This is a genomic window from Chromatiaceae bacterium, from assembly GCA_024235395.1.
Taxonomy (GTDB): Bacteria; Pseudomonadota; Gammaproteobacteria; order Chromatiales; family Chromatiaceae; genus Thiosocius.
The window spans coordinates 632,435-686,193 of the sequence record JACKMK010000002.1; the positions used below are offsets into that span (position 1 = coordinate 632,435).

Genomic DNA, 53,759 nt, shown 5'->3' on the forward strand with positions numbered 1-53,759 from the left:
TCCGCCTGGTGCTGGCCGAACAGCTCGGCCTCGATTGCCTGCTCCGGGACCGCCGCGCAATTGAACGCGACGAAGGGTGCGTCGCAGCGCCGGCTGTGCTTGTGCAGTGCGCGTGCGACCAGTTCCTTGCCAGTCCCCGACTCACCGGTGATCAGCACCGTCGCCTCGGTCGGCGCGACCTTGTGGATGCGGCCACAGACCTCGCTCATCGCGGCGCTCTTGCCGATCATGCCCGCGACCGGGTAGGCCTGGTCGACGTCGGTCTGGAGCGCAGCGGCGCGGCGTTCTTTCTGCTTTTCGCGCAACACCTTGTCGACCAGCATCACCAGTTCGTCGTGGTCGAACGGCTTGGCGATGTAGTCGGCGGCACCGCTCTTCATCGCGTCGACCGCCGAGGTCACGGTCGCGAAACTGGTCATGATGATCACCGGGACGTCCGGGACGCGCTTGAGCACCGCGTCCCCGGGCGCGCCGGGCAGTCGCAGATCGGTGATGATCAGCTGGTAGTCGTCGAGCCGGCCGGCGGCCTCGGCGGCCTCGACCGATTCGGCCTCGCTGACCTGGTGGCCGTGCCGTTCCAGCAGACGGCGCAGCGCGCCACGGATCACCGGTTCGTCTTCAATGATGAGCAAGCGGTTCATAGGGCTGTTCCACTTCGTGCAGCGGCAGGCTGACGACCACCCGGGTGCCGAAACCGGCCTGCGAGTCGATCGTCAGGGTACCGTTGTGGTCCTCGATGATCTTGTAGGCCAGCGACAGGCCGAGTCCGGTCCCCTGGCCGGTCGGTTTGGTCGTATAGAAGGGTTCGAAGATCGTCTCGCGCAGTTCCTCGGGGATGCCCTGGCCCTGGTCCATCACCTCGATCACCGCCTCGCCGGCCGCGCAACGCGCCAGCAGGTCCACCCGGTCACCGGTGCGCGAGGCGTCGGCGGCGTTGCTGAGCAGGTTGACCAGCACCTGCGACAGCTGCTGGCGGTTGCCGGTCAGTACGATGTCATCCGGACAGCTCGCCTCGAAGCGGATGCCGTCGTGCTTGTGGGTCAGGCGCAGCAGATGCACGGCATCATCGACCGCCTCGTGCAGCGCGAAGGTCTCGCGTTGCAGCAGGTGGCGGCTGCCGCGGCTGAACCCCTTCAGGGCGCGCAGGATGTCGCTGATGCGCCGGGTCTGCGCGATGATCTCCTCGATGCTCTGGCCGACCACCTGGGGGTCTTCCTCGTGACGCAGGTTCTGCGCCAGTGACGCGATCCCGGTCACCGGGTTGCCGATCTCGTGCGCCACGCCGGCGGCCAGGCGCCCGACCGAGGCGAGGCGGTCGTTGTGTGCGAGTTCGGCCTCGAGGTTGCCCAGGTCGGTCAGGTCCTCGATCAGCATCACCATGCCGGGACGCGACGGCCCGGCGCCCTCGATCACCGGGTCCGCATAGGCGGCCTTGTGCAGGTTGTACCAGCGCGGGCGACCGGAGACGGCCAGCTCCATGCGGTAGGTGTGGTCCTCGGCGGTGCGCGCGAACCCGGCCAGCAGGCCGTCCCACGGCCGCGGCAGCTTGTTCAACGGTGTGCCGATCAGCTGTCGTGCCGCGACCCCGGTCATGGTTTCCAGGGCCAGGTTCCACAGCACGATCTTGCCCTGGTTGTCGGTCGCGCAGACGCCGAGCGGCAGGTCCTGGAGGATCTGCCGGTGCAGACGGCGCAGGTTGTCCAGTTCGACGCTCAGACCCTGCAGCTGCGAGCGCGAGGTCTCGAGGCGGTCCTCGACATAACGCATCGAATCGGCCAGCGCGGTCTTCGCCTCGGGGTCGAGTTCGAGCCGCCGGTTGACGATGATGTGAGCGAGCTGCGGGCCGAGCAGACCGGAGAGGTTGCGCTCGATGCGTTCACGCAAACGGCGCAGTTCCGGGATGCGCCGCTCGTTGGTGCGCATGCCGAGATCGGCGAGCGCCTGGTCGACCTCGCGGTCGGCCATGTCCTTGCCGAGCGTGCCGGCGAGCAGGCTGCGGAACTCGGTCGGTGAGCCGGCGGCGACCACGCCCGCCAGCGGCACCGTGAAATCCGCGCAGCACGCGCGGGCCGCCTCCATCTCGCCGCTCGACTGGCGGGTGATCATCGAGACCAGCACGAAGAGCCCACCGTTCACGGTCAGGGTCGCGAAGGTCGCGAACGCCCATTTGTTCATGCCGCTCGATGCGACCAGCGCGGGCACGCCCATGTCGGTGATCAGGATGCCGGAGCCGTGCAGCAGTGGTGCCAACAGCAACACCGACCAGACGCTGACGCCGCCGAGCAGGCCGACGATGAACCCGGCGCGCGTCGCGCGTCGCCAGTACAGCAGGCCGCCGACCCCGGGAAGGAACTGGGCGACCGCGACGAACGAGATCAGGCCCAGCTCGACCAGGCCCTGGCTGTGCTTGAGTCCGGCGTAGAAACCATAGCCGGCCATGATGATCAGGCCGATCAAAAGACGCCGGCCCCACAGGATCCAGCGGTACAGGTTCATCGCCGGGTCCGGGTAGCTGGCCGGCAGCAACAGGTGGTTCAGGCTCATCGACGCCAGCGCGATGCTGGTCACGATGACCATCGCGCTGGCCGCGGACAGGCCACCGATGAACGCCAGCAGCGACAACCACGTCGGGCCCTGGGCGAGGGTGATGCCGAGCACGTAGTAGTCGGGATTGATGCCGAGTTGCAGACGCTGTCCGGCCCACAGGATCACCGGGATCGAGATGTTCAGCAGCAGCAGGAAGGCCGGCATCGCCCAGGTCACGGTGCGCAGGCCACGCGGATCGAGGTTTTCGGTGAACAGCATGTGGAACTGGCGCGGCAGCAGGAAGGCGGCGGCGAACGACAGGAAGATCAGCGCGTTCCACGGGCTTTCGTGTACCGGGCGGTACAACGCCTCGAGCGCCTCGGGATGGCGTTGCAGCCAGGTGTCCAGGCCGACCGGGCCGTCGAACACCGCGAGCAGCGCATAGCCGCCGATCAGCAGCAGCACCACCAGTTTGATCAGCGACTCGAACGCGATCGCGACCACCAGTCCGCGGTGTTTCTCGCGCGGCGAGATGTGCCGCGCGCCAAACAACACGCCGAACAGGATCAGCGTCGCGCAGAACACCAGCGCGACGGTGTTCGAAGGCACCTCGCTGCTCAGGACGCTCAGCGACTCGGTCACCGCGCGCACCTGCAGCGCGATGTACGGCAGGGTGCCGAGCAGCATGAACAGCGTCACCAGGACGCCGACCGCCTGGCTGCGGTAACGGAACGCGAGCAGGTCGGCCAGCGAGGTCAGCTGGTATTCGCGACTCAGCCGCAGGATCGGCCGCAGCAACAGCGGGCTGAGTACGAACGCCAGGGTCGCGCCAATGTAGATGGTCAGGTACAGCAGGCCGTTGTGCGCGGCATAGCCGACGCTGCCGTAGTAGGTCCAGGAGGTCGCATAGACGCCGATCGACAGCGTATAGGTCAGCGGGTGGGTGACCCAGGCGGTCGGCACCAGTCCGCGGTCGGTCGCGAACGCGACCAGGAACAGGATCAGCAGATAGACGAAACCCGCCGCGAACAGCGTCGCGAGTTCATGGCTCATCGGGATCGTTCCGGCGGTGGATTAGCAGCGCGCCGAGGATCACCAGCAACCACAGCCCGTAGGGTGTCAGCCAGCCGAAACGGGTGTGCGCCCACCAGTCCGCCACCGGGCTGGCGAACAACAACAGCAGCAGGGCGCCGAGCACGACGGCGAGTTCTTTGCTGATCGGGAGGCGCGGCGGCAGCATGCGGTCAGCCTAGCACCGGATCGGTGTTACGAATAGTAACGACCGACCCGGGCGATCGCGGTGCCGCGCCGGCGACGCCTGCAGTGCGTCCGGGCGTGCTTTAATTGGGTCAATAACAATCGTTAATGGGCCGTCCGGCCCGCGCTCGCACTTGGGGAGCAGGCATGAACCCGGAAAAGGTCGTCTTCGGTTTCTTCATCGTATTGGCGCTGACCCTGAACTTCGGGTTCTTCGTCGGCGAGATCGAGAACCCCGATCATCACCACGTCTACGAGTTGTTCGCGGTGGTCGTCGTGAACCTGATCGCGACGGTGCTCAAATTCGGCGACCGCAGCCAGATGGGCGCGCTGTTGCTGGCGACCAGCCTGGTCGCGATCCTGCAGCTGATCGCCGCGACCATCCTGTGGACCTTCGCGGTGCATATCAGCGGCACCGGCCTGACACCGGTGGTGACCGCGAGCATCGTGTCGCTGTCCGGTGGTGCGATGCTGGCCAACGTGATCTCCGTGGTGCTGCTGATCATCGAGACCGTGATGCTGCGGCGCTGAGCGAACGTCCGGGCTGCGGGCGCATGGAAAACATCGTCTTTCTGATCCTGCGTCGCATGCGTCAACCGCTGTTGACGCTGCTGCTGGTGTACGCGATCGCGGTACTCGGGCTGACCCTGATCCCGGGTCGGGACCCCGACGGCAACCTGTGGCACATGAGCATCTTCCACGCGTTCTACTTCGTCAGCTACATGGCGACCACGATCGGCTTCGGCGAGATCCCGTACGCGTTCACCGATGCCCAGCGCCTGTGGGTCAGCCTGTCGCTGTACGCCTCGGTGATGGCGTGGATCTACGCGTTCGGCACCATCCTCGCGCTGGTCCAGGACCGCACCTTCCAGGAGGCGATCGCCGAGCACCGTTTCACACGGCGCATCCGCCGCATGCGCGAGCCGTTTCACCTGGTGTGCGGTTACGGCGAGACCGGCACCGCGCTGGTGAAGTCGCTGACCCAGCGCGGTCAGCACGCGGTGGTGATCGACATCGACGAGGCGCGCACCAGCATCATCCAGCTCCAGGATCTGCGCGAGGTGGTCCCGGCGCTGCACGGCGATGCCGCGGTGACCCGGCATCTCCAGGAGGCCGGGCTGCAGAATCCGGCGTGTGCCGGCGTGGTCGCGCTGACCGACGACAACGAGGTGAACCTGAAGATCGCGATCACCGCGAAACTGCTCAATCCGAAGGTCAAGGTGATCTGTCGCGCCGACTCGCACGACATCGAGGAGAACATGGCGTCGTTCGGCACCGACCACATCGTCGACCCGTTCGATACCTTCGCCGGTCACCTCGCGGTCGCGTTCCAGGCGCCCTGCATGTACCTGTTGCAGCGCTGGCTGACCGGCCGCGAGGGCAGCGAACTCAGCGAGCCGGTGTATCCGCCGCGCGACGGTCATTGGATCGTGTGCGGCTACGGCCGCTTCGGCAAGGCGATCTGCGCCCGCCTCAAGGGCGAGGGCGTGCGGGTCGTCGTGATCGAGGCCCGCCCCGAGGCGACCGGGCGGCCGGACGCCGATTTCGTCGAGGGGCGGGGTACCGAGGCCGACACCCTGCACGAGGCGGACGTCGAGGGGGCCGCGGGACTGGTCGCCGGGACCGACAACGACGCCAACAACCTGTCGATCGTGATGACCGCCCGCGAACTGAATCCGGACCTGTTCGTCGTGGTCCGGCAGAACCAGAACGACAACCGCGAGATCATCGCGGCGGTCAGCGCGGACATGGTGATGCATCCGAGCGCGATCATCGCCGACAAGATCCGCGTGCTGCTGGCGACACCGATGCTGTACGAGTTCATGTCGCTGGGGCTGTACCAGGAGGACAGCTGGGCCTGCGAGCTGGCCAGCCGGGTCAGCGCGCTGGTCAGTGACCAGGTACCGAACATCCGCGAATGGGTACTGCTCCCGGGCGAGGCCGGCGTGCTGCACGAATTTCTCAGCCAGGGCGGCAGCTTCACGATCCGCGATCTGCTGCGCGACGCCTGGCAGCGCGAGCGCACCCTGCCGGCGATCGTGCTGCTGATCCGGCGACGCAACGACCGGTTGCTGCTGCCGGAGGCGGGCACGCCGTTGAAGGTCGGCGACCGCCTGCTGCTGTGCGGCGACCGCGCCGCGTTCACGCGCATGCGCTGGACGGTCTCGCACCGCCACAGCCTCGACTACGTGCGGACCGGCGAGGACCGGCCGCACGGCTGGGTGTGGCGCCGCTGGTTCGGCGGGGCGCGCTGAGACGTGCGCGATTATCTGGTCATTAAAAAGTTTTATGGAAGCGATGGCGGCCGGCCACGTCTTTTGGCGGGTATTGGCACAGTGGGATCAGCCTTCCGCTAGAATCGACGTCCGCTGCCACCGCCTGCACAAAAAACGAGGAACCCGCGCATGAACCGATTGATTGTCTCCGTTGCACTGATCCTGACCCTGGCCCTGACCGGCCTCGCGCAAGCCGCCGAGAAGGCGCTCGACACGCCGCCGTTCGACAAGGCGATCGCGCGCGAGATGATCAGCAACAGCATCCAGCGCTTCGAACTCGCCGACGGCATCGGGGTCGACGACGCGGTACAGTCGATGCAGCTGCGCGCGAACATGCTGAACTTCAAAATGGTCGCGGATCTGCCGCTGTCCGAGCAGGTCAAGGCGATGGGCCAGGATGCCAATTACATGCGTATCCTGGCCTTCTGCGACGCGCTGATCGCCAAAAAGATGGTCGAGTACGACATCATCTTCGCCGGTTTCCTGCCATGCCGCATCGCGGTGCTGGAGGATTCCAACGGCAAGGGCTGGATCGTGACCACCAACATGGACATGATGCTGCACGCCGTCGATCTGCCCGAGGACCTGCAGCCGCTGGCGAAGAAGGTCCGCGACTCCATCTACAGCATCGTCGATGCCGGGGTGAACGGCGACCTCTGAGCCTGTTGCCCCACTGTTCGCGGACCGCCGGGGCCTGCACCGGCGGTCCGCGGTGACTTGATCTACCGCAGCAGGCAAGCAAAAAACCCTCCCGTACCGCTGGTTTCCTGTGCGATACTGCCCCCGCACTGTGCTGGCGACAAAATTACTCCAAACAACGCCGGCCGGCGGGTGACCCGTGGTTGCCCGAGTGCAGCAATAACTGCCCCGATGCAACGCAGCCCCAAGTGTCCCGAAGTGTGTGGGCGCCCGGTCGCTTCCGCGGCATCGATCCGCCTTCTTGAGGAGATACTAAATGGCACATATTGTCGTTCTTGGCGCCGGTACCGGCGGCATGCCCGCGGCCTACGAGCTGCGTGCCGAGCTTGGCAGCGAACACGAGATCACGATGGTCAACGAACGCGACTATTTCCAGTTCGTACCGTCGAACCCGTGGGTCGCGGTCGGCTGGCGCGATCGCAACAGCATCACCTTTGACATCCGCCCGCACCTGGAGCGCAAGGGCATCAATTTCATCGCCAAGCGCTGCGACAAGATCGACCCGCAGGGCAGTACGCTGACCTTCGAGGACGGCGAGACGCTCAAGTACGACTACCTGGTGATCGCAACCGGTCCGCGCCTGGCGTTCGAGGAGGTCGAGGGCGCCGGTCCGAACGGCGGCCACACGCACTCGGTTTGTACCGTCGACCATGCAGAGTCGGCCTATGAGGACTACAAGAAGCTGCTCGAAGAGCCCGGACACGTGGTGATCGGCGCGATGCCGTTCGCATCCTGCTTCGGTCCGGCCTACGAGTTCGCGTTCATCATGGACGCCGACCTGCGCAAGCGCAAAATGCGTGACCGCATCCCGATGACCTTCGTGACCTCGGAGCCGTACATCGGCCATCTCGGCCTCGGCGGCGTGGGGGATTCGCAGGGCATGCTCGAGAGCGAGATGCGCAACCACCACATGAAGTGGATCACCAATGCCAAGGTGACCAAGGTCGAGGCCGGCAAGATGTTCGTCGAGGAGTTCGACAATGCCGGGCACAAGGTCAAGGACCACGAGATCGCGTTCAAGTTCTCGATGATGCTGCCGGCGTTCAAGGGCGTCCAGGCGGTGATGTCGGTCGAGGGCCTGTGCAACCCGCGCGGCTTTGTGTTCGTCGACGAGTACCAGCGCAACCCGACCTACAAGAACATCTATTCGGCCGGTGTGTGCATCGCGATCCCGCCGGTCGAGGCGACCGCGGTACCGACCGGTGCGCCGAAGACCGGTTACATGATCGAGTCGATGGTGACCGCGATCGTGCACAACATCCACAACGAGCTCGACGGCAAGGAACCCGATCAGAAGGGTACCTGGAACGCGATCTGTCTGGCCGACATGGGCGACACCGGTGCGGCGTTCGTCGCGTTGCCGCAGATCCCGCCGCGCAATGTCGCGTGGTTCAAGAAAGGCAAGTGGGTGCACATGGCGAAGATCGCGTTCGAGAAGTACTTCATCCGCAAGATGAAGAAGGGTACCTCGGAGCCGATCTACGAGAAGTACATCCTGAAGATGCTGGGTATCAACCGACTGAAGTGACAGGCGGCGCCCGCTGATACGAACCCGGCCACGCGGCCGGGTTTTTTTTGCGCGGGTGTCGGGGTGGTGCAGCGCTCAAATGTTGTTGCGCTGCGCGCGGTTTGTGCTTGATGCGCTCGGCGGAGCGCGCCCGCGTTACTCTTCTTTGCGTGCCCAAAGAAGAGTAACCAGAAGAAAGGGCACCCGACGACTTGCCCCTCGCCGTTGGCGAGGGGTGCCCTGTGCTTCTCGCGTCGGGCGGCGCTCGGGAACTCGCTCCCTGGCGGTCGCTCAGACACCCCTCGCTTGGTCCCGCCCGCCGCTGCGATGCTCGGCGGCGTCCACGGGGCTCAGGGAGGCGATAGCCGGCTACGGAGCACCGGTTCCCCCTTGGTGCAGCCGAGCACCACAGGCGGAAAACGGATGAGCGCGAGGACTGTCTGACCGAGCGTAGCGAGGGAGTTCCGCAGCGCCCGTTTTGCGCCGAGGAGCGCAGGGTAGTCCGCGCGCAGCGCGGGCCAAGCCTTGGCGGTGCCTTTTTCTTTGCCTTCTTTCTTTTGGGCAAGCAAAAGAAAGAAGGGCGGGTGCGCTCCGCCGAGCGCTCTCCAAACCCACAGCGCATGGCCCTCCAACCACTGTCCGTACGCGGGTACCTGACGCCACGTCCGCGACGATCGACGGTGGCGCGGTTTGCTATGATCGCGCACTGATTCCACACCCGCGGCGAGAGCGCCCACCCAGATGAGCGGATCCCCGATCAATCGCCACAAAACGGTCGCGGTGCGCGTCGGCAGCGTCACCGTCGGTGGCAACGCGCCTGTGGTCGTGCAGTCGATGACCAACACCGACACCGCCGATATCAAGGCGACGGTAGACCAGGTCGCGGCACTGGCCCGCGCCGGGTCCGAGCTGGTGCGTATCACGGTCAACAGCGAGGATGCGGCACGCGCGGTGCCGGCGATTCGCGAAGGCCTGGACGCGCGCGGCGTCGAGGTGCCGCTGGTCGGTGACTTCCACTTCAATGGCCACCGGCTGCTCGCACAGTATCCGGAGTGTGCCCAGGCGTTGGCCAAGTACCGCATCAATCCGGGCAATGTCGGCAGCGGCGAGAAGCGCGATGCGCAGTTCGCGAGCATGATCGAGACCGCGATCGCGCTCGACAAGGCGGTGCGCATCGGCGTGAACTGGGGTTCGCTCGACAAGGGCCTGGTCGCGCAGATGATGGACGCGAACGCGCGTGCTGCGCAGCCGCTCGATGCCGACGCGATGATGCGCGAGGTGATGGTGGCCTCGGCGTTGCAGAGCGCCGCGAAGGCCGAGGAGATCGGCCTGCCGCGCGAGCGCATCGTGCTGTCGTGCAAGATGAGCGGCGTGCAGGACCTGATCGGCGTGTACCGTGCCCTGGCGTCGCGCTGCGACTATGCGCTGCACCTCGGGCTGACCGAGGCCGGCATGGGCTCGAAGGGCATCGTCGCGTCGACCGCGGCGCTCGCGGTCCTGCTGCAGGAGGGGATCGGCGACACCATCCGCATCTCGCTGACCCCGGAGCCCGGCGGCGACCGCACCCAGGAGGTGCGGGTCGCGCAGGAGATTCTGCAGTCGATGGGCCTGCGCGCCTTCATGCCGATGGTGATCGCCTGCCCGGGTTGCGGGCGGACCACCAGCACCTATTTCCAGCAGCTCGCGCAGGACATCCAGACCTATCTGCGCGAACAGATGCCACGCTGGCGCAACGAGTATCCGGGCGTCGAGGAGATGGACGTCGCGGTGATGGGTTGCGTGGTCAACGGGCCGGGCGAGAGCAAGCACGCCAACATCGGGATCAGCCTGCCGGGCACCGGCGAACAGCCGGCGGCCCCGGTGTTCGTCGACGGGCGCAAGACCGTGACCCTCAAGGGTGACAACATCGCCGCCGAGTTCCAGGCGATCGTCGACGACTACGTGCGCAGCCACTATGCGCCGGGCGTCGCGCCCGAGCGCAGCGCCTGACAATTCACCCAGTCGGCGTGGTGACGTTTCGCGCAACTTTGGCGAACCCGTGGCGTCTGTTGTTGAAGGCCCGCCGGACGCGTGCAAGCATTGGCGGCCCACGCAGCGGGCCGCGCTGCAACAATCATCAAGAACAACCCGATGGGAGGAGTGTTTCGTGAAAAAGACCAGTCTCGTGGCGATCGTCGCCGCTGCCCTCGCGAGTGTCCCCGCCGCCGCGGAGGACAACATGATCATCCAGGTGAAACGTATGTCGATGGACACCGCGAACACCATCGCCAAGGCCGCGGTCGAGGCCTGCCGCGAGAAGGGGATCCAGATCGGTGTCACGGTGGTCGATCGTGACGGCATACCGCAGGCGGTGCTGCGCGACACCATCGCGCCGGCGATCACGCTGCCGATCTCCAAGGGCAAGGCGTACGCCGCGGTGATGTTCAACGTGCCCACCTCGGCGCTGTCCGATCGCGCGAACACGCCGATCGGCCGGGTCCCGGGGGTGGTGATGTCGGCTGGCGGGGTGCCGATCCAGGTCGGCGGTGCGTTGCTCGGCGGGGTCGGGGTATCCGGTGCGCCGGCCGGCGAGACCGACGAGGAGTGTGCCAACGCCGGGGTCGAGGCGGTGCAGACCGATCTCGAGATGGCCGGCTGAGGTCACACCGCAGTCTGGCTGACCCCGCGAGGCCGCGGGGTCAGCCGCCGGCCTGTTTGCGCGCCAGGCGCGCATCGAACTTCTCGCGGTCGATGACGAAACGCTCGTGGGTGCCGCGCGAGATCGTGTCGACACCGTCGTGCGCCGCGACCTCGAACACCAGCCTGCGGCCTTCCACCGTGATCAACGCCACGTCCACGACGACCTCCAGCCCCGGCGGTGTCGCCGCCTCGTGACTGACATCGACATGGGTACCGACGGTCTGTTCGGTGGGCCAGTCGAGGTGCGGGTTGATCGCCCGGATGCAGGCCCATTCGAGCAGCCCGACCAGAAATCCGGTCGCGAACACCTCGGGCATAGCGCCGAACTCAGGGGATTCCGGATACAAGGCCGGTACCGTCTTGGAACCCGGCACGGTGAAGCGGTGGCTGTAGCGCAGGCCGGGCTGCAGGCTGTCCTTCATCGGTCTCTCGTCGGGATGCGTGCGGTGCCGTCGACTATGCCGCGCACGCGATAGCGCGGCAAGCCGGCAACCGTTCTCAGGCCTCGACCGAGACGCCGCGCGACCCGGGCTCCTCCCACAACGCGCGGACCACCGCCTGCAGCGCGGCGATCGCCGGTTCCGCGCTGCGCTGGCGCTGTACCGCGAAGCCCAGCGCGACGGTCGCCGGGTCGCCGTCCCACAGGCAGGCATCGCCCTGGCGCTGCAGCTGTTCCGCGTCGTCGGCGCGCAACAGCGACAGGCCGGCGCCGGCACGGATCAGCGCGCGCACCGCGTCCTCGCTGTCGACATACGCGACCTTGTGCGGCTGGTCGTCGAGGTCGGCGAACAACGACTGCATCAGCACATAGAACGGGCAGGTGTCGGAGGTGTAGACCCACGGCATCGCGGCGAGCGCGCGCCGGTCTGCGGCAGCGAGTCGCCCGGACCAGTCGGCCGGCCCGGTCACGCGCATCGACACGCTGGCGAGTTCCAGGGTCACGAGGTCGGCGCTCGTGCAAGGGCCGAAGAAGAAGCCACCGTCGAGCACTCCGCGGCGGATGTCCGGCAGGATCTGCGCACTCATGCTCTGCACGAAATGCGGACTGATGCGCGGATGGCGTTCCGCGAGCAGGCGGTGCAGTTCGCCGATGCGCATGAACTCGAAGTCGGTGTGTACGCCGACGCGCAGTTCGCCGACCAGCTCCTTCTGCAGCTGCTGGGCATCCGCCTTGAGCTGCGCCGCGGCGTTCAGCGTCGTCACCGCCTGGTCGTACAGCATCCGGCCTTTCGCGGTCAGCTGCATGCCGCGCGGCGTCCGTTCGAACAGGGTCACGCCGAGCTCCTCTTCGAGCGCCTTGAGCTGCGCACTGATCGCCGGCTGGCTGGTGAACAGCAGTTCCGCGGCGCGCGTCAGCGAACCCTCGTCGGCGATCTTCACGAAGGTGTTCAGTTGATACAGCTCCACCGGCGGCCTCTCCCATGTTGCAGCCCCTGTCAGGCATTGAAGCAGACCGGTGCCGGTTTGACCCATCGTGATTTCCGAAGGCCGCCTTCCAGACAAACGATTGGCCGTGCGCGCTGCACCCCTCTAGGGTTTCGGCAGGGTTCAGATGCGGGAGCAAGGCGATGGACGAGGGACACTGCAGCACGGTCGGGCACTACCGTCCGGCATTCCATCCGGGTCGGCTGTGGCGACGGCTGCGCGGGTTCGCGGCGCGCCTGGCGCAGATCGAGCAGCGCCGCCGCCAGCGCCAGGCGTTGGCCCGGCTCGATGCCCGGCTGTTGCGCGACGTCGGGATCAGCGTCGAGCAGGCCGCGCGCGAGGTACGCAAGCCGCTGTGGAGGGCCTGAGAAAACGATAGGCAAGCGCGCGCGGTGGGCGTATAAAGCGCCGTCCCCGATTTGCGGAGCCACGCGACCTGAACACACTGGCCACTACCTTCGAACCCGGCGACGGCGACGAGCTGGAACGCATTGCCGAGGCGGTCGGCCGGCACGGTTATGCGCTCAGCGACTGTGCACTGCCGCCGGCGCTGCTCGATGCCCTGTTCGTACACGTCAGCGGGTTGCCCGACCAGGCGCTGCAAAGGGCCGGCGTCGGTCGCGAGCAGGCCCACCAGATGAACCAGTTCGTGCGCACCGACGAGACCTGCTGGCTGGAGCCGGAGCAGCCGGCGAGTCGGCCTTTGCTCGACTGGATGGAACGCCTGCGCCTCGCGCTCAACCGGCGTCTGTTCCTCGGGCTGTTCGACTACGAGGCGCACTTTGCGCGCTACCTGCCCGGCGCCTTCTACCGCAGGCACCGCGATGCATTCGGTGACGGTACGACCAATCGCGTACTGTCGACCGTGCTGTACCTGAATCCAGCCTGGAGCAGCGGTGACGGCGGCGAGCTGGTGTTGTATGCCGACGACGACCGGCAGACGCTCGAGGTCGTGACGCCGAGCTATGGTCGGCTCGCGGTGTTTCTCAGCGAGCGCTTTCCGCACGAGGTGCTGGCGACGCGACGCACGCGCTACAGCATCGCCGGCTGGTTCCGGGTGAACGGCTCGCTCGGCGGGGTGATCGATCCGCCGCGCTGAGCCGCTCAGCCGTCGAGCAGCGCCTGCAACTTCGCGGTATCGACCCGGTAGCGGTTGCCGCCGAGCTCGCCGAGGATGCCCTGACGCTTGAACTCCGCGACCGTGCGGCTCGCGGTCTCGGTGGTGATGCCGAGCATGGCGCCGATGTCCTCGCGGCCGAACAGGGTGCACTCCGGCGTCTCGGTGCCGCGCACCAGGCGCAGCAACAGGCGCGCGACCCGCTCGCGAGCCGAACCGGTCGACAGCTCGGTGAGCCACAGGTCGGCCTCGCTGAGCGCGTTCTGCCACCGCTTCAGCAACTCCATGTGCAGCTTCGGGCTGTCCTTGCTCAGGGCCTGGACCGTCGTGACCGGCAGGCAGCAGACCTCGGTCGGCTGCATTGCGATCGCGTGATGCTGGTAGGGGTTGCCGAGCAGCGCCTCGAGCCCGGTCACGCAGGTCGCGCGGATCAGGCGCACGATGCGCTGCGAACCGTCGGGCAGGAACTGGACGAGCTTGAGCAGGCCGCTGCGGATCGTGAACAGATTGCCGCCGGCATCACCGGCGTTGTACAGCGCCTGCCCGGGGCTCAGCTCGAACTGCTGGATCGGCTGGTGGATCTTTTCGAAGTCGCCCTCTTCGAGCCCGGCGAACAATACCGACTCGCGCAACGAACACTTCTTGCAGTCGGCCTCGCCGGACCAGGCCTCTTTGAAGGGGACACGCACACTCATGGCAGAATCTTAACTTTTTCCCGGGTGTACGGATATTTGTGATTCCAGGGTTGAATCGCAGACCGGCCCGGACGGGGGAGGAAGCGGATGCCTGACAGTGGCGACCGACAGCGCGATTGGGAAGGACGCTACCAAGCGGGGCAGACCGGCTGGGACCGCGGCCAGGTCAGTCCGGCACTCATGCATTGGCTGGCGAGCGAGACGCCGCCGCGTGGCCGCGTGCTGGTGCCCGGATGCGGACATGGGCACGAGGTCGCCGAGCTGATCCGCAGTGGCTGCCAGGTGACGGCGGTCGACATCGCCGCATCACCCGTGCTGCGCCTGATGGGACAGCTGGCCGAACGCGGTCTGCATGCGAACGTGGTGCAGGCCGACCTGCTGCACTGGGAGCCGGCCGAGCCGTTCGACGCGATCTACGAACAGACCTGCCTGTGTGCGCTCGACCCTGCGCACTGGCGCGACTACGAGCGTCGCCTCGCCGGGTGGCTGCCGCCGGGCGGCATCCTGTATGCGTTGTTCATGCAGACCGGGCGCGCGGGCGGACCGCCGTTCGATTGCCCGTTGCCGGACATGCGCACCCTGTTCGCCGCAACACGCTGGCTGTGGCCGGATGCGGACCCGCTGCGGGTACCGCATCCGACGGGTCTGAACGAGATCGGCTACATGCTGGTGCGCCGCTGAAGGTGCGACCTGCGCCGGTGCGTGCGCCGGTGTAGACTGCGCGCTCGCAACGCCCGCCGCGGCGGCCCGCAGGGTCGCGAGCCCGGCCGCCGGGCGCAGAGAAACCCGATCCGATGGCACTCCTGACACTGCGCAATCTGCATCTGAGCTACGGCGATCCGCCGTTGATCGACGGCATCGACCTGGCGGTCGAGGCCGGTGAGCGCATCTGCCTGCTCGGCCGCAACGGCGAGGGCAAGTCGACGCTGCTGCGCCTGATCGCCGGTGAACTCCACGCCGACGACGGCGAGCGCGTGGTCGCGCAGGGTGTGCGTATCGCGCGACTGACGCAGGAGATCCCCGAGCAGCTGCATGGCAGCGTGTTCGAGGTCGTGGCCGATGGCGCCGGCGAGGTCGCCGGGCTGATCAAGCAGTATCACCTCGCCAGCCATGCGCTGGGTGAGGCCGCGGATGCCGCGGCGCTGGACCGCCTGGAGCATATCCAGCAGCAGCTCGAGGCCGTCGATGGCTGGCGCATGGAGCAGCAGGTCGAGCGCCTGATCTCGCGCATGCAACTCGCGCCCGACGACACCTTCGACGCCTTGTCCGGCGGTATGAAGCGGCGCGTGCTGCTGGCGCGCGCGCTGGCCGCGGATCCTCAGCTGCTGCTGCTCGACGAGCCGACCAACCACCTCGACGTCGAATCGATCACCTGGCTCGAGGAGTTCCTGCTCGACTGGCCCGGCACGCTGCTGTTCATCACCCACGACCGCGGCTTTCTGCAGCGTCTGGCGACACGCATCGTCGAGCTCGATCGCGGTCGCCTGAGCGACTTCCCGGGCGACTACCAGAACTATCTGCGTCGGCGCGCCGAGATGGACAACGCCGAGGCCCAGGCCAATGCACGCTTCGACAAGCTGCTGGCGCAGGAAGAGGTCTGGGTGCGTCAGGGCATCAAGGCCCGACGCACGCGCAACGAGGGCAGGGTGCGCCGACTGGAATCGATGCGCCGCGAGTACGGCGAACGGCGCGGCCGGGCCGGCAACGCAAAGATCGCGATGAACGCCGCCGAGCGCTCAGGCCGGCTGGTCTGCGAGGCGGTCGACGTCAGCTACGCCTGGGACGGCAGGCCGATCATCCGCGATTTCTCGACGACCATCATGCGTGGCGACCGGATCGGCATCATCGGACCGAACGGTTGCGGCAAGTCGACCCTGCTTAACCTGCTGCTCGGTCGTCTGCAGCCCGACAGCGGCCGCATCGAGCTGGGCACCCGGCTCGAGGTCGCCTACTTCGACCAGCTGCGCGACCAGCTGGAGCTCGACAAGACCGTGCTCGACAACGTCGCCGGCGGCAGCGACAAGGTCAGCGTGAACGGCAAGGACAAGCACGTGATCAGCTACCTGCAGGACTTCCTGTTCCCGCCCAGGCGCTGTCGCCAGCCGGTGCGCGCGCTGTCCGGTGGCGAGCGCAACCGACTGCTGCTGGCCAAACTGTTCACCAAACCGGCGAACGTGCTGGTGATGGACGAACCGACCAACGATCTCGATCTCGAAACCCTGGAGCTGCTCGAGGAACTGCTGCTCGATTTCGACGGCACCCTGCTGCTGGTCAGCCACGACCGCGCCTTCCTCGACAATGTCGTCACCAGCACCCTGGTGTTCGAGGGGGAGGGCAGGGTGAACGCCTATGTCGGCGGCTACCAGGACTGGTTGCGCCAGCGACCGGCACTGCAGCCGGTCGCGAAGCCGAAGGCCGCCGAGAAGCCACCGGCCGCCAAGCCGGCGGTCGACACCGCAAGGCCGAAGAAGCTGAGCTACAAGGACCAGCGTGAACTCGATCAGCTGCCGGCGCGTATCGAGGCGCTGGAGGCCGAGCTCGGCGAGGTGCAGGGCGCGCTCGGCAATCCCGAGCTCTACCGCGAGGCACCCGAGCGGGTCGGCGAACTCAATGCGCGCATGCAGCGGATCGAGCAGGCGCTGGCAGAGGCCTACGCCCGCTGGGAAGCGCTCGACGGCTAGTGGCCAGGCGGATCGCTATCCGCTCCACCCGCTAAAGCACATCCAGCGGGCTCTGCACGCCGAGGCCGCCCTTCTGCAATACGTGCGTATAGATCATCGTCGTCGCCAGGTCCGCATGGCCCAGCAGTTCCTGGATCACGCGGATGTCGCGCCCGCTGTGCAGCAGGTGGGTCGCGAACGAATGCCGTAGCGTGTGACTGGTGACGCGCTTGTCGATGCCGGCGGCGCGCGCCGCATCGCGGATCGCCTTCTGCAACCCGGTCTGGTGGACGTGATGGCGACGCATCACACCGCTGCGGTAGTCGAGTGACAGGCGCATCGCGGGAAACACATACTGCCAGCGCCAGTCGCGCGCCGCGCCGCCAAACTTGCGCGCCAGGGCCGGCGGCAGCCAGGCATCGCCGAAGCCCTCGCGCAGGTCGCCGGTGTGCAGGCGCCGCACCTCGGCGAGATGGGCCTGCAATGCCGGGACCAGCTTGTCCGGCAGCGGCACGACACGGTCCTTGTCGCCCTTGCCGCTGCGCACCGTGATCTGGCTGAAACCGAAGTCGACATCCTGAACGCGCAGGCGCACGCATTCCATCAGGCGCATGCCGGTACCGTACATCAGCGCCGCCATCAGACGGGTGCGCCCGCTGAGCTGCGCGAGCACACCGCGGACCTCGTCCGGCGTCAGCACCACCGGGATGCGCTGCTTCGCGGCAGCCCGCGTATAGCCATCGCCCAGATCGAGCGTGCGCCCGAGGACCTCGCGAAACATGAACACCAGCGCATTGGTCGCGACGCGCTGCGTCGCCGAGGCCACCTGGCGGCGGACCGCGAGATGGTCGAGAAACGCCGCGACCTCGGTCGCCCCGAGTTCGGCCAGCGGCCGCCAGTGGTGGAAGGCGCAGAAACGTGCGAGCCAGTGTTCGTAGGTCTGTTCGGTACGGCTGGCCATGCGGCGCACGCGCAACGTGGTCACGAATGCCTGGTAGTCGTCGCCGGCATACTCGCGAAAGCGCGCGATCATCGGGTTGCCCGGTGGCGCGGCAAGGTGCCGCCCCTGCGCATCGCGCGCCAAGGTGGTGTGCCCGGCCTCGAGCGTGCGTGCGAACACCCGCCAGCGCGCCCAGTCATAGCGATGTGCCCAGGACGCGACGATCAGATCGCAGAACAGCAGGCGCAACGCGTCGACCGTCTGGCGGAACTGCCATTCCTGCAGCGCGGGGAGCCTGCCCCTCGAGGTGAGGTATTCATCCACGTCATGCGGTAGATGGTCCGCCAGACGGTGGTCGGCATGGGCCTCGATGTACCGCTCCACATGTTTTCGATACCATGGACGTGCCCGCACAGGTACCGACGATTTTTCAAGGATAGAGAAGTAGTTATGCCAAAAGCGTTGAACAGCGCGCGAAGACGCGCCGGATGGATTCCCAGTCATCCCAAGCCCTCCATGGCCAGCGACACAAGGTTGCAGGACCGTCCATTTCCGGACGACACTCCAAAAGATTATACAGAGTCTGCCTATCTCGGTTCGGGAAGAATCTGTCTATTTGGCTGTTATGCGTAAAAAATGATCGAGACCGAGCATCAAGCTGTACTCAACGAAGTGTTGAGGAAGATTGGAAGAAAAGTGCTCAACTTCCAAAGAATGGAAACGATGCTGAAAATCCTTGTGTCGCGATCCAAGCTTGAGGGGAAAGCCAGCGAACTGCGATCCAATCACGAAAAGGCGATTGATGCTGTGTCGCGACAAACGATGGGAAACCTCGTCAAGAGCTTCGTGGGCTCTGTTTATTCGGCCCCAGCCGAAGCCATGGAAGAATCGAATGATGAAGTAGATGAATTCTGGGTTGGGTTCTCATTTCGTATCGAAGCAGATCAAGCATTTGTCGAACAACGGCAAGCGGAACTCGGGGCGTTGGTGGAGGAAAGGAACAAGCTCATTCACCAGTTGCTTGGTGAGTTTGATCATACCTCGATCGAAAGTTGCCGAAAGCTTAGTAAGCTTCTCGATGAGCAGGCCGAAAAGGTTCGTCCCGAACACGAAAAATTAAGGTCTCTAATTTTGGCCCTCAGCGAGGGCAGGAAGAAGGCATTGGAAGCTATGGAAGAGCAAGTGAAAATGGGCAATGCGAAGAGTCATGAGTAGGTGCGCGCATAACAAGGCGGTCAAGCCGTTCGCCTGTGGCTCACTCGGACGCTCAGCACTCCGCGCCTGCTCGGGCATGGCTTCGCCATGGTTGCCCGAGCACTCGCTCCATGCTGAACGCCGCTTACCTTGGCGTTAGATGCGCGCATAAGAAAAAGAAAGCTGGCGGCTACGAAGGAATATAAATACTGCTGTGCTAAACCCTGGTTTCGTGGTCCCGCGGTAGCGGCTAAATTAGGGTCTTCGAGGCCGCCTTCTTTGGTGGTCAACGATTATTCGCGGTACATGGTAGCGGCGTAGGTTGGTAGCCCGTGGCCCATAATTAGCGAGCGCTTACGAGTTTTGAGATATCGGGGTTGTTTCATGGTGCCAAAAGGAAAGTCAGTGCCATTCGCCGAGCAGGGTCATTTCGTGGCCATGCGCAATGCCAGAGATGTGCGCACTCATTGTGTCCTGAGCAAGCCTCTCTTTTTTGCCTCCGAGTTAACGCATTTCAGAAAGCATCTAACAAGTCGTTCAAGCCGTTCGCTTACGCTCACTCGGACACCTAGCACTCCGCACCAGCTGCGCATGCCTTCGGCATTGTCGCGCAGCGGGCGCTCCGCGCTAGGCGCCGCTTAACTGGGCGTTATGCCTGAAAAGTCGAGAAATATGGATTGGCAGATATTTGAAGAAAACCATCAGCCACTTCGCGAAGAATTGGTCGAAGGTGTCGAGAAAATTGTGCAGTTCGAGCTGCCGGCCGAATATGTCGAATGTGTGCAGAAGTATCATGGCGCTCAGCCGAAGCATGGTCGCCTTGAGATAAATGCTGGTGGGCAGCCTTGGGAGATCGGGTTCGGCGCACTGCTAACGCTTGATCCGCTTGAGAGTAATGAAAACGTAATTCAAGCGCTCTCAGTGCTTCGAAAGGTGCACCGCATTGGAGCGTCTTACCTTCCATTTGCCGTAGGTGGCGGTGGTGATTATCTCTGCTTCGATTATTCGTCTGGTGAAAGCGAACCAAAAGTGGTTTTCTGGTTCCATGAGTTAGAAGCAGAAGAAGCGATTTTCCCGGTAGCGAATTCGTTTGGCGAACTATTGGCGATGTTGCAGCCATATGAGGAGTAAGGGCATAACAAGTCGTTCAAGCCGCTCGCCTGCGGCTCGCTCGGACATTCAACACTCCGCACTTGCTCGGGCATGGCTTCGCCATTGTTGCCCGAGCAAGCGCTCCATGCTGAATGCCGCTTAACTGGGCGTTAGCCATAAAAAGATGGTGATTCGCCATATTCTGCTTGCACTGATTGCCTCTGCGTTGTCGGCCTGTGATGTGGTTTCTACGTCGTATCCGAACAGAGGGGAAGCAACTGCAAATGGGCAGATAGCAAATGGCTGGCTGCCCGAAATTATTCCTTCATCGGCAACGGAGATCGAAACGAATAACGATCTCGATCTCAACGTGTCGTGGGGGAAATTCAAATACGCGAAAGCTAATCATCGTGAGTTTTTTGCGCAGCTATCGTTACCATCGAGAACTTCGCCGTTCGAAAATTGGCAAGAAACATTAGCCGAACACCAAGCACGCGGGTTCGAAATTGGTGAGTACGCTGAGGTACAGCAAGTTTGGGTGTTCTTCTGTAGCAAGGCTGTTGCCAAGTGTGAATATCGAATGTGGCTAGAAAGGCGAAATGGCTAACAAGTCGTTCAAGCCGCTCGCTAAGCTCGCTCGGACGCCCAGCACTCCGCACCTTTTTGCGCATGGCTTCGCCATCGTTGCGCAAACGGCGCTCCATGCTGGTCGCCGCTTAACTGGGCGTTATGTTTCTTGAGCAATGGGCCCAGAGTTCAACAAATCGCTACGAGAAGTAGCGAAACCAAAGCTCGAATCTATGGGGTTCATATTCGATGGAAAAAGGCGGTTCACGAAGGCGGGTGTGAACGGTGGTGAACAGATCATCGAATATCAGGTGGGCACCCGCGCGATGCAGGGCCGGTTCACAGTGAATTTGATTTCGGGCGATCGAGTCGCCCGGCTGGCGATGATTCGGCCAACCCCCATGTCAAAATTCGTGAACTGGCTGTTTCGCGATTATGATCCTTGGTGGAAAGGGATCTTTTTGCCGAAAGATGATTGGTGGAAGATCAGTCCTTTCCAGAAGGAAATGAATTCAATCGTCCAAAAAACTGTGAATGATCTGAACTCATGCGGCATTGCCTGGTTCGGTGGTGAAAAAGAAACATAACAAGTCGGTCAAGCCGTTCGCCTACGGCTCACTCGGACGCTCAGCGCTCCGCACTCGCTCGGGCATGGCTTCGCCATTGTTGCCCGAGCAAGCGCTCCGAGCTGAGCGCCGCTTACCTGGGCGTTATACGCTATGAAGAAAAGTGCCCTTCTTGCCGTAGTGCTCAGCCTTGGCTTGTTTGGTATCGGCGAAGCCAATCAAGAATCATGGGTGCCGCAGCCAAACTTCCGCATCGAGCAAAGCGACTATCGGCAAACCCTCATTTTCATATCTGGCATGGCCTATGCGCTTACGGAAAACAACGCGGCTCTGAAAAATCAAAACAAATCGAATTTCTACTGTGTGCCTGGTTCCGCAGTCATTGGGTCGAAGCTTCTTATTGAAATCCTTAACGCGAAGTTCAGTGGTAGGGTTTCCTCTGAAGCCGCGGTGGCAGCGGTAGTGGAGGGGTTGTTGGAGCGATTTCCGTGCTAATGGTCGCGTATAACAAGTCGGTCAAGCCGCTCGCCTGCGGCTCGCTCGGACATTCAGTACTCCGCACTTGCTCGGGCATGGCTTCGCCATTGTTGCCCGAGCAAGCGCTCCGTACTGAATGCCGCTTACCTCGGCGTTAGGGCCAAAAAGGCGAACTATGGATTCACCAGTTGAAGTCCTTGCCAACAATCTCACGGAAGTGGCTGCCGAATCAGGTATCCCCGAAATCACTGAGGTGTCCTACGATATTTGGGTGCTTCGGGTAAAGGTAATGTTCGAAAAGAAAGAGCAGCCGGTTTACGTTGGTTTTGAGGGCGTACAGGGAATACGGGTGTTGGATGAAGGCGATCTACGAGAATTTTGGTCAAATGGCGCCTGCACTGATGGGTGGCTTTTTGAAATCCGAAATGGCGGCTGGTTCGATCTCGAACGCACTCGTGAAGGCTTCGTATCCAACCCGGAAATCGGTTTGCGAGAGTATCTTGTGGCAGGCATCAATGATTGTGTCAGCGTCTTGTCCTATGAAGCGCCAACTGTCTATCAGCCAAAGCCCTAACAATTCGGTCAAGCCGTTCGCCTGCGGCTCACTCGGACATTCAGCACTCCGCACTTGCTCGGGCATGGCTTCGCCATTATTCCCCGAGCAAGTGCTCCATGCTGAATACCGCTTACCTGGGCGTTAGATTTCGAAATGGTCGAGCTAGGCGTTGAATATCAGGTCGAAGACGGTCTCGGCCGAAAATGGGGAAGCGTAATATTCGAGCACCGAGTCGTCCCGCCAAACAAACATGCCGAACTTGCTGATTCATATTCGGGGCAGCTGCAGCCTGCTGAGCAATTCGAAGAGGTTCGGCCAATTTTCCTGGCGCACGAAAAACTGCTTGAGCAAACCACGGAGCACGACGACAGATTCAATCGCAGCTGCAGCGAAATCGCGGGCCTAAATGTTGTTTTGAGAAACACGAGAACCGGAAAAGAGGTCTTTGTGTCCCCAATGTTCGTATCGAGAGATCTGCTATTCACATGCTAGTGGTGAGGCAATGAAATCTAACAAGGCGGTCAAGCCGTTCGCCTGCGGCTCACTCGGACGTTCAGCACTCCGCACCTGCTCGGGCATGGCTTCGCCATTGTTGCCCGATCAGTCGCTCCATGCCGAACGCCGCTTACCTTGGCGTTAGGTTTGAAAAGAACATGGATAGTGCCTCGTATCGTGAACAATGCAGCTTGCCGTCGTCGTTCACTCGCAAAGAGCTGGAAGATACTCTAGAGGCATTAAAGCTCGCCAATTCGGAAGCCACAGGGATGGTGGAAACGGTGCTCAACTCCGAACCAATCCAAAAGCCAAAGAAACACGCTGGTGGCGAGGAAAGCGATTATTTCAATGTCGTGATGTCGGATCAGGAGGCCGAAGCTATAGTGGAAGAGCTTGGCGCCTTGGAGGTTCAAAGCGTGTCGGCGGAAGGCAATACAACGCCATTGGCATCACATTATGCCTTACTGCTTGATCGGTGGTTAAGGTACTCCGGAGTGAGCCAGAGTGCGAAACAAACCTAACAATTCGGTCAAGCCGTTCGCCTGCGGCTCACTCGGACGTTCAGCACTCCGCGCCTGCTCGGGCATGGCTTCGCCATTTTTGCCCGATCAGCCGCTCCATGCTGAACGCCGCTTACCTTGGCGTTAGCTTTCAAAAATGACCGAAGACCGCAAGACCATTGAATCGCAGCTCAAAGCTGAAGTGGTTCCGTTCATAAGAGAACGTGGCTTCAAAGGCTCATTCCCTGATTTCTATCGGGAGAATGAGGATTGCGTATGCTTGGCCAATTTTCAGTTCTATTCATCCGGGGGAAGCTTTTGTGTAAATCTGTCATACGCAGATCCAATGCGAAAAAATTTTTACTTCCGGCCGGAAACGGAAGCGAAAAAGCTCAAGGTCTCGCAAACCAATGAGCAGATTAGGCTTGGTTCGAATGGGCCAAATTCCGATCACTGGTTCTCGTTTGGAAAAACGAGCTACGGTGAGTACCGTGGTCAGCCTTTGCTACCTCGAGAAATCGTCAGTCAAGTTCAATCCCTCTGGGAGAGTCAGGCTGAAACATGGTGGGCGGTGAAATGTGCGAAGTAAAAGCTAACAAGTCGGTCAAGCCGCTCGCCTGCGGCTCGCTCGGACATTCAGTACTCCGCACTTGCTCGGGCATGGCTTCGCCATTGTTGCCCGAGCAAGCACTCCGTACTGAATGCCGCTTACCTGGGCGTTAGCCAAAAGAAGGCAGTCCCAAGCCAATAGGGAATGAATCATGATCAAGTTCGTAATGTGCATCACTCGCCATCCCAATATGTCCCGAGAGCAGTTCCAAGATTACTGGCGGAATAGCCACGGCCCTTTCTTCATGCGCAATGCTGATGCGATGGGAGCAAAAAAATATGTTCAGTCTCATACGCTGAATAGCCCGTTGAATGAGGGGTTAAGAACCTCGCGAGGAATGCAGCCCGAATATGATGGTGTTGCGGAGGTTTGGTTTGAATCCGAAGAGGCGTTGATTCAAGGCATGAGTTCTCCGGAAGGCCAAAAACTTGGTGCGGCCTTGCAAGAAGATGAGGGCAATTTCATCGATCATTCGAAATCATCGGCCTTCATTGTCCAAGAATACGAGCTGTGAATGGCTAACAAGTCGGTCAAGCCGTTCGCCTGCGGCTCACTCGGACATTCAGCACTCCGCACTTGCTCGGGCATGGCTTCGCCATTGTTGCCCGAGCAACTGCTCCGTGCCGAATGCCGCTTACCTGGGCGTTAGGTTGTGAAATGATGAACCCCAGAGAGCAGGCATATCTCAAGCATTTTGCTGTCCTTTCTGTCCTCGTGTTCGCTGCCATTTTTACCTGCTGCGAGAAATTCATGCCGAATGCTCTTCATGCTCTAATCTTCGGAGTTGCAGGTTGCTATTTCGCAGTTCTGTTTATCGGCATGGCTTTCGGAGTTGGCCCCCTCAAAGTGCTGCATATTCATTCGAAAGAGGCAATGTCGGCTTTCGAACGGAAGAAGCAACCTTGGGAGCGCGAATAGCGCCTGGAAGGTCATGTGAATCTGGCAAATGCTCAAATTGGAAAAGCTCCCGGGTTGTCCGGCCACGAATCGGTGGTTCCTTACAGTGTGCGAATGGGGCGTTGCTGGAAAGTGCGGCGGTGTTACAGATTGCACAAGGCTTCACTAGGGCATGAGCGTGTTGCAACCTAACAAGTCGGTCAAGCCGTTCGCCTGCGGCTCACTCGGACGTTCAGCACTCCGCGCCTGCTCGGGCGTGGCTTCGCCATTTTTGCCCGATCAGGCGCTCCATACTGAGCGCCGCTTACCTGGGCGTTAGGGTTACTAAGTGCTGAGCATGGATGTTTGGATCGGGGGTTGCGTGGTCAATCCAGGCTATTTAGAGGTGCCCCGCTTCTCAACACTGCGAAGCGCAATCCGCCTATCCGGTGGTTTCCGAAAGAGAGGGCTGCTGCGGCCTTCCGGAGTCATAACCATCCGGTCCCAAAGACGGTGGGTGCCGCCCAAATGGAGAGAAAAAGGTGGCAGGAAGTACGTGCGAAAGAAGGTCAATATTTCCGCGAAACCCACTAGCATGGATTCCGTTCGCCTACGCCCCGGTGATGCCGTAATCGTGCAGTTTGATAGTCGCGGCTTGCTTTGGTCATTCAAAAGAGGGCACAAATGAAAAGCAACCCTAACAATTCGGTCAAGCCGTTCGCTGCGCTCACTCGGACGTCCCGTACTCCGCGCCTTATTGCGCATGCCTTCGGCATTGTTGCGCAAACGGCGCTCCGCACAGACCGCCGCTTACCTTGGCGTTAGGCAGGGGAAGTTTTTGATGCTTTTCAGGGCAACGGAGAAGCTGCAGCGAACGGTGTTCGATCTGAACGCCTGCTATCTATCGGCACGGCTGTCGGGCCGCAGTGTTCGAAAAGCGGTTCACCGGCAAACGAAAAGCTCGATGGCGAAACGGTTACCAACGCGCAAGCAAGCAGAGTCATCTGCATTGCTTCCCGCGGGCACACCCTTCAGTCCGCTAATAGGTGGTTGTTTTAGAAAAATGGGCAGGTCCGGCTGTGCTGGTTGGCGTGCGGTGCAGCCGGAAGGCTCAGTGGTCTGTCGTGCCAGCCAAAAGCCTAACAAGGCGGTCAAGCCGTTCGCCTGCGGCTCACTCGGACGCTCAGCACTCCGCACCGGCTTGCGCGTGGCTTCGCCATCTTCGCGCAATCCAGTGCTCCGAGCTGAGCGCCGCTTACCTGGGCGTTATGCGTGTCAAAGCCGAACTGCAATCTCGGTGCAAGTGCTCGACTAAGGAGAGAATCGGTTGGCGTCGATGATTTCGTTTCATATCCCAGAAGACCGGGAACTCCTCGCCGCATTTGGGGAGGTGGCGCTAAGGCATGAGCATCTGAACTATGTCCTGCGCATGACAATCAAAACCCTTGCGAATCTCGGCATAGAAGAGGCGCTAGATGCAACAGCTTATGATGGGTCGCGCCAGCTGCGAGATCGAGTCCGAAAGCTAGCTCGAAAGCGCTTCGGAGAAAGCGAAGCACTGTTAAAGCTGCAAGCGCTCCTAAAACGTTGCGAACGAGCAACAGAGGGGCGCAACGAGCTAATGCATGGAATCTGGGCAAAAGAATTGGATGGGGAGCCTTTGCGGCGTACCGAAAAGCATGAGTGGCATCCGCTTCCGACAGCTGGTGAATTGAATGCGCTGGCTTCAGAGCTCAAAGGTTTACTGGAAGAATTGAACACGGCACGTTTGGAAGGCTTCATATTCGAAGCATTGTCGAGTAACCGTGGTCGTTGAGGCTTTGGAGCAAGAATGCGCATAACAAGGCGGTCAAGTCGTTCGCTACGCTCACTCGGACGTTCAGCACTCCGCGCTTGCTCGGGCATGGCTTCGCCATTTTTCCCCGAGCAAGCACTCCATGCTGAACGCCGCTTACCTGGGCGTTATGTTCAATGAGTAAACTCGCATGAATCCAGCGGACCGAGAATTTCGAGAGGCCATTGAATGCTTCAAAGTAATTGATACTTGCCTTAGGTGCTTTTACGCGGGCGAAAGCCATATGTACCGGCCGATTTCGGCTCAGCTCCGGATCTTGCTCAGCGATAAGAACAGAGAAAAAGAAAATTCTCTCATTGTGCGGCTATTCGATGGGCTAGTGATTACGCCCTTGCAGAGCATCACGTACAGAGAACACGGCACATTCGATGATGCTACGCCGTGGGCCAATATGCTGAGAGTGAGTGGTGGCGGTCCAGAAATGTCGCCGAAATTGGCGCTAATGCCATTCGAGATCACAGTGTTTAGTAATGGGCTTGAGATCGGCGACTTCCTGCTAGATAAGAATAGCAGTCCAATATCCGTAACAGCCTGGATGGATCAATTGATTACAGTCCATCCATTTCACCTCTCAATTCGCAGTTTGATCAAAACCGTAGCCGATCGAGGCGGTGGCGCTCATGTCCACCACAAAGAGGATGAGGTTCTTGAAACTTTGTCGAAGGGTTTGCCGAGTAAGCTAGGAATGGATGTGCTGTTCACCGTAGCGGTGGCACGAATTGCCCAGCAAATCGGTTTGGGTATTACGCAGTCCTACGAGAAGTATGGGGCCTCGTACGATGCCAAAACGGCAAAGATTAGCATCGATAAGGATCATGAAACTTACAAAACTTCTGCCAAAGTGCCGGAGGTTCTACTCAAGGAGAAGAGTACGAAGTATGGGCTCATGTCGTTAGCGAACCTCGAAGAAACCACAACAATCAGCTGATTTCCATTGAGGCTTAAAGCGGAAATATGAACATAACAAGGCGGTCAAGCCATTCGTCGCTCTGCTCCTCATTCGGACGCTCAGCACTCCGCACTTGCTCGGGCATGGCTTCGCCATTGTTGCCCGAGCAACCGCTCCATGCTGAGCGCCGCTTACCTGGGCGTTATGTTCTTTAAGCATGCTCGAAACCCGGGGTAGAAGGGTACTCCTAGCCCTGGCAATGACGGTTCTATCCGTCGGTTGGTTGTTTCTGGTAGCAGGCGTTTATCATTTTGGCTTGGCGCTTTTTCCGTCTGGGGGAGAAAATGAAGCGGGGTTGCAAGCGATATGGGAGTTTGCGTTCAGTTTTGGGGCTACATCAATCGCAACACTGATTGGTGCCAAAGCGGAGTTTCTGGGGAACACTAAAGTTCGGCGCCTTTTCCTGCTCACCTTAGTCGGGGCCAGCGTTTTTTTCCTTGGCTATTCGGTCATTGGCGGGGTTCTTCCGTTCCTATGGGCAAGCCTCTAAGTATCGAGTTTATTTCTGTGTTCAGAGAGGAAAGCGAACATAACAAGTCGGTCAAGCCGTTCGCCTGCGGCTCACTCGGACGTTCAGCACTCCGCGCCTGCTCGGGCATGGCTTCGCCATTGTTGCCCGATCATCCGCTCCATACTAAACGCCGCTTACCTGGGCGTTAGGCGTTAAAAAGGATGGATTGGGCCTCAGTCGCAATGATGCTTGGTGTGGGCATTCCGGCGGGCGTCCTATTGTCAGTGGTCCTGCCGGAAGGCGATCGAAAGGATCGTTTTGAAAAATGGTGCATCTGGTTTGGTGCGGTATCTTTGCTGTTTGCGGTAGTGATTAAGTTGTTGGAAATAGATGTCGTCCCGGTTAAAGGCGTTGTCGTGGCCTTGTTCGTCGGGTTGCCGGCATTTTCGGCCGGGCTGGTTTTGTTGGTGGCGCGAACAGTGCGGCGAGAAGGCAATGGCATCTGAGAGTGGCACGCCTAACAAGGCGGTCAAGCCGTTCGCCTGCAGCTCACTCGGACGCTCAGCACTCCGCGCTTGCTCGGGCATGGCTTGGCCATTGTTGCCCGAGCAATCGCTCCATGCTGAACGCCGCTTACCTGGGCGTTATGTTCTGTAAGCATCGGCGTAACCATGGGTAAGAAACTACTCTTGGCGCTAGCAATGGTGGTTCTATCCGTCGGTTGGTTGTTTCTGATAGCAGGCGTTTACCATCTTGGCTCCGGATTTTTTTTATCCGAAGCAGATAATGAAGCGGGGTTGCAAGCGATTTGGGAGTTCGCGTTCAGTTTTGGGGTCACTTCAATCGCAACACTGATTGGTGCCAAGGCTGATTTCCTGGGGAATGCCAAAGTACGGCGGCTTTTCCTAGTAACCTTAATCAGCGCGAGCGTTCTTTTCCTTGGCTATGCGGTGATTGGCTCAGTTCTTCCTTTGCTATGGGCAATTTTCTAAGGATGGGGGTTATTTCAGTGTGCAGGGAGGAAATTGAACATAACAATTCGTTCAAGCCGTTCGCTGCGCTCACTCGGACGCCCAGTACTCCGCGCCTTATTGCGCATGGCTTCGCCATTTTTGCGCAAACGGCGCTCCGTACTGGGCGCCGCTTAACTCGGCGTTAGCTTTAAAAGTATGGCAAACGACATCAACAAGTTTCTGGAGGCTTCACTCGAAGGCGCAGAGGCGTTGGCCGATTCCCTCATTGAAAATGAGGTGGTTAAAAATATTCCTGTCGTCGGGACAGCTATAAAGATTGTTTCGGGCACGCTGGATTTGAGAGAAAAGCTCTTTGTCTCAAAAGTGCAGCGGTTCGTTCAAGAGATCGAATGCCTATCGAAAGAGGAAAAGTGGAAGTTTCGGCGAAGTGTTCTGTCTGATGAAGAATCGATGAGGCGTGCTGGAGAAGCCGCCCTGCTTGTCTTAGATAAGCTATCTGAAATGAAGAAGGCGGAGTTGCTAGGCTTCTATTTTGCGTGTTTCCTTGCAGGGCGATTGGATCAAATTCAGTTCAGGAGAGTAGCGGCGGCGATCGATACGGCATTCTTAGATGATCTCGAAGAGTTCCTTGTGCTGGGCGCTGATGAGCAGAGCTCGCAAAAACATTATATGGAGTCGCTAGTTAGCTCGGGGCTAACGATCATCACGGCGGGTCGAACGTACGCGGATTCAGGGGAGCTTTTTTACGAGGCATCGTCAATGGGGCGGCAAGTGGTCGAGTTGTGGAAAGAATTTGGCGAAAGCTAACAATGCGGTCAAGCCGCTCGCTGCGCTCGCTCGGACGTTCAGTACTCCGCGTCTACTCGGGCATGGCTTCGCCATTTTTGCCCGATCAGTCGCTCCATACTGAACGCCGCTTACCTCGGCGTTAGGCGTAAGAAAGATGGATCTTGATTTAACCGATGACGAAATTCTGATTCTGTGGGAGTTTTTCCATCGATATTCCTCAGAAGAGATTCTGGGCATCCAAGACCAGGCGGAGCAAAGAGCGCTTTGGAACATGGAATGTGTCCTAGAGAGAATCGTAGGTAACTGCTACACCGGGCGGTATGAAGATGCCCTGAAAGCAGCAATGTCTCGGCTCCGAGATGATCGCGGTACAAACTCAGCAGCCGAGCAAGAAAAGGGGCGTATCGCTTTATGGCTAGAGCCGGAGCAAATTGAACTTGTTCTTAGTCAATGGCGTAACCTTCCGGAAAACACGCCACCCGAGGCACTTGAGCGTTGGGGGGAGTTGGCTTTTCGTTGCAATACTGCGCTTCACAAGGCCGGGGGTAAGTCGTGAATCACGAAGCGCCTAACAAGGCGGTCAAGCCGTTCGCCTGCAGCTCACTCGGACGTCCAGCACGCCGCATTTGCTCGGGCATGGCTTCGCCATTTTTGCCCGAGCAACTGCTCCATGCTGAACGCCGCTTACCTGGGCGTTATGCGTAAAAAATGATCGAGACCGAGCATCAAGCTGTACTCAACGAAGTGTTGAGGAAGATTGGAAGAAATGTGCTCAACTTCCAAAGAATGGAAGCGATGCTGAAAATCCTTGTGTCGCGATCCAAGCTTGGGGGGAAAGCCAGCGAACTGCGATCCAATCACGAAAAGGCGATTGATGCTGTGTCGCGACAAACGATGGGAAACCTCGTCAAGAGCTTCGTGGGCTCTGTTTATTCGGCCCCAGCCGAAGCCATGGAAGAATCGAATGATGAAGTAGATGAATTCTGGGTTGGGTTCTCATCTCGTATCGAAGCAGATCAAGCATTTGTCGAACAACGGCAAGCGGAACTCGGGGCGTTGGTGGAGGAAAGGAACAAGCTCATTCACCAGTTGCTTGGTGAGTTTGATCATACCTCGATCGAAAGTTGCCGAAAGCTTAGTATGCTTCTCGATGAGCAGGCCGAAAAGGTTCGTCCCGAACACGAAAAATTAAGGTCTCTAATTTTGGACCTCCACGAGGGCAGGAAGAAGGCATTTGAAGCTATGGAAGAGCAAATGAAAACGGGCAATGCGAAGAGTCATGAGTAGGTGCGCGCATAACAAGGCGGTCAAGCCGTTCGCCTGTGGCTCACTCGGACGCTCAGCACTCCGCGCCTTCTCGGGCATGGCTTCGCCATTTTTGCCCGATCAGGCGCTCCATGCGGAGCGCCGCTTACCTGGGCGTTAGGCAGGGGAAGTTTTTGATGCTTTTAAGGGCAAAGGAGAAGCTGCAGCGAACGGTGTTCGATCTGAACGCCAGCTATCCATCGGCACGGCTGTCGGGCCGCAGTGTTCGAAAAGCGGTTCACCGGCAAACGAAAAGCTCGATGGGGAAACGGTTACCAACGCGCAAGCAAGCAGAGTCATCTGCATTGCTTCCCGCGGGCACACCCTTCAGTCCGCTAATAGTTGGTTGTTTTAGAAAAATGGGCAGGTCCGGCTGTGCTGGTTGGCGTGCGGTGCAGCCGGAAGGCTCACTGGTCTGTCGTGCCAGCCAAAAGCCTAACAAGGCGGTCAAGCCGTTCGCCTGCGGCTCACTCGGACGCTCAGCACTCCGCACCGGCTTGCGCGTGGCTTCGCCATCTTCGCGCAATCCAGTGCTCCGAGCTGAGCGCCGCTTACCTGGGCGTTAGGGCTGAATAGCAGAATGGAGCTTGATACAACGCTTGTGCGAATGACTGCTGGGGTGCCTATCTCGCCCACCGTTTCGCTGTCATTTTCAGATGCTGGAGGAGCGAAACGTTTGTCTGTTCGAAAACCGGGTGTTTTCTCGCTATTCGCTACTTCATTGGCAAGCGATGAGTCGTGCCATGCAGGGCGCCCCTAACCTTGACGGAATCTTCAACAACAATCGAAGTGGTGCTCTGGGCGATTTTGGCAGTGTTATTTGTAGTGCAGTTGTTCGCGCCATACTTAGCTGCAAAGATAAAGCGCAGATATGAAGCCCTTGGCTACACAATGGCATCGAAAACTAATTCGGCCATGTTGAACATCTCCAGCTTTTGGCGAGAGGCTTCTGAAAAGAACAGAGTGCTTGGCGATGAAGTAGTTGCGAAATATCTAAGCATTTACAGGGCGTGGTGGGGTGCGGTCATTGTCACTTTCATACTGTTGCTTGTTAACTAATGAATAAATGCCCTAACAATGCGGTCAAGCCGTTCGCCTGCGGCTCACTCGGACGTTCAGCACTCCGCGCCTGCTCGGGCATGGCTTCGCCATTTTTGCCCGAGCATTCGCTCCATGCTGAACGCCGCTTACCTTGGCGTTAAGTTTCGAAAACCATGAACCGAGCGCTGATGCAAAAAGGAGTTGGAGTTGCGCTGATCGCAAGTGGCATTCTCCTCCTGATATTGAAGCTTTCCAATGTTCCGGAAGCTCGGGAAAGTTGGGAAGCTTGGGCATCGCCGCAATCTGGCATGCCTTGGTTTGTTGGAATATTGGCCGTGGAAGCCGTCCTTCTGGCTTCTCGAATTGCGCTTGGCTATTTCGTCTACCTTGGCAAAGCGATACGACCGTGGGCATTCTTCCTAATGGCTTTCCTAACTGCGGCAAACGGCCTTTCGGGTTTAGCACTGGCCGTTGCTGCATTAGCTCTGCAATATTGGCCAGCGAGGGCGCATGAAGCCGAAACTTAACAAGTCGGTCAAGCCTTTCGCCTGCGGCTCACTCGGACATTCAGCACTCCGCACTTGCTCGGGCATGGCTTCGCCATTGTTCCCCGAGCAAGTGCTACATGCTGAATGCCGCTTACCTGGGCGTTAGGCGTGAAAAGAAATGGACCCGGAGAAGAAAAAGGAACTTGATCGAGAACTTCGCAAGCGTCGCTTGAAAATCGGAATAGAGGTCGCCGGGGCACTGATTCCTGCGATTGTCTTCCTTCTCTGGTATTTCCCGTTCGAAACGGTTGGCACTAGGGAAGGAACTGCAGTGAGTGTCACATCGCAACAATCCGATGAAGGAACGTTCTTGCTGATGGTGGTTGCACTCGATGATGGGCAGGAGATCACAGCCAGAATGGGAAAGCGCATGAGTTACAAACCCGGTGCCAACGTTGTGCTTCGCGAGAAACGTAATCTTTTTGGGTTCACCAGCTACTCGTTCATCAGGTACAAAGATGGATAGTGGGGCGAAGCGCCTAACAAGGCGGTCAAGCCATTCGTCGCTTTGCTCCTCATTCGGACGCTCAGCACTCCGCGCCTGCTCGGGCATGGCTTCGCCATTGTTGCCCGAGCAATCGCTCCATGCTGAGCGCCGCTTACCTTGGCGTTAGGCGTAAGAATGGAATTGGTACTTCGAATCATGCTGGGGATGGCGATTCTCGCAGGTTTCGTCTTGCTGTTTCTATCGATGCACGTGCTGCATGCCTTCGAGGTTGAAACGAAACAAAGGCCTCCTTCCATTCAGTTTTGGCCGTTCAATGCTGAGATCAAAGCCCGTTATCCGGGTTTAGCGAAAACGGGAAGAGTACTGCAGATCTTCGTGCTTTCGATATCGGTTCTATATGGGCTAGGGCTCTTGGTGAGCGAATGAGGTGGCTGCTTGTATTTACGCTTGTTGCAAACTTCGCTTTGGTCGCGGTGTGGTTTTTCCACGTCAGCTCGCTCTCGCCGTACCTGAAGCCAGCCATAAATCGAAGTTGGTTCTTGTTTTCGCCAATTTGGTTGTTTAAACCAGATTGGTTTCTTCCTGGTGCTGGTCAGCGGCTGAATTCGGCGAGAATCGCTATCGCAATCGCTTGGGTGTGTTTTACGGTTCCAGCAGTCTATTTGGTTAAGGTAGGCCAATGAGAAACCCAGGGTCTTGCAAACTGCGCCGTTCGCCTAACAATTCGGTCAAGCCGTTCGCCTGCGGCTCACTCGGACGTTCAGCGCTCCGCGCCTGCTCGGGCATGGCTTCGCCATTGTTGCCCGAGCAAGTGCTCCGAGCTGAGCGCCGCTTACCTGGGCGTTATGTGTCGTAAGGAAAACCATGATTGATGAACGATTGGTCGAGCGTTTCGACTGCCTCTTAAAAGAAGGGGAGCAGATTCTTAGGCAGTACGGTTGGCCAAGCGATGATAATTATCGCCATCCAGAGCAAGTTGATTACGTTCGTTTTCGCACTGAATCATTGAACTTGATACGGCGCGCGTGCGGTGAGAGCAGTGATCACTACAGAGAATTGAGAAAGATCGCTGATGGCGAACGAACCGGATTGAATAGTTACTACTATCGAGATTGCTTCGCTATCCTTCAAGCCGCAGCGGGTGATTACAGAGCGGGGATGCTCTTCGATATAAGAAGCCTCGTCGCTGCTGAACTGTTTGTGGATTTCCTTGAGCAAGCACAGCATCTGCTCGAAAACGGTTTTCACGTGCCGGCCGCATCTTTGGGTGGGGCTGTTTTAGAAGATGGTTTGCGCAAGCTTTGCGCACAACATTCGATAGAGGTGCCAGAGAGAACGAAAATTGATCGGCTTAATGCAGATCTAGCTCGTGCTTCTGTGTATTCCAAGCTCGTCCAGAAGAACATCACAGCTTACGCTGATGTGCGAAACAATGCGGATCATGGGCATTTTGAAGAGTTCACGAAGGAAGATGTTGCATCCATGATCGCTTGGGTTCAACGATTCCTTGCGGAACACTTGGCATGAAAACACATAACAAGGCGTTCAAGCCGCTCGCCATGCTCGCTCGGACGCCCAGCACTCCGCGCCTTTTTGCGAATGCCTTCGGCATTGTTTCGCAAACGGCGCTGCGCACTGGGCGCCGCTTAACTTGGCGTTAGATGGTGTCCGTCGAAGGTTACTGCTGCTGATCGAAAACGAGGGTTCGGGCAGTTGAGGTTCGTTAGGTTTCGTGGCCCCGAGGATGGGCGCCATGGCAGATTAGGGAAGGCCGTATTCTTTGTTCGTCGGCCATAATCGGCGGAAGGTGCTCGCAGTGATGCGGCGAGCCAGCGGTACCGAGGAAGGGTGTGGCAGTGGAGTCGTCGAGTTCGAAGGCAGATTCATCTAGCTTCGTAGCGTGCCAATCCAATTGTCGTAGTATCGGCCTTATCGGCATCGGAAGAATGCCGACAGGGAAGAGGAAGAAACAGGCAGTGAAGCAGATCGGGCAATCTTTTGCTTGGGAGTTTCCGCACTCCGTTGGCCATCTAACAAGGCGGTCAAGCCGTTCGCTGCGCTCACTCGGACGTTCAGCATTCCGCGCTTGCTCGGGAATGGCTTCGCCATTCTTTCCCGAGCAACCGCTCCATGCTGAACGCCGCTTACCTTGGCGTTAGGTGCAGAAACGGATGGGCAAAACATTCACGGATCGTCGGCTCCTGAGGAAGATCTACGATCGCTACTATGATGATTTCGTGGCATTCGATCGAAGTGATCCGAAACGTGCTGCAAAGGTATATGTGCCTATCGATTGCGCCGCAATCGCGAAAGAATTTGGCACCGATCCAGATATCGTGTTTGGCCGCTTGTACTATCACCTGGATAAAAAGTACGGTTACAAAAAAGAGGATGGAGCGAAGGTTTCGCTGTTTTCCATGGAAACGGGGTCAGATCGGCATACAGTGCATTTTCCATTGCTAGCAGCGGTTTTGGCCGAGCACGAGCAGTCGTATTACCGTTTTCTCGTTCCACTCTGGGCGTCGCTGGCAGCGCTTGCGTTCTCGGTTTATGGCTTGCTGGCAAATGGCACCTAACAAGTCGGTCAAGCCGCTCGCAAGCTCGCTCGGACATTCAGCACTCCGCACTTGCTCGGGCATGGCTCCGCCATTTTTGCCCGGGCAAGCGCTCCATGCTGAATGCCGCTTACCTGGGCGTTAGCCACAAGAAAATGGATCCGTACCTTGCAGAGCTCAAGAAGAAGGTTGCGAACCCAGACGGGTATCTGCATTTTTATGATGGCGGTTATCTGCGTGGTTTAGCCTGGGAGGCCGAGAGCGCTTTCGAAAACGGTGGCGTATCAGGCTGCATCGCTGCAACCGTCATATACCAGCAGGTAATTGAGGAACTGCTGTTCAACCTGCTTCGCTTATCCGAGTTCATCGTCCAGATCGCCATATACCCCAATCAGATTGCGATCATGCCCAATGGATCAGAACTCACATTTGGTAAATTGGTAGAAGAATTCAATAGCATATGCATGGAGTTCAAAGAAAAAGGTGCATTGGTTGGTGCTTGCCGCAAATTCAACAAAGTTCGAAGGTTCGTAGCGCATCAGCTGGCGTCTGAGGCCGATGAAAACGCGGTTGTTGCCCGAACCAGCGAAGTCAGTGAGCTGTACCAAGAAGTTTTTGAGCTTTGGTATTGCGGAGCAAAGTTCATGCATCGAGAGTTGCGCAAACAGATCGAGGCATCAAAAGAGCAGATCGCGAATGGCTAACAAGGTGGTCAAGTCGTTCGCTGCGCTCACTCGGACGCTCAGCACTCCGCGGTTGCTCGGGCATGGCTTCGCCATTGTTGCCCGATCAACCGCTCCGAGCTGAGCGCCGCTTACCACGGCGTTATGTGTAAAAAATGGCTCTGAGCGAATTCGAAACAAAAAAGATCGAAAAGGAGGTTCGCGCGTTTGTCGAGAAGCACCGCCCGCCACCGCACATTCGGCCAGAACTTGATCTCGGATTTCGAGTAAAAGGGCAAAGCGTAGAAATCTTCGAGGTTCGCCCGCGCTGGCGCCATCCCGAAGAGAAAATTGAGCACCCTGTGGCAAAAGCAACTTACGTAAAAACGCAGCGAATCTGGAAAGTCTATTGGCAGCGGGCCGATCTTAAGTGGCATGGGTACGAGCCAAATCCAGAGGTAGAAACGCTGGAAAAGTTTTTGGCCGTCGTGGATCGTGATGAATATGCGTGCTTTTTTGGCTGAGTGCGTAGAAGCACATGACAATGCGGTCAAGCCGTTCGCCTGCGGCTCACTCGGACGTTCAGCACTCCGCGATTGCTCGGGCATGGCTTCGCCATTGTTGCCCGAGCAATCGCTCCATGCTGAACGCCGCTTACCTGGGCGTTAGGCAGGGGAAGTTTTTGATGCTTTTAAGGGCAACGGAGAAGCTGCAGCGAACGGTGTTCGATCTGAACGCCAGCTATCCATCGGCACGGCTGTCGGGCCGCAGTGTTCGAAAAGCGGTTCACCGGCAAACGAAAAGCTCGATGGGGAAACGGTTACCAACGCGCAAGCAAGCAGAGTCATCTGCATTGCTTCCCGCGGGCACACCCTTCAGTCCGCCAATAGGTGGTTGTTTTAGAAAAATGGGCAGGTCCGGCTGTGCTGGTTGGCGTGCGGTGCAGCCGGAAGGCTCAGTGGTCTGTCGTGCCAGCCAAAAGCCTAACAAGGCGGTCAAGCCGTTCGCCTGCGGCTCACTCGGACGCTCAGCACTCCGCACCGGCTTGCGCGTGGCTTCGCCATCTTCGCGCAATCCAGTGCTCCGAGCTGAGCGCCGCTTACCTGGGCGTTAGGCGTAAATAGGTAATGGACAGTCGAGATGAGTGAATACGAAAAATTTTCAGTAGCTCTGCAGTTGCTCTTGCTTATAGCCGCAGTTATTGCTGCGATGGTGTATTTTCGCCAGCTACATGCAATGCAGAGGCAACTGAAGGTCAGCTTGGAATCCTCCTCGAGGCTCACGCACCTTGAACTATTGAAGCTCGCGATTGAGCACCCTGACCTCATCAAGGTCTGGCAACAGGAGGCGGGTGACGGCCAAGAGGGCCCGGCAAAGCAGCATCTTTTCGTCAATCTCCATTTATCGCACCTTCAAACGCTTCACGAAATGGGGAGTCTAAGCGATACGCAGTTGAAAGCGATTCTCAAGGGCTTTGCGAAAAACACCTACTATCAAGCCTTCTGGCGTAAGGCCAAAGAAAATCGCCTAGCATTGGCACAGCAATCGGGCAGGAGAGCGCTGCGATTCCACGGCCTATGCGAATCAGCGTTCTCAGGTTATGAGCCCGCGCGAAGCAATGGCAACGCCTAACAAGGCGGTCAAGCCGTTCGCCTGCGGCTCACTCGGACGCTCAGCACTCCGCGCCTGCTCGCGCATGGCTTCGCCATTTTTGCGCGATCAGACGCTCCGAGCTGAGCGCCGCTTACCTGGGCGTTAGCCTCAAATATGAAAGTGCGCCCGAAATACTTCCGGCTTGATGAAAGGTCAAATGCCCTCGATTACCTCCGGAAAGTACGCTTGCATCTTGCCGAAGTGGAGAATGACCAGTGGGCTTGGAAGTGGGTGTTTATTGCACTTCATGGTGCTTTGTACGGCTTCGCCATTACCGTTGCTAAGGGCACCGACGATTCATCCGTGGTGAAACAAAACGGCCGGCTCGTATCTTTCTGGTCAGCCTTAAAGCACTGTCAGAACATTGGGGCGTTGGAGCAACTCACCGAATCGCAGAAAAAGTCTCTGGAGCGTCTTGCGGAGACACTGCGTAACGAGTTTATGCATTTCCAACCGAAGGGGTGGAGCATTGAAGTTCACGGGTTTCCGAAGATCGTGATCGAAGTACTGGGTATGATTCGGGCGTTATCGGAACACCCGAACGTATTCATACACCTGTCAGGTAGGCAAATAGAAGAAGTCCGTTCGGTCTGCTTTCAGGGTACAAAAGCTATGAGGCGGAACCCGTTGTTCCTTGAAGTGAACGCACATGAATAGGCTAACAAGGCGGTCAAGCCATTCGTCGCTTCGCTCCTCATTCGGACGCTCAGCACTCCGCGCCTGCTCGGGCATGGCTTCGCCATTGTTGCCCGACCAAGCGCTCCGAGCTGAGCGCCGCTTACCTTGGCGTTAGCGCTGAAAAGGGGGGTATGTGAAGTTTTTGTCGGTAATACTTGTTCTGATCGCAGCCCAATCTCAAGCTGATACTCACCCGGCTACATCGGTAAACGAATACCTAGAGTCCATACCACTAGTATGGCAGGACATTCAGGAATCAGTGGATCGGATCGCAAAGCGAAACAACTTGACGAGCCAAGATGTTTTTTCGTTGATAGCTGAATCGCACATTAATTCCCGCCGGTTGTTCGAATGCAAAGGCGGAACTGCGATAATTGGCAATAATGTTTACGCGAACTTAATAAGCGAAAAAAACCAATTATCTTTCAGGGATGGTGACGAAATAAATGATTGGATCGGAAGAAATAGAAACATTTCGGAGCTAGTGATACTCGCTGGCAATAAAGTCGTCGGTGAGCCGATAGTGGGAATAGGCAGAAATGATTTACAGTTTGTACTATTTGAACCTGATAGAGTGGCAAGCTTCCATTGGGGTACGCTGAACGGCATTGTTTTTCGGAGAGACTGCAGATAGCGCGCTAACAATGCGGTCAAGCCATTCGTCGCTTTGCTCCTCATTCGGACGCACAGCACTCCACGCCAGCTCGGGCATGGCTTCGCCATTATTGCCCGAGCAAGCGCTCCATGCTGCGCGCCGCTTACCTGGGCGTTAGGCAGGGGAAGTTTTTGATGCTTTTAAGGGCAAAGGAGAAGCTGCAGCGAACCGTGTTCGATTCGAACGCCAGCTATCCATCGGCGCCGTGGTCGGGCCGCATTGTTCAAAAAAGGGTTCACCGGCAAACGAGAAGCTCGATGGCGAAACCGTTACCAACGCGCGAGCAAGCAAAGTCATCTGCATTACTTCCCGCTGGCACACCCTTCAGTCTGCTAACGGGTGGTTGTTTCAAAAAACTGGCCAAGTCTGGCAGTGCTGATCGGTGCCTGGCGCGGCCGGAAGGCGCAGTGGTCTGCCGCGCAAGCCAAAAGCCTAACAAGGCGGTCAAGCCGTTCGCCTACGGCTCACTCGGACGTTCAGCACTCCGCGCCTGCTCGGGCATGGCTGCGCCATTGTTGCCCGAGCATTCGCTCCATGCTGAACGCCGCTTACCTGGGCGTTATAACGCTTAAGCCATGCAGATCGAGCAGTGCCCATTATGCGGCGAAGAGCTGGAAGTCAAGGACGTCACACCGTGCATTGAATGCGGTGCGCTAGAAGACCGTGTGCAGATTTTGAAGCAGGATATCGCGGAAGGTTTCGCGCACGATTCCTTCACGTACAGTGAGTATCGCGTTTTCGAGGGTATCGAAGCTGCATTCTGCGATTTCTGTGCGCTCGATTTCGGGTCTTACGATCCCACGTACTTTGGATTGCCGAAGGGCGCAAAAATCGGCTACGAAAAAATGCAGTTTTTGAAAAGCATCGAAAAGCCGAGTGTCGGGAAAGATAAGTACTGTCCAAGCTGCAATAGGCGCTTGGCGTTCATTCGCTTCTTGCTACGAGCACGAGATGAAAACGCGTTATAACAAGTCGGTCAAGCCGTTCGCTGCGCTCACTCGGACGCCTGGTGCTCCGCGGCTTTTTGCGCATGGCTTCACCATGATTGCGCAAACGCCGCTCCACACCAGCCGCCGCTTACCTGGGCGTTAGCGCAAGAAAGTAACCGATGACCAACGAAACGCTTTTCTTCACCCAGATTGCATCCATTGTCGCGTTTGTCGGGAGTGCGTTTGTTCTCTATCGCCTATTGGTTCAGAACAAAGATGCAACTATTCACCTCTTGGAAAAGCAACTACAGGCTTACCACACGCAGGGGAGTGATCCTCTTTCGGAAAATCTTGCAAAACGAATTGCTATGTTATCTGCCGAGCTGGAAAGGCTGAATAAAGATCAATTAGTTAACGCTGAAATTATCCGAGAAAAAGAAAAAGATCTTACTTCGGCGAAAGAAATGTTCGAGCGAATTCAGCAGTCTGTCATGTTCGCATCTTCTATGTCAGTGAGCTATTTTTGTCCTGTGTGCGAAGATGAAACCATTGAGTACTCAGAAGCAAAAGCGACATTCGGCAACGGTGGTGAACAAGAATTCTTTGTTCGTTATGGTTGCGGGTATGCGGAGAGAAATGGCGTTGAGGTTTCTCCTTGCGGCATCGCAAAGCGCTAACAAGGCGGTCAAGCCGTTCGCTGCGCTCACTCGGACGTTCAGCACTCCGCGCCTGCTCGGGCATGGCTTCGCCATTGTTACCCGAGCATTCGCTCCATGCTGAACGCCGCTTACCTTGGCGTTAGGCAGGTGAAGTTTTTGATGCTTTTAAGGGCAAGGGAGAAGCTGCAGCGAACGGTGTTCGATTCGACCGCGGGCTATCCGTCGACTCCGCTGTTGGGCCGCAATGCAAAAAGAATGGTCCGCAGGCAATCGAAAAGTTCGATGGCGAAACGGTTGCCAACGCGCAAGCAAGCGAAGTCATCTGGATTGCTTCCCGCTGGCACACCCTTCAGTCCGCTAATGGGCGGTCGTTTCAGAATAACGGGCACGTCCGGCTGTGCTGGTTGGCGAGTGGTGCGGCCGGAAGGCGCTGTGGTCTGTCGCGCAAGCCAAAAGCCTAACAAGGCGGTCAAGCCGTTCGCCTGCGGCTCACTCGGACGCTCAGCACTCCGCGCCTGCTCGCGCATGGCTTCGCCATTGTTGCGCGAGCAGTCGCTCCGAGCTGAGCGCCGCTTACCTGGGCGTTAGGTTTCTCATGGAAGATTTGCGCAACTTTCTATCCGGCCAATTCATTGAAGTCGAAATCGATTTCTCGAATCGCAAATGGCACACTCAAGCCCGAGTGCCTGCCGAGAATGGTTGGTATTACGTCAAAACAAATGCGCCACTTGAAGTGCTGGCTAGGCAGGCACTTTGGGCGCGTCAGTACAAAAAGAAGCGTACTGGCAACATCGCTGATGTAAAAAACTACGATTTGCAGTCGAGGTGCGCACGCTACGATTCACGAATGGCAGAGTATTGGAATACGAGTCTCGTCTATTCGGGCTTCGCATCGAACCTGCAGTCGCGAGCTCGCGAACACACATTCGCAGATCCTGGTACAGGTGGCCTTGCACTTTCGAACTACCCGGAACTACATGAGTATGATTGGCGCTTCTTCTATAAAACTCTGAGTCAATTCTTGCCAGATTGCGCGAATCCTGGCGTCCTGCTTTTGCTTGGGGAGCAAGTCTGGCGGTCGAAGCACGGTTGGCCAATATTGTGCGCGGAATGAAACCTAACAATTCGGTCAAGCCGTTCGCCTGTGGCTCACTCGGACGTTCAGCACTCCGCGTCTACTCGGGCATGGCTTCGCCATTTTTGCCCGAGCATCCGCTCCATGCTGAACGCCGCTTACCTTGGCGTTAGGCGCTGGAAATGCTCGAATCGCGAAGCCATTCTGCCAACGAGTTTTCTCCGATCTCACCTGCAGCGAGTTGCTGGTACACGATCACTGCTTCTGCTTCGGGTGCGTTTAAAGTGAGTCCGTTCAGCTCAAGGAAAACGGCCGCAATGGTAAGTGCAATGCGTTTGTTCCCGTCCACGAATGGGTGGTTTCGGGCAAGCCCGTAACTGTATGCGGCTGCTAGTTCGAAAATGCTTGCTTCGCTCTCATAGGCCGCTTTTTGCTGCGGCCGAGCCAAAGCTGAATCTAAAAGTGCTTGGTCCCGAATGCCTGGTAGCCCACCGTGCTCCGCAACGAGCATTTGATGTACGGCCAATACCAGTTCCGGCAACACCCATACGGGCTCTTTCATTTAGCAAGCTCATGGAGCGCATTTCGGTACTTTTTCATCACCTTCTCGGCCGCATCCATTTGGCTTTCGAAATCCTGCTGGTAAGGGGTAAGCGTCAAGCCATCTGGGGTATCCACCAGAAACAGCACGTCACCTTTTTCAGCGCGCAATTTCGCAAGTGCTTCTTTTGGCAGCACAATCCCCATCGAATTACCAATGGCGGTCACTTTTACCTTCAGCATGGCGGCGGCCTCACGGAGCGTTATAACGCATGTTATTACAAAGAATAGTCGCGCCTAACAAGGTGGTCAAGCCGTTCGCCTGCGGCTCACTCGGACATTCAGCACTCCGCGCCTGCTCGGGCATGGCTTCGCCATTTTTGTCCGAGCATTCGCTACATGCTGAGCGCCGCTTACCTGGGCGTTAGGCGTAAGAAGATTGTGAAGATGAAATCGAAACTCGGCTTAATCGGGCCAATCTTTGCGCTCTTTTCATCAAGCGCAGCGCTGGCGGTTGACGATGAGCGAGCGCTAGTAAAGATGCCAACAATGATGCAGGAACACATGCTCGCGAATATGCGTGATCATCTTGCATCTTTGAATCAAATCCTGGCAAAGCTGGCCGCCGGAGAACTCGACGAAGCGGCAGAAATTGCCGAGTCACGCTTGGGTATGAGTTCGCTCGAAAGCCATGGAGCAAGTCACATGGCGAAAGTGATGCCGGAAGAAATGCAACGGGTTGGTACGAGCATGCATAGGGCGGCGAGCAATTTCGCCCTGAAAGCGCAAGAAGGGGAGGTCCTCGCAGCATACGGTGCTCTGTCCGAAGTTACGGCAGCGTGTGTCGCCTGCCATTCGGCATTTCGGGTTCGATGAAGGCCGGCACGCCTAACAATTCGGTCAAGCCGTTCGCCTGCGGCTCACTCGGACATTCAGCACTCCGCACTCGCTCGGGCATGGCTTCGCCATTTTTGCCCGAGCAAGCGCTCCATGCTGAATGCCGCTTACCTGGGCGTTAGCATCTTTACAGGTGGTCTTATGAATACTTCGAGAGAGAATCCAATACCGCAGCCAGAGCCGCAGCGTCGGGATCAGCAGCCAAATGACCGGCCAAGGCCCACCCCGCGGCAGTAGCAAGCGGTGTCAACGTTGCAGCCAAGCGGCTGCCGTTGAGCCATCTGCTACGTGTCTCGTTAATTGCGAGTGCCTGGTCAATTCGGGCTTGTAGGTTTTCAAGCTCCCATTGGCGCACCTCCGCAATTTCATATTCGGGCTTGTTGAGGTTCTTGGGTACGTTATGGCTAGCCGGGTATGCGATTAGGCCAAGGCATTTCCAGTTCAGAACGGCTGCGATTAGAAACAGGTACAAGGATGTCGCGATTGCAGCGCCGAGCAGGCGAATGTTCTCAACGTTCTCGTTTGCGGAGAATGCGAGCGCTGTTCCGGCGCCTGCTAGTAATAGCGCCATTAAAGTGTTCGCTTCCCTTTGAATCATGGAGGCAACGTCAATTCGTTCCTGCATGTTGGCGAAACCGGCTTTCTCTGCATAATCAATCAGGTCGCTCATGGCTAACTCCCAGGAAAAGAATATGCTAACAAATCGGTCAAGCCGTTCGCTGCGCTCACTCGGACGTCTGGTGCTCCGCGGCTTTTTGCGCATGGCTACGCCATGATTGCGCAAACGCCGCTCCACACCAGCCGCCGCTTACCTAGGCGTTAGCGCCCAAAAATCGGGATATGGCGAAATAGCCATACTCTCTGCTATCCTTATCTCATGAACGAATCGAACTTCGAATGGGATTCAGCGAAGAATCGTGAAAACGTGCGAAAACATGGGGTTACGTTTTGCGAAGCCCAGGCTGCCTTCCTCGATTCAAAACGTGTAATTGCCGAAGATCTGAAGCACAGCCAAAAGGAAAAGCGGTATTACTGTTTTGGCTTAAACGAGGAAGGCACAGGAATTCTCACCGTTCGGTTCACGTATCGATCTGGCCGCATCCGAATTATCGGTGCTGGTTACTGGCGAGAGGGTAAGAAGGTTTATGAGCAAGCGAATTCGGTATAGCGATGAGCCCATTGGCGAAATCAAACTGGTGCCCGATTTTCTTCCATCTCCTGAAGAACTGGCGCTAAAGAATGAGCAAACGAAAGTTACCATTTCTCTGAGTTCGGAGAGCATCGCCTTTTTCAAAGAAGCTGCGAAGAAGCATCACATGCAGTATCAGAAAATGATCAGGCAACTGCTCGATGAATATGTCTCGCAGCAGAAGCAGCGCTAACAAGTCGGTCAAGCCGTTCGCCTACGGCTCACTCGGACATTCAGCACTCCGCACGTGCTCGGGCATGGCTTCGCCATTATTCCCCGAGCAAGCGCTCCGTGCTGAATGCCGCTTACCTGGGCGTTAGGCAGGGGAAGTTTTTGATGCTTTTAAGGGCAACGGAGAAGCTGCAGCGAACGGTGTTCGATCTGAACGCCAGCTATCCATCGGCACGGCTGTCGGGCCGCAGTGTTCGAAAAGCGGTTCACCGGCAAACGAAAAGCTCGATGGTGAAACGGTTACCAACGCGCAAGCAAGCAGAGTCATCTGCATTGCTTCCCGCGGGCACACCCTTCAGTCCGCTAATAGGTGGTTGTTTTGGAAAAATGGGCAGGTCCGGCTGTGCTGGTTGGCGTGCGGTGCAGCCGGAAGGCGCAGTGGTCTGTCTCGCAAGCCAAAAGCCTAACAAGGCGGTCAAGCCGTTCGCCTGCGGCTCACTCGGACGTCCAGCACTCCGCGCCTGCTCGGGCATGGCTTCGCCATTGTTGCCCGATCAGGCGCTCCATACTGAACGCCGCTTACCTGGGCGTTAGGCGTAAGAAGATTGTGAAGATGAAATCGAAACTCGGCTTAATCGGGCCAATCTTTGCGCTCTTTTCATCAAGCGCAGCGCTGGCGGTTGACGATGAGCGAGCGCTAGTAAAGATGCCAACAATGATGCAGGAACACATGCTCGCGAATATGCGTGATCATCTTGCATCTTTGAATCAAATCCTGGCAAAGCTGGCCGCCGGAGAACTCGACGAAGCGGCAGAAATTGCCGAGTCACGCTTGGGTATGAGTTCGCTCGAAAGCCATGGAGCAAGTCACATGGCGAAAGTGATGCCGGAAGAAATGCAACGGGTTGGTACGAGCATGCATAGGGCGGCGAGCAATTTCGCCCTGAAAGCGCAAGAAGGGGAGGTCCTCGCAGCATACGGTGCTCTGTCCGAAGTTACGGCAGCGTGTGTCGCCTGCCATTCGGCATTTCGGGTTCGATGAAGGCCGGCACGCCTAACAATTCGGTCAAGCCGTTCGCCTGCGGCTCACTCGGACATTCAGCACTCCGCACTCGCTCGGGCATGGCTTCGCCATTTTTGCCCGAGCAAGCGCTCCATGCTGAATGCCGCTTACCTGGGCGTTAGGCGCAAATATGGAAACCGCACTGGGCAAGTTTCTGCTGGTAAGCGACGTCATTGGTTATCTATTTCTCGCTGTCGCTGCGTTCTACGCATTGGCATTCCTAGTCGATACTGAGAATCCTTTACGGCATGAGTATGGAATCGCCACGGGAATGGCGACCGTTTATGGTCTTTTGCCAGCGCTATTCAGCGCCATCGCTGCGGCTGTGCTAAGAAAAAAGCTGGGCCAAAAAATGCTCTTCGTTTCGGCGGGTTTGCTTCCGCTGTTCGGTCTGGTGCAATTGATCTATGTATTCGATTAAACAGCGTCGCAAAGGTGCTGGCTATGGAGCCAAGGAGGCTATCTCTTGGCAGATCAAGCCTGTCCGGGGTACGGCACGCCTAACAAGGCGGTCAAGCCATTCGTCGCTTCGCTCCTCATTCGGACGTTCAGCACTCCGCGCCTGCTCGGGCATGGCTTCGCCATTGTTGCCCGATCATTCGCTCCATGCTGAACGCCGCTTACCTGGGCGTTAGGTCAAAGAAAGAGAATGCACAATGGATAGCACCGAGCTAGCACGATTCACAGATTTTCTTGATGTCTTATCGGAGATTAAGAAGGGCGATATAGTTCTGTTTCGAGGACAAAGTGCAAACCACCCGTTGCTGCCGAAGATCGCCAGAGCTGATCCAACTAGAGACACAACCCAACTTGAGAAAGTCATGCTCACGGAGCTTCGTAGGCGTGGCACCCTGCACATTGACACGCGGTTAAATGATCAATGGGATATGCTTGTTTTGGCGCAACACTACGGAATGGCGACACGACTTCTGGATTGGACGTCGAACCCATTGGTGGCGCTTTGGTTCGCTTGTGTAGGATCGAAACCACGGGCTAGCTCTTATGTTTACGTTTTCTTGGCTGAGCAAGAGTTTTTATTGGATAGAGAAAAAACTCCAGACCCATTCAGGCCTATGAAAACACGTGTATTTAAACCCAATCTCAATAACCCGAGAATTGTGGCGCAAAGCGGTTGGTTTACAGCACATAGATACTCAACCAAAGTGAAAAGGTTCGTCGCGTTAGAGAAGAATACCGAGCTCAAGCGGTCTTTGATCGAGATAAAGGTTCCGCCACGATTGAGGGAAGATATTCTTGTGCATTTAGATACACTGGGCATCAGCTACCAGTCTATGTTTCCGGACATAGAGGGGGTATGTCGCCATCTGAATTGGCTGCACGAAGCTTGACCTAACAAAGTGTTCAAGCCGCTCGCTAAGCTCGCTCGGACGCCCAGTACTCCGCGCCTTTTTGCGCATGGCTTCGCCATTGTTGCGCAAACGGCGCTCCGTACTGGGCGCCGCTTAACTGGGCGTTAGGCAGAGGAAGTTTTTGATGCTTATAAGGGCGGGCGAGAAGCTGCAACGAACGGTGTTCGATTCGAACGGCAGCTATCCATCTGCACCGCTGTCGGGCCGTAGCGTTCGAGAAACGGTTCAGTGGCAAACGAAAAGCTCGATGGCGAAACGGCTACCAACGCGCAAGCAAGCAGAGTCATCTGCATTGCTTCCCGCTGGCACACACTTCAGTCCGCTGATGGGTGGTTGTTTCAGAAAAATGGGCACGTCCGGCTTTGCTGGTTGGCGTGCGGTGCGGCCGGAAGGCGCAGGGGTCTGTCGCGCAAACCAAAAGCCTAACAAGGCGGTCAAGCCGTTCGCCTGCGGCTCACTCGGACGTCCAGCACTCCGCGCCTGCTCGGGCATGGCTTCGCCATTGTTGCCCGATCAGGCGCTCCATACTGAACGCCGCTTACCTGGGCGTTAGGCCTAAGAAATGGAAGAACGAACTCCCGCTGCTATCGCCGAAGAGTGGATTGAAAAGTGGTCGGCTGAGGAGCCGCCGGCCATCGGCCCTGGCGTTTCGGAATCAACGCTGGACTGGGAGATACCGAGAGAAAATCCAACACTGTGCCTTGAAGCAATTGAGGAAGTGTTGGCGCGTATAGATGCAAAACCGGGAAATCGCTACTTTCAGGTTCTTGCTGCAGGGCCATTAGAAGATGTTTTGAATGAGCATGGCAAAGTGGTCGTCGATCAAGTCGCGGAAATGGCCCGGCAAAACCCTGAATTTCGGTTGCTACTAAATGGCGTGTGGCCTAGCGAAATTGATCCCTCAGTTCTTGAAAAGTTGCAGAAGTTTCGCGGTGAGCCGTGGTAAGGCCTAACAAGGCGGTCAAGCCGCTCGCAAGCTCGCTCGGACGTTCAGCACTCCGCGCTTGCTCGGGCATGGCTTCGCCATTGTTGCCCGAGCAATCGCTCCATGCTGAACGCCGCTTACCTGGGCGTTAGGCAGAGGAAGTTTTTGATGCTTATAAGGGCGAGCGAGAAGCTGCAGCGAACGGTGTTCGATTCGACCACTGACTATCCATCGGCACCGCTGTCGGGCCGTAGCGTTCGAGAAACTGTTCAGTGGCAAACGAAAAGCTCGATGGCCAAACGGTTTCCAACGCGCGAGCCAGGCGGGTCGCCAAAGTCCGCGCCCGCTGGCACACCCTTCAGGCCGCTAATGGGTGGTTGTTTTACGAAAAATGGGTAGGTTTGGCTGTGCACTTAGCGATTCGGTGCGGCCTGAAGGCTCAGTGGTCTGTCGTGCCAGCCAAAAGCCTAACAAGGCGGTCAAGCCGTTCGCCTGCGGCTCACTCGGACGCTCAGCACTCCGCACTTGCACGGGCATGGCTTCGCCATTGTTGCCCGAGCAAGCGCTCCGAGCTGAGCGCCGCTTACCTGGGCGTTAGGGCCAAATAGGGGATGTCTCGGACCCGCATAACAACTGCACCGTGGGTATACGGTGTCTTGGCCTTTTGTGTGGCATTTTGCACATTGGGTGTTGCTCTATTGAGCGCAGGAGAACGGGGCTGGGAGTTTTGGGGCACGGTAATGTTGTTGGTTTTTCTCTCGTTGGCGCTTCTGGCCGCGGCGCTGACAAAAATTGAGGATAACGGTGAATTTGTCACGATCGTCGAAAACTTCAAGAAAACAGATGTCCCTAAATCATCGATCGAGAATGTGTCCTGGGAGAAGGGAGCGGGTGCGCATTTGCAGCTCGCCAACGGAAAATTCGTGAAACTGCCAACAACTGGTAGAAGTGATCAGGGAATTGCAAATAGTGTACGTAGTTGGCTTGTTCGGCCCTAACAAGGCGGTCAAGTCGTTCGCCTGCGGCTCACTCGGACGTTCAGCACTCCGCGCCTGCTCGGGCATGGCTTCGCCATTTTTGCCCGAGCAATCGCTCCATGCTGAGCGCCGCTTACCTGGGCGTTAGCCGTAAAAGGCGGCTTTGACCAATCAAGAAAACAAGTTATCATGTAACTATGTAATTCACTTGGGAGCATAGTTATGTGTCCGGTCGTCCGAATTCCAGACAATGTTTATTCGCGTCTCGAAAAGCACGCTGTGGGCTTTGATACGCCAGCGAGTGTGATTGAGCGAATACTCGATCACTACGAAGGTGTAAGCGAACACGATGCTTCCCCCGAGGAAAAAGATTCCTCTGATGTTGTTCCTACTGTCGGGAAACGAGATACAACCAAGTACCGTTTTCGCGGCAAGAAACTTGGCAAAGGTCGTTTGGTGCTCGCCGTGATTAAAGAATATGTGGCCGATCATGCAGGAACGTCTTGCCATGATCTGCAGGTTCAATTCCCGAAGCATTTGCAGGGGTCGAACGGCGTATTCAACAAAGAAGCTGAGGCTCGTGAAATTGTGGAAAGAACTAGCCACAAGAGGCACTTTCTAAAATCGAACGAACTGATTCACCTCGCCGATTGCAAAGTTGCGGTTAGTACCGAATGGGGCAAGGGCAACATCGATAATTTCATACGGCAGGCCCGATCTCTCGGGTATGAAATTGAAGAAGTGCGCGGCTAACAAGGCGGTCAAGCCGCTCGCAAGCTCGCTCGGACATTCAGCACTCCGCACTTGCTCGGGCATGGCTTCGCCATTATTCCCCGAGCAATCGCTCCATGCTGAATGCCGCTTACCTTGGCGTTAGATGCGCGCATAAGAAATCGATTGCTGGCAAGCTCGTGCCAGTAAATTGGCTGCGGTGCAGCAAGAAGGTTTCGTGGTCCCGAAGTAGCGGCTACAGTGAGCTATCAAGGCCGCTTTGGCAAGCCCCGACTATCGTAGACACCCGGCAGCGTTAAACTAACGCAAACCAAAAGGTGTGGAAATGAGCGGGAAACGTTACCCGGAAGAATTCAAGATTGAGGCGGTGAAGCAGGTCACCGAGCGCGGCTACAAGGTCAGCGAAGTGGCGCAGCGTCTCGGGGTAACCAGTAAGAGCCTGGGCGACTGGATCAAGCGCTACGGTGACCAGGGCAGCCAGCATCAGACGATCAGCGCTCAGCAGGAGGAGTTGCGGCGATTGAAGGCTGAGCTGAGGCGGGTGACAGAGGAGCGCGACATCCTAAAGGAGGCCGCCGCGTACTTCGCCAGCGAGTCAAAGCGAGGTACGCGTTCATAAAGTCCCGGCTCAGCAAATACTCGGTGGCAACGATGTGCCGCGTCCTGGAGGTTCAGCGCAGCGGCTTCTACGCCTGGTTGAAGCAGCCCAAGAGCCGACGTGAACGTGAAGACGAGGGCCTGCTTGGCAAGATCAAGCAATTCTGGATTGAAAGTGGCTTTGCCTACGGCTACCGCAATATTGCCAAAGACCTACGCGACACGGGCGAGTCCTGTGGCAAGAATCGGGTACATCGGATTATGCGAACCGCTGGTATTCGCTCGCAGCGTGGCTACAAGCGTCATCCGGGCTTCAAAGGCGGCAACGCTAGCCATGTTGCGCCGAACACGCTGGATCGGCAGTTTGAGATCGACGAGCCGAACAAGGCCTGGGTCACGGATTTCACCTATGTCCGCACCCATGAGGGCTGGTTGTACGTGACCGTCGTCCTCGACCTGTTTTCACGCCAGGTCATCGGCTGGAGCATGAAGAACAATCCACGGGCGGATCTGGTCATCGACGCCTTGCTGATGGCTGTTTGGCGCCGTCAACCGAAGCAGCGGGTGCTGATTCATTCGGATCAGGGCATCCAATACACCTGCAGCGATTGGCGCAAATTTCTCGACGACCACAACCTGGAAGCCAGCATGAGTCGACGGGGCAACTGTCACGACAATGCCGTGGCCGAGAGCTTCTTCTCGCTGCTGAAGACCGAGCGCATCAAACGGAAGATCTACAAGACCCGGAACGAAGCACGCGCGGAGATCTTCAATTACATCGAGTTTTTCTACAACCCGAATCGCCGGCATGGCAACAACGATGGGCTGTCGCCCGTCGCCTATGAGCAACGGTATTTTGAGAAGCTGTCAGTTGTCTAGAAAACTCGGGGCTTGCCAACGCAATACGATCTGTGGCAGGCCGAGCAACACCGCAAAGAGCTGAGAGTTAAGCGGCTGTCCGCGGCGTGAAAGCACATAACAATTCGGTCAAGCCGTTCGCCTGCGGCTCACTCGGACGTTCAGCACTCCGCGCCTGCTCGCGCATGGCTTCGCCATTGTGGCCCGATCAGTCGCTCCGTACTGAACGCCGCTTACCTGGGTGTTAGGCGCTGGAAATGCTCGAATCGCGAAGCCATTCTGCCAACGAGTTTTCTCCGATCTCACCTGCAGCGAGTTGCTGGTACACGATCACTGCTTCTGCTTCGAGTGCGTTTAAAGTGAGTCCGTTCAGCTCAAGGAAAACGGCCGCAATGGTAAGTGCAATGCGTTTGTTCCCGTCCACGAATGGGTGGTTTCGGGCAAGCCCGTAACTGTATGCGGCTGCTAGTTCGAAAATGCTTGCTTCGCTCTCATAGGCCGCTTTTTGCTGCGGCCGAGCCAAAGCTGAATCTAAAAGTGCTTGGTCCCGAATGCCTGGTAGCCCACCGTGCTCCGCAACGAGCATTTGATGTACGGCCAATACCAGTTCCGGCAACACCCATACGGGCTCTTTCATTTAGCAAGCTCATGGAGCGCATTTCGGTACTTTTTCATCACCTTCTCGGCCGCATCCATTTGGCTTTCGAAATCCTGCTGGTAAGGGGTAAGCGTCAAGCCATCTGGGGTATCCACCAGAAACAGCACGTCACCTTTTTCAGCGCGCAATTTCGCAAGTGCTTCTTTTGGCAGCACAATCCCCATCGAATTACCAATGGCGGTCACTTTTACCTTCAGCATGGCGGCGGCCTCACGGAGCGTTATAACGCATGTTATTACAAAGAATAGTCGCGCCTAACAAGGTGGTCAAGCCGTTCGCCTGCGGCTCACTCGGACGTTCAGCACTCCGCGCCTGCTCGCGCATGGCTTCGCCATTGTGGCCCGATCAGTCGCTCCGTACTGAACGCCGCTTACCTGGGTGTTAGAAACTTGAAAGCGTTGTCCCATCCGAGATAGAAGGCTACACTGTAATACAGTGTAATTTGTGTCGGGAGCGTGGGCGATGGGAGTAACGAGCATCAGATTGCAGCCGGAAATCGAGAGTCCGCTGGAAGAACTGGCGGTGAAGCTCGATCGAAGTAAAAATTACATTATTAATCAGGCGATTAAGGAATACATCGCGCGCCAGTCGGTCGAGGAACAGCGGTGGTCCGAAACGCTTGAAGCACTCAATTCAATTAAGAGTGGTTCGAGTCTCCCTGAGGAGGAGGTGAATGCCTGGCTGGAAAGTTGGGGGTCTGGTGAAGAGCTGAGCCCTCCGGGCAAATGAAGGTCCGATATTCCCCCGAAGCGGTTGGCGATCTTCGCCGCTTGCGTGAGTTCATCGAGGTCAAGAACCCTCGTGCCGCGAAAAAAACAGCGGCCACAATCCTGAAGGGAATCGCTCAGCTGAAAGCGTTTCCGACGCTGGGCACCAAAGTCGAACGAGCGCCGAATCCAGAGGCGGTGCGCGACTTGGTCGCCGGGAACAATCTTGCTCGCTATCTGGTACACGAAACGGAAATCTATGTGCTTCGTATCTGGCATCACAAGGAAGATTGCTTCTAACAATTCGGTCAAGCCGTTCGCCTGCGGCTCACTCGGACATTCAGCACTCCGTACTCGCTCGGGCATGGCTACGCCATTTTAGCTCGATCAGTCGGTGTGAGCTGAGCGTCGCTTACCTGGGCGTTAGCTTTCATGAGAATCCCGTCGCTGTTCATACTTGTGGCAGTTTCATTGCATTTGTCATCTGCCCGCGCAGATTCATGCTTCGTTTTTGTTGGGGAAATGGGCAAGGAAAAGGGTGGGCGGGCAGATACCGATGGCCCCGGCTCGTTTGGTCCGTTGCATGAAGCGATGACATTGGGCTGCTTGGAATATGCGGGGTTCGCTGATGGACCAAACGGTGTCCGTGCCTTGTTGGTAGATTTCTGGGGGCGTGGACATTGGGTGGTCATTGGTAACTATGTTGGCGAGAATAGTGGCCGGATTGTGGATATCACAGACGAGCACATCAGGATTGTTCAACTGGAGCGATTCGATAAGTACCGTTACGTTGAAAGGTACCGAAACATTTACCGGAAAGACTGGCGATGAAAGCCAATAATTCTGTCAATCCGCTCGCTGTGCTCTCTCGGGCGACCAGTACTCCACACCTGGTTGCGCATGGCTTTGCCTTTGTTGCGCAAACGGTGCTCTGTACTGGCCGCCGCTTGACTGGGCGTTAGGGCCAGAATCGAGTTGCCGCCATTGCTTTGCAGTTGCATTTCCCACTTTGCTTGGTGCCCAGGATGTTGTCATGCGTGATGAAACAGTATTCCTTCCTGATCGTCGCGGATTAAACATTCAGCATGTGGCGTTGATTTCGGGTGGTTTTTTCATTTTCGTACAGTTATTGTTT

The 53,759-nt window shown here is 57.8% G+C and carries 66 protein-coding genes (2 of these 66 running past the window's edge); 54 read left to right on the forward strand and 12 right to left on the reverse strand.

Annotated elements, in window-relative coordinates; genetic code table 11:
- The 3 genes in view from H6955_10890 to H6955_10900 are tightly spaced (each overlapping or abutting the next) and all read right to left on the reverse strand, a layout consistent with a single transcriptional unit that may run on beyond the window.
- Positions 1 to 641, reverse strand: the beginning of a protein-coding gene (locus tag H6955_10890) for a sigma-54-dependent Fis family transcriptional regulator (GenBank protein ID MCP5314059.1). It extends 685 nt beyond the left edge of the window; 641 of the gene's 1,326 nt are visible here — the first part of the coding sequence; its start codon is at positions 639 to 641; the stop codon falls past the left edge of the window.
- The gene (locus H6955_10895) at positions 619 to 3,579 is read right to left on the reverse strand and encodes a PAS domain S-box protein (protein MCP5314060.1); all 2,961 of its coding nucleotides are present in this window, start codon (positions 3,577 to 3,579) and stop codon (positions 619 to 621) included. Before H6955_10895 ends, H6955_10890 begins: the two co-directional genes overlap by 23 nt.
- Positions 3,569 to 3,766: a UTP--glucose-1-phosphate uridylyltransferase gene (locus H6955_10900; protein MCP5314061.1), complete on the reverse strand. Its 198-nt coding sequence runs from the start codon at positions 3,764 to 3,766 to the stop codon at positions 3,569 to 3,571. Before H6955_10900 ends, H6955_10895 begins: the two co-directional genes overlap by 11 nt.
- 164 nt (positions 3,767 to 3,930) lie before the next feature.
- On the opposite strand from H6955_10900, the gene H6955_10905 reads away from it, so the two are divergent.
- The 6 genes from H6955_10905 to H6955_10930 all read left to right on the forward strand — a co-directional run bounded on the left by H6955_10905 (position 3,931) and on the right by H6955_10930 (position 10,903).
- Positions 3,931 to 4,314 carry a hypothetical protein gene (locus tag H6955_10905; GenBank protein MCP5314062.1) on the forward strand — a complete coding sequence of 128 codons (384 nt, stop codon included), beginning with the start codon at positions 3,931 to 3,933 and terminating at the stop codon, positions 4,312 to 4,314.
- Between the two features lie 23 nt (positions 4,315 to 4,337).
- Complete coding sequence (locus tag H6955_10910; protein ID MCP5314063.1) at positions 4,338 to 6,038, forward strand: potassium channel protein; 1,701 nt, start codon at positions 4,338 to 4,340, stop codon at positions 6,036 to 6,038.
- Between the two features lie 150 nt (positions 6,039 to 6,188).
- Positions 6,189 to 6,719 (forward strand): DUF302 domain-containing protein, encoded by a 531-nt coding sequence (locus tag H6955_10915; protein MCP5314064.1) that lies wholly within the window; start codon positions 6,189 to 6,191, stop codon positions 6,717 to 6,719.
- A gap of 295 nt (positions 6,720 to 7,014) precedes the next feature.
- A complete protein-coding gene (locus H6955_10920; GenBank protein ID MCP5314065.1) occupies positions 7,015 to 8,286 on the forward strand; it encodes an FAD-dependent oxidoreductase in 1,272 nt (423 codons plus the stop codon).
- Between the two features lie 720 nt (positions 8,287 to 9,006).
- Positions 9,007 to 10,254, forward strand: a complete 1,248-nt coding sequence (ispG, locus tag H6955_10925; GenBank protein MCP5314066.1) for a flavodoxin-dependent (E)-4-hydroxy-3-methylbut-2-enyl-diphosphate synthase — start codon at positions 9,007 to 9,009, stop codon at positions 10,252 to 10,254.
- Positions 10,255 to 10,483: 229 nt separating this feature from the next.
- Positions 10,484 to 10,903 (forward strand): heme-binding protein, encoded by a 420-nt coding sequence (locus H6955_10930; GenBank protein ID MCP5314067.1) that lies wholly within the window; start codon positions 10,484 to 10,486, stop codon positions 10,901 to 10,903.
- A gap of 40 nt (positions 10,904 to 10,943) precedes the next feature.
- On the opposite strand, the gene H6955_10935 is transcribed toward H6955_10930, so the two are convergent.
- Positions 10,944 to 11,366, reverse strand: coding sequence for a thioesterase family protein (locus tag H6955_10935; GenBank protein ID MCP5314068.1), 423 nt, complete (start codon positions 11,364 to 11,366; stop codon positions 10,944 to 10,946).
- 76 nt (positions 11,367 to 11,442) lie between these two features.
- Positions 11,443 to 12,351: a LysR family transcriptional regulator gene (locus tag H6955_10940; GenBank protein ID MCP5314069.1), complete on the reverse strand. Its 909-nt coding sequence runs from the start codon at positions 12,349 to 12,351 to the stop codon at positions 11,443 to 11,445.
- Between the two features lie 161 nt (positions 12,352 to 12,512).
- On the opposite strand from H6955_10940, the gene H6955_10945 reads away from it, so the two are divergent.
- Together H6955_10945 and H6955_10950 are read left to right on the forward strand one after the other, a co-directional pair.
- Positions 12,513 to 12,737 carry a DUF1127 domain-containing protein gene (locus tag H6955_10945; GenBank protein MCP5314070.1) on the forward strand — a complete coding sequence of 75 codons (225 nt, stop codon included), beginning with the start codon at positions 12,513 to 12,515 and terminating at the stop codon, positions 12,735 to 12,737.
- A gap of 77 nt (positions 12,738 to 12,814) precedes the next feature.
- A complete protein-coding gene (locus tag H6955_10950; protein MCP5314071.1) occupies positions 12,815 to 13,468 on the forward strand; it encodes a 2OG-Fe(II) oxygenase in 654 nt (217 codons plus the stop codon).
- Positions 13,469 to 13,473: 5 nt separating this feature from the next.
- Here the strand turns inward: H6955_10950 and H6955_10955 are convergent, their stop codons facing one another.
- Positions 13,474 to 14,181 carry a Crp/Fnr family transcriptional regulator gene (locus H6955_10955; GenBank protein ID MCP5314072.1) on the reverse strand — a complete coding sequence of 236 codons (708 nt, stop codon included), beginning with the start codon at positions 14,179 to 14,181 and terminating at the stop codon, positions 13,474 to 13,476.
- Positions 14,182 to 14,268: 87 nt separating this feature from the next.
- Between H6955_10955 and H6955_10960 the strand changes: the two genes are divergently transcribed.
- Together H6955_10960 and H6955_10965 are read left to right on the forward strand one after the other, a co-directional pair.
- The gene (locus tag H6955_10960) at positions 14,269 to 14,862 is read left to right on the forward strand and encodes a methyltransferase domain-containing protein (GenBank protein MCP5314073.1); all 594 of its coding nucleotides are present in this window, start codon (positions 14,269 to 14,271) and stop codon (positions 14,860 to 14,862) included.
- Positions 14,863 to 14,975: 113 nt separating this feature from the next.
- Positions 14,976 to 16,862 (forward strand): ATP-binding cassette domain-containing protein, encoded by a 1,887-nt coding sequence (locus H6955_10965; protein ID MCP5314074.1) that lies wholly within the window; start codon positions 14,976 to 14,978, stop codon positions 16,860 to 16,862.
- 31 nt (positions 16,863 to 16,893) lie between these two features.
- Here H6955_10965 and H6955_10970 read toward each other — a convergent pair whose 3' ends face one another.
- Positions 16,894 to 18,285: an integron integrase gene (locus H6955_10970; protein MCP5314075.1), complete on the reverse strand. Its 1,392-nt coding sequence runs from the start codon at positions 18,283 to 18,285 to the stop codon at positions 16,894 to 16,896.
- Between the two features lie 132 nt (positions 18,286 to 18,417).
- Here H6955_10970 and H6955_10975 point away from each other — a divergent pair, with 132 nt between their 5' ends.
- From H6955_10975 to H6955_11120, 30 genes are all read left to right on the forward strand, one after another.
- On the forward strand, positions 18,418 to 18,996 hold the full coding sequence (locus tag H6955_10975) for a hypothetical protein (protein MCP5314076.1): 579 nt from the start codon (positions 18,418 to 18,420) through the stop codon (positions 18,994 to 18,996).
- Between the two features lie 630 nt (positions 18,997 to 19,626).
- Complete coding sequence (locus tag H6955_10980; protein ID MCP5314077.1) at positions 19,627 to 20,106, forward strand: SMI1/KNR4 family protein; 480 nt, start codon at positions 19,627 to 19,629, stop codon at positions 20,104 to 20,106.
- 145 nt (positions 20,107 to 20,251) lie between these two features.
- Positions 20,252 to 20,674, forward strand: a complete 423-nt coding sequence (locus H6955_10985; protein ID MCP5314078.1) for a hypothetical protein — start codon at positions 20,252 to 20,254, stop codon at positions 20,672 to 20,674.
- A gap of 238 nt (positions 20,675 to 20,912) precedes the next feature.
- On the forward strand, positions 20,913 to 21,221 hold the full coding sequence (locus H6955_10990) for a hypothetical protein (GenBank protein MCP5314079.1): 309 nt from the start codon (positions 20,913 to 20,915) through the stop codon (positions 21,219 to 21,221).
- A 132-nt stretch (positions 21,222 to 21,353) separates the two neighbouring features.
- A complete protein-coding gene (locus H6955_10995) occupies positions 21,354 to 21,695 on the forward strand; it encodes a hypothetical protein (GenBank protein MCP5314080.1) in 342 nt (113 codons plus the stop codon).
- 157 nt (positions 21,696 to 21,852) lie between these two features.
- On the forward strand, positions 21,853 to 22,251 hold the full coding sequence (locus H6955_11000; GenBank protein ID MCP5314081.1) for a hypothetical protein: 399 nt from the start codon (positions 21,853 to 21,855) through the stop codon (positions 22,249 to 22,251).
- A gap of 593 nt (positions 22,252 to 22,844) precedes the next feature.
- Complete coding sequence (locus H6955_11005; GenBank protein MCP5314082.1) at positions 22,845 to 23,249, forward strand: hypothetical protein; 405 nt, start codon at positions 22,845 to 22,847, stop codon at positions 23,247 to 23,249.
- Positions 23,250 to 23,385: 136 nt separating this feature from the next.
- Positions 23,386 to 23,817 (forward strand): DUF4304 domain-containing protein, encoded by a 432-nt coding sequence (locus tag H6955_11010; GenBank protein ID MCP5314083.1) that lies wholly within the window; start codon positions 23,386 to 23,388, stop codon positions 23,815 to 23,817.
- 172 nt (positions 23,818 to 23,989) lie between these two features.
- Positions 23,990 to 24,352, forward strand: coding sequence for an EthD domain-containing protein (locus H6955_11015; protein MCP5314084.1), 363 nt, complete (start codon positions 23,990 to 23,992; stop codon positions 24,350 to 24,352).
- Between the two features lie 143 nt (positions 24,353 to 24,495).
- On the forward strand, positions 24,496 to 24,756 hold the full coding sequence (locus tag H6955_11020) for a hypothetical protein (GenBank protein ID MCP5314085.1): 261 nt from the start codon (positions 24,496 to 24,498) through the stop codon (positions 24,754 to 24,756).
- 1,285 nt (positions 24,757 to 26,041) lie between these two features.
- Complete coding sequence (locus tag H6955_11025; GenBank protein ID MCP5314086.1) at positions 26,042 to 26,530, forward strand: hypothetical protein; 489 nt, start codon at positions 26,042 to 26,044, stop codon at positions 26,528 to 26,530.
- Between the two features lie 169 nt (positions 26,531 to 26,699).
- Positions 26,700 to 27,497 carry a hypothetical protein gene (locus tag H6955_11030; protein MCP5314087.1) on the forward strand — a complete coding sequence of 266 codons (798 nt, stop codon included), beginning with the start codon at positions 26,700 to 26,702 and terminating at the stop codon, positions 27,495 to 27,497.
- Positions 27,498 to 28,211: 714 nt separating this feature from the next.
- Complete coding sequence (locus H6955_11035) at positions 28,212 to 28,475, forward strand: hypothetical protein (GenBank protein ID MCP5314088.1); 264 nt, start codon at positions 28,212 to 28,214, stop codon at positions 28,473 to 28,475.
- A 165-nt stretch (positions 28,476 to 28,640) separates the two neighbouring features.
- Entirely contained in the window at positions 28,641 to 28,961 is a 321-nt protein-coding gene (locus tag H6955_11040) for a hypothetical protein (GenBank protein MCP5314089.1), read from the forward strand.
- A gap of 177 nt (positions 28,962 to 29,138) precedes the next feature.
- Positions 29,139 to 29,750 (forward strand): hypothetical protein, encoded by a 612-nt coding sequence (locus H6955_11045; protein MCP5314090.1) that lies wholly within the window; start codon positions 29,139 to 29,141, stop codon positions 29,748 to 29,750.
- A gap of 136 nt (positions 29,751 to 29,886) precedes the next feature.
- Entirely contained in the window at positions 29,887 to 30,288 is a 402-nt protein-coding gene (locus tag H6955_11050; GenBank protein MCP5314091.1) for a hypothetical protein, read from the forward strand.
- 152 nt (positions 30,289 to 30,440) lie between these two features.
- Positions 30,441 to 31,019, forward strand: a complete 579-nt coding sequence (locus tag H6955_11055; GenBank protein MCP5314092.1) for a hypothetical protein — start codon at positions 30,441 to 30,443, stop codon at positions 31,017 to 31,019.
- A 1,232-nt stretch (positions 31,020 to 32,251) separates the two neighbouring features.
- A complete protein-coding gene (locus H6955_11060; GenBank protein MCP5314093.1) occupies positions 32,252 to 32,605 on the forward strand; it encodes a hypothetical protein in 354 nt (117 codons plus the stop codon).
- 139 nt (positions 32,606 to 32,744) lie between these two features.
- Positions 32,745 to 33,092 carry a hypothetical protein gene (locus tag H6955_11065; protein MCP5314094.1) on the forward strand — a complete coding sequence of 116 codons (348 nt, stop codon included), beginning with the start codon at positions 32,745 to 32,747 and terminating at the stop codon, positions 33,090 to 33,092.
- A gap of 156 nt (positions 33,093 to 33,248) precedes the next feature.
- Positions 33,249 to 33,500: a hypothetical protein gene (locus H6955_11070; protein MCP5314095.1), complete on the forward strand. Its 252-nt coding sequence runs from the start codon at positions 33,249 to 33,251 to the stop codon at positions 33,498 to 33,500.
- A 438-nt stretch (positions 33,501 to 33,938) separates the two neighbouring features.
- Positions 33,939 to 34,601 carry a HEPN domain-containing protein gene (locus H6955_11075; GenBank protein MCP5314096.1) on the forward strand — a complete coding sequence of 221 codons (663 nt, stop codon included), beginning with the start codon at positions 33,939 to 33,941 and terminating at the stop codon, positions 34,599 to 34,601.
- A gap of 644 nt (positions 34,602 to 35,245) precedes the next feature.
- The gene (locus H6955_11080) at positions 35,246 to 35,650 is read left to right on the forward strand and encodes a hypothetical protein (protein ID MCP5314097.1); all 405 of its coding nucleotides are present in this window, start codon (positions 35,246 to 35,248) and stop codon (positions 35,648 to 35,650) included.
- A 95-nt stretch (positions 35,651 to 35,745) separates the two neighbouring features.
- Complete coding sequence (locus H6955_11085) at positions 35,746 to 36,333, forward strand: hypothetical protein (GenBank protein MCP5314098.1); 588 nt, start codon at positions 35,746 to 35,748, stop codon at positions 36,331 to 36,333.
- A 134-nt stretch (positions 36,334 to 36,467) separates the two neighbouring features.
- A complete protein-coding gene (locus tag H6955_11090; GenBank protein ID MCP5314099.1) occupies positions 36,468 to 36,815 on the forward strand; it encodes a DUF3024 domain-containing protein in 348 nt (115 codons plus the stop codon).
- Between the two features lie 616 nt (positions 36,816 to 37,431).
- Positions 37,432 to 37,923, forward strand: a complete 492-nt coding sequence (locus H6955_11095) for a hypothetical protein (GenBank protein MCP5314100.1) — start codon at positions 37,432 to 37,434, stop codon at positions 37,921 to 37,923.
- 207 nt (positions 37,924 to 38,130) lie between these two features.
- Positions 38,131 to 38,601: a hypothetical protein gene (locus tag H6955_11100; protein ID MCP5314101.1), complete on the forward strand. Its 471-nt coding sequence runs from the start codon at positions 38,131 to 38,133 to the stop codon at positions 38,599 to 38,601.
- Positions 38,602 to 39,366: 765 nt separating this feature from the next.
- Positions 39,367 to 39,849 (forward strand): hypothetical protein, encoded by a 483-nt coding sequence (locus H6955_11105; GenBank protein MCP5314102.1) that lies wholly within the window; start codon positions 39,367 to 39,369, stop codon positions 39,847 to 39,849.
- Positions 39,850 to 39,852: 3 nt separating this feature from the next.
- On the forward strand, positions 39,853 to 40,245 hold the full coding sequence (locus H6955_11110) for a hypothetical protein (protein MCP5314103.1): 393 nt from the start codon (positions 39,853 to 39,855) through the stop codon (positions 40,243 to 40,245).
- A gap of 140 nt (positions 40,246 to 40,385) precedes the next feature.
- A complete protein-coding gene (locus H6955_11115) occupies positions 40,386 to 40,883 on the forward strand; it encodes a hypothetical protein (protein MCP5314104.1) in 498 nt (165 codons plus the stop codon).
- Between the two features lie 577 nt (positions 40,884 to 41,460).
- Positions 41,461 to 41,979 carry a hypothetical protein gene (locus H6955_11120; protein MCP5314105.1) on the forward strand — a complete coding sequence of 173 codons (519 nt, stop codon included), beginning with the start codon at positions 41,461 to 41,463 and terminating at the stop codon, positions 41,977 to 41,979.
- Between the two features lie 130 nt (positions 41,980 to 42,109).
- Here the strand turns inward: H6955_11120 and H6955_11125 are convergent, their stop codons facing one another.
- Together H6955_11125 and H6955_11130 are read right to left on the reverse strand one after the other, a co-directional pair.
- Positions 42,110 to 42,502, reverse strand: coding sequence for a type II toxin-antitoxin system death-on-curing family toxin (locus H6955_11125; GenBank protein MCP5314106.1), 393 nt, complete (start codon positions 42,500 to 42,502; stop codon positions 42,110 to 42,112).
- Complete coding sequence (locus H6955_11130; protein MCP5314107.1) at positions 42,499 to 42,723, reverse strand: AbrB/MazE/SpoVT family DNA-binding domain-containing protein; 225 nt, start codon at positions 42,721 to 42,723, stop codon at positions 42,499 to 42,501. Before H6955_11130 ends, H6955_11125 begins: the two co-directional genes overlap by 4 nt.
- 204 nt (positions 42,724 to 42,927) lie before the next feature.
- Here H6955_11130 and H6955_11135 point away from each other — a divergent pair, with 204 nt between their 5' ends.
- Positions 42,928 to 43,356 carry a cytochrome c gene (locus tag H6955_11135; GenBank protein MCP5314108.1) on the forward strand — a complete coding sequence of 143 codons (429 nt, stop codon included), beginning with the start codon at positions 42,928 to 42,930 and terminating at the stop codon, positions 43,354 to 43,356.
- 160 nt (positions 43,357 to 43,516) lie between these two features.
- On the opposite strand, the gene H6955_11140 is transcribed toward H6955_11135, so the two are convergent.
- On the reverse strand, positions 43,517 to 44,047 hold the full coding sequence (locus H6955_11140; GenBank protein ID MCP5314109.1) for a hypothetical protein: 531 nt from the start codon (positions 44,045 to 44,047) through the stop codon (positions 43,517 to 43,519).
- Between the two features lie 207 nt (positions 44,048 to 44,254).
- On the opposite strand from H6955_11140, the gene H6955_11145 reads away from it, so the two are divergent.
- The 9 genes from H6955_11145 to H6955_11185 all read left to right on the forward strand — a co-directional run bounded on the left by H6955_11145 (position 44,255) and on the right by H6955_11185 (position 51,280).
- The gene (locus tag H6955_11145) at positions 44,255 to 44,545 is read left to right on the forward strand and encodes a BrnT family toxin (GenBank protein ID MCP5314110.1); all 291 of its coding nucleotides are present in this window, start codon (positions 44,255 to 44,257) and stop codon (positions 44,543 to 44,545) included.
- A complete protein-coding gene (locus H6955_11150; protein MCP5314111.1) occupies positions 44,523 to 44,759 on the forward strand; it encodes a BrnA antitoxin family protein in 237 nt (78 codons plus the stop codon). The genes H6955_11145 and H6955_11150 overlap by 23 nt, the downstream gene beginning before the upstream one ends.
- A 591-nt stretch (positions 44,760 to 45,350) precedes the next feature.
- Positions 45,351 to 45,779: a cytochrome c gene (locus H6955_11155; GenBank protein MCP5314112.1), complete on the forward strand. Its 429-nt coding sequence runs from the start codon at positions 45,351 to 45,353 to the stop codon at positions 45,777 to 45,779.
- A 151-nt stretch (positions 45,780 to 45,930) separates the two neighbouring features.
- Entirely contained in the window at positions 45,931 to 46,221 is a 291-nt protein-coding gene (locus H6955_11160; protein MCP5314113.1) for a hypothetical protein, read from the forward strand.
- Between the two features lie 235 nt (positions 46,222 to 46,456).
- A complete protein-coding gene (locus H6955_11165; GenBank protein ID MCP5314114.1) occupies positions 46,457 to 47,149 on the forward strand; it encodes an FRG domain-containing protein in 693 nt (230 codons plus the stop codon).
- Positions 47,150 to 47,732: 583 nt separating this feature from the next.
- Positions 47,733 to 48,116, forward strand: coding sequence for a hypothetical protein (locus H6955_11170; GenBank protein ID MCP5314115.1), 384 nt, complete (start codon positions 47,733 to 47,735; stop codon positions 48,114 to 48,116).
- Positions 48,117 to 48,793: 677 nt separating this feature from the next.
- A complete protein-coding gene (locus H6955_11175; GenBank protein ID MCP5314116.1) occupies positions 48,794 to 49,093 on the forward strand; it encodes a hypothetical protein in 300 nt (99 codons plus the stop codon).
- A gap of 201 nt (positions 49,094 to 49,294) precedes the next feature.
- Positions 49,295 to 49,825: a hypothetical protein gene (locus H6955_11180; GenBank protein MCP5314117.1), complete on the forward strand. Its 531-nt coding sequence runs from the start codon at positions 49,295 to 49,297 to the stop codon at positions 49,823 to 49,825.
- Between the two features lie 304 nt (positions 49,826 to 50,129).
- A protein-coding gene (locus H6955_11185; GenBank protein ID MCP5314118.1) for an IS3 family transposase occupies positions 50,130 to 51,280 on the forward strand; the annotation gives its coding sequence in 2 pieces (ribosomal slippage) (positions 50,130 to 50,367 and positions 50,367 to 51,280; 1,152 coding nt in all).
- 223 nt (positions 51,281 to 51,503) lie between these two features.
- On the opposite strand, the gene H6955_11190 is transcribed toward H6955_11185, so the two are convergent.
- Entirely contained in the window at positions 51,504 to 51,896 is a 393-nt protein-coding gene (locus H6955_11190; protein ID MCP5314119.1) for a type II toxin-antitoxin system death-on-curing family toxin, read from the reverse strand.
- Entirely contained in the window at positions 51,893 to 52,117 is a 225-nt protein-coding gene (locus tag H6955_11195; protein ID MCP5314120.1) for an AbrB/MazE/SpoVT family DNA-binding domain-containing protein, read from the reverse strand. The genes H6955_11190 and H6955_11195 overlap by 4 nt, the downstream gene beginning before the upstream one ends.
- 262 nt (positions 52,118 to 52,379) lie before the next feature.
- Here H6955_11195 and H6955_11200 point away from each other — a divergent pair, with 262 nt between their 5' ends.
- From H6955_11200 to H6955_11215, 4 genes are all read left to right on the forward strand, one after another.
- Entirely contained in the window at positions 52,380 to 52,646 is a 267-nt protein-coding gene (locus tag H6955_11200; GenBank protein ID MCP5314121.1) for a ribbon-helix-helix protein, CopG family, read from the forward strand.
- Entirely contained in the window at positions 52,643 to 52,924 is a 282-nt protein-coding gene (locus tag H6955_11205) for a type II toxin-antitoxin system RelE/ParE family toxin (GenBank protein MCP5314122.1), read from the forward strand. The genes H6955_11200 and H6955_11205 overlap by 4 nt, the downstream gene beginning before the upstream one ends.
- A 132-nt stretch (positions 52,925 to 53,056) precedes the next feature.
- Entirely contained in the window at positions 53,057 to 53,455 is a 399-nt protein-coding gene (locus H6955_11210) for a pilus assembly protein PilP (GenBank protein MCP5314123.1), read from the forward strand.
- Positions 53,456 to 53,657: 202 nt separating this feature from the next.
- Positions 53,658 to 53,759: the 5' end (the start) of a hypothetical protein gene (locus tag H6955_11215; protein ID MCP5314124.1), read on the forward strand. Its footprint extends 405 nt past the window's final position; the window shows 102 of its 507 coding nt (coding positions 1-102); it begins with the start codon at positions 53,658 to 53,660; the stop codon falls past the right edge of the window.

Bases quoted from the DNA above. Each gene is read 5' to 3' on its own strand.
- H6955_10910 (MCP5314063.1), top strand. From the start codon at position 4,338: ATGGAAAACATCGTCTTTCTGATCCTGCGTCGCATGCGTCAACCGCTG.
- H6955_11140 (MCP5314109.1), bottom strand. From the start codon at position 44,047: ATGAGCGACCTGATTGATTATGCAGAGAAAGCCGGTTTCGCCAACATG.
- H6955_11205 (MCP5314122.1), top strand. From the start codon at position 52,643: ATGAAGGTCCGATATTCCCCCGAAGCGGTTGGCGATCTTCGCCGCTTG.
- H6955_11170 (MCP5314115.1), top strand. From the start codon at position 47,733: ATGGAAGAACGAACTCCCGCTGCTATCGCCGAAGAGTGGATTGAAAAG.
- H6955_11105 (MCP5314102.1), top strand. From the start codon at position 39,367: ATGCTGCGCGCCGCTTACCTGGGCGTTAGGCAGGGGAAGTTTTTGATG.
- H6955_10900 (MCP5314061.1), bottom strand. From the start codon at position 3,766: ATGCTGCCGCCGCGCCTCCCGATCAGCAAAGAACTCGCCGTCGTGCTC.
- H6955_10965 (MCP5314074.1), top strand. From the start codon at position 14,976: ATGGCACTCCTGACACTGCGCAATCTGCATCTGAGCTACGGCGATCCG.
- H6955_10975 (MCP5314076.1), top strand. From the start codon at position 18,418: ATGATCGAGACCGAGCATCAAGCTGTACTCAACGAAGTGTTGAGGAAG.
- H6955_10985 (MCP5314078.1), top strand. From the start codon at position 20,252: ATGGTGATTCGCCATATTCTGCTTGCACTGATTGCCTCTGCGTTGTCG.
- H6955_11150 (MCP5314111.1), top strand. From the start codon at position 44,523: ATGAGCAAGCGAATTCGGTATAGCGATGAGCCCATTGGCGAAATCAAA.
- H6955_11155 (MCP5314112.1), top strand. From the start codon at position 45,351: ATGAAATCGAAACTCGGCTTAATCGGGCCAATCTTTGCGCTCTTTTCA.
- H6955_11090 (MCP5314099.1), top strand. From the start codon at position 36,468: ATGGCTCTGAGCGAATTCGAAACAAAAAAGATCGAAAAGGAGGTTCGC.
- H6955_10995 (MCP5314080.1), top strand. From the start codon at position 21,354: ATGAAGAAAAGTGCCCTTCTTGCCGTAGTGCTCAGCCTTGGCTTGTTT.
- H6955_11015 (MCP5314084.1), top strand. From the start codon at position 23,990: ATGATCAAGTTCGTAATGTGCATCACTCGCCATCCCAATATGTCCCGA.
- H6955_11095 (MCP5314100.1), top strand. From the start codon at position 37,432: ATGAGTGAATACGAAAAATTTTCAGTAGCTCTGCAGTTGCTCTTGCTT.
- H6955_11000 (MCP5314081.1), top strand. From the start codon at position 21,853: ATGGATTCACCAGTTGAAGTCCTTGCCAACAATCTCACGGAAGTGGCT.
- H6955_10930 (MCP5314067.1), top strand. From the start codon at position 10,484: ATGATCATCCAGGTGAAACGTATGTCGATGGACACCGCGAACACCATC.
- H6955_10945 (MCP5314070.1), top strand. From the start codon at position 12,513: ATGGACGAGGGACACTGCAGCACGGTCGGGCACTACCGTCCGGCATTC.
- H6955_11030 (MCP5314087.1), top strand. From the start codon at position 26,700: ATGAATCCAGCGGACCGAGAATTTCGAGAGGCCATTGAATGCTTCAAA.
- H6955_10970 (MCP5314075.1), bottom strand. From the start codon at position 18,285: ATGACTGGGAATCCATCCGGCGCGTCTTCGCGCGCTGTTCAACGCTTT.
- H6955_11055 (MCP5314092.1), top strand. From the start codon at position 30,441: ATGATCGAGACCGAGCATCAAGCTGTACTCAACGAAGTGTTGAGGAAG.
- H6955_10920 (MCP5314065.1), top strand. From the start codon at position 7,015: ATGGCACATATTGTCGTTCTTGGCGCCGGTACCGGCGGCATGCCCGCG.
- H6955_11110 (MCP5314103.1), top strand. From the start codon at position 39,853: ATGCAGATCGAGCAGTGCCCATTATGCGGCGAAGAGCTGGAAGTCAAG.
- H6955_10955 (MCP5314072.1), bottom strand. From the start codon at position 14,181: ATGAGTGTGCGTGTCCCCTTCAAAGAGGCCTGGTCCGGCGAGGCCGAC.
- H6955_10935 (MCP5314068.1), bottom strand. From the start codon at position 11,366: ATGAAGGACAGCCTGCAGCCCGGCCTGCGCTACAGCCACCGCTTCACC.
- H6955_11085 (MCP5314098.1), top strand. From the start codon at position 35,746: ATGCTGAATGCCGCTTACCTGGGCGTTAGCCACAAGAAAATGGATCCG.
- H6955_11160 (MCP5314113.1), top strand. From the start codon at position 45,931: ATGGAAACCGCACTGGGCAAGTTTCTGCTGGTAAGCGACGTCATTGGT.
- H6955_11005 (MCP5314082.1), top strand. From the start codon at position 22,845: ATGCCGAACGCCGCTTACCTTGGCGTTAGGTTTGAAAAGAACATGGAT.
- H6955_11130 (MCP5314107.1), bottom strand. From the start codon at position 42,723: ATGCTGAAGGTAAAAGTGACCGCCATTGGTAATTCGATGGGGATTGTG.
- H6955_11075 (MCP5314096.1), top strand. From the start codon at position 33,939: ATGATTGATGAACGATTGGTCGAGCGTTTCGACTGCCTCTTAAAAGAA.
- H6955_11115 (MCP5314104.1), top strand. From the start codon at position 40,386: ATGACCAACGAAACGCTTTTCTTCACCCAGATTGCATCCATTGTCGCG.
- H6955_11080 (MCP5314097.1), top strand. From the start codon at position 35,246: ATGGGCAAAACATTCACGGATCGTCGGCTCCTGAGGAAGATCTACGAT.
- H6955_11195 (MCP5314120.1), bottom strand. From the start codon at position 52,117: ATGCTGAAGGTAAAAGTGACCGCCATTGGTAATTCGATGGGGATTGTG.
- H6955_11070 (MCP5314095.1), top strand. From the start codon at position 33,249: ATGGAATTGGTACTTCGAATCATGCTGGGGATGGCGATTCTCGCAGGT.
- H6955_11190 (MCP5314119.1), bottom strand. From the start codon at position 51,896: ATGAAAGAGCCCGTATGGGTGTTGCCGGAACTGGTATTGGCCGTACAT.
- H6955_11045 (MCP5314090.1), top strand. From the start codon at position 29,139: ATGGCAAACGACATCAACAAGTTTCTGGAGGCTTCACTCGAAGGCGCA.
- H6955_11165 (MCP5314114.1), top strand. From the start codon at position 46,457: ATGGATAGCACCGAGCTAGCACGATTCACAGATTTTCTTGATGTCTTA.
- H6955_11120 (MCP5314105.1), top strand. From the start codon at position 41,461: ATGGAAGATTTGCGCAACTTTCTATCCGGCCAATTCATTGAAGTCGAA.
- H6955_11125 (MCP5314106.1), bottom strand. From the start codon at position 42,502: ATGAAAGAGCCCGTATGGGTGTTGCCGGAACTGGTATTGGCCGTACAT.
- H6955_11040 (MCP5314089.1), top strand. From the start codon at position 28,641: ATGGGTAAGAAACTACTCTTGGCGCTAGCAATGGTGGTTCTATCCGTC.
- H6955_10895 (MCP5314060.1), bottom strand. From the start codon at position 3,579: ATGAGCCATGAACTCGCGACGCTGTTCGCGGCGGGTTTCGTCTATCTG.
- H6955_11010 (MCP5314083.1), top strand. From the start codon at position 23,386: ATGACCGAAGACCGCAAGACCATTGAATCGCAGCTCAAAGCTGAAGTG.
- H6955_10960 (MCP5314073.1), top strand. From the start codon at position 14,269: ATGCCTGACAGTGGCGACCGACAGCGCGATTGGGAAGGACGCTACCAA.
- H6955_11050 (MCP5314091.1), top strand. From the start codon at position 29,887: ATGGATCTTGATTTAACCGATGACGAAATTCTGATTCTGTGGGAGTTT.
- ispG (MCP5314066.1), top strand. From the start codon at position 9,007: ATGAGCGGATCCCCGATCAATCGCCACAAAACGGTCGCGGTGCGCGTC.
- H6955_11180 (MCP5314117.1), top strand. From the start codon at position 49,295: ATGTGTCCGGTCGTCCGAATTCCAGACAATGTTTATTCGCGTCTCGAA.
- H6955_11060 (MCP5314093.1), top strand. From the start codon at position 32,252: ATGAACCGAGCGCTGATGCAAAAAGGAGTTGGAGTTGCGCTGATCGCA.
- H6955_11210 (MCP5314123.1), top strand. From the start codon at position 53,057: ATGAGAATCCCGTCGCTGTTCATACTTGTGGCAGTTTCATTGCATTTG.
- H6955_10980 (MCP5314077.1), top strand. From the start codon at position 19,627: ATGCCTGAAAAGTCGAGAAATATGGATTGGCAGATATTTGAAGAAAAC.
- H6955_11020 (MCP5314085.1), top strand. From the start codon at position 24,496: ATGATGAACCCCAGAGAGCAGGCATATCTCAAGCATTTTGCTGTCCTT.
- H6955_10915 (MCP5314064.1), top strand. From the start codon at position 6,189: ATGAACCGATTGATTGTCTCCGTTGCACTGATCCTGACCCTGGCCCTG.
- H6955_11135 (MCP5314108.1), top strand. From the start codon at position 42,928: ATGAAATCGAAACTCGGCTTAATCGGGCCAATCTTTGCGCTCTTTTCA.
- H6955_11065 (MCP5314094.1), top strand. From the start codon at position 32,745: ATGGACCCGGAGAAGAAAAAGGAACTTGATCGAGAACTTCGCAAGCGT.
- H6955_10905 (MCP5314062.1), top strand. From the start codon at position 3,931: ATGAACCCGGAAAAGGTCGTCTTCGGTTTCTTCATCGTATTGGCGCTG.
- H6955_11035 (MCP5314088.1), top strand. From the start codon at position 28,212: ATGATGCTTGGTGTGGGCATTCCGGCGGGCGTCCTATTGTCAGTGGTC.
- H6955_11145 (MCP5314110.1), top strand. From the start codon at position 44,255: ATGAACGAATCGAACTTCGAATGGGATTCAGCGAAGAATCGTGAAAAC.
- H6955_11200 (MCP5314121.1), top strand. From the start codon at position 52,380: ATGGGAGTAACGAGCATCAGATTGCAGCCGGAAATCGAGAGTCCGCTG.